Genomic DNA, 56,880 nt, shown 5'->3' on the forward strand with positions numbered 1-56,880 from the left:
TAGGACTTGGATTTATTTAAAACACTTTCGATATAGGCTTGGCCTTGTGCTTTGTAGGCATCAACATCACTCTCATGAAGATTGGGTATATTAAGCAAAACCCCAAAGACTAATTCTTTATCTACATAACTAATATCACATTCTAAGACTTTGGCAACCTCTGCACCGAAAATAATTTTCTTACGTGTGTTTTCTTTTTTTGTTTGTTGTTTCTTTTTAGCTTCCAAGAAGTATAGACGTTCCTGTGCCGAAGCAATTTGTTGTTTGATTGTTTTTGTTGTCATTTATCTTCTCCCCAATGTTTTCTCTTGTTGGCATACGGGACATCAGCATAATCATAACCTTGTCCAATTTTTTTCTTGATTGATTTTATTTTTATCTTGAACTGTTGTTTAATCTGTCGCTGTTTTGCTTGTTCCCGTATATTGATTACTATTTTTTCGGCTTCTAAATAGGCTTGTTCTGTATCGGTATAGATACCATCATCAAGAAGTCGCTTGGCTTCCCAATCAATGGCTTCATCGTTATTTTTATACATTAAACCTCCTAATACTTTTAATGTATAATTCAATTAACACAATTAAAATAATTATCAATACAAAAGGGAATTGATTTTCCAAGAAATAAACCTAGTTAAAAACCCGTAAACGTAATAGCCCCCAAGGGGGGCTAGAGTCATGTTAGCATCGGTTCAAATTATCGTTCTTTGCTGAGCATTATTTATGTTTTTCGATTCCTTTAGTATTAACTAGATGCTTATTCATCTTATAATGATATGGAATCATGATAGCATAAGAAAATATTTCCTCATCCGTTATAAACTTTCTACTTTTATTTTCATCAAGATACTTAACAAAATAAGAGTATGCCTCTTTATCGTATATATTTAATTTCCTAGCTCGATCATGAATTTCTATTAAGCCATGAGAATATTCAATAACATTGAACTCTTTATTTTTACCTTGTGCAATAGAAATTAAATATGCAGAAATTATTTTATCCATTATCAAATTCAACTTACTCAAAACAGCCTCACTATGTGCTGTTTCTAACTTCTCATTTATAGATGCCAACTCAGAGTTTTTAGATTCAATTTCTAATGATAAATTACCCGCCCTCTCATTTAGATCTTTGATTTTTTCTGTTTGAATGTGCAAATCATTTTTTATTTTTGCAGTTTCCTTGCCCAGTCTTTCATTGTCAGTTTGAATATTTACTTTCTCTTTCCTTAAATCTTGCAATTCCGACTCTTTTTGAAATACAGGGTGTATTGTGTGAAAATAGATCCAGATACCAAAAATAAAACTAACAACAGTAATTGCTTTTGTAATTACATCTAAAACACCATCATCTCGTTTAAAGAAATTCACTTTAAAATCACCTTACATTAATATTATTCAAAGTAAATACAACAACACACCAGAACAGCCATTACTAATTTTTTATCTAATACTCGCTGCGTTACTTATTTTGTTTATTAGTGTTTTTTTATTTCACCTGTCGCGTCTCCATCTTAATTTTACATCGTAACCAGAGAGTTGTGCAACAGAGAAAAATACCGATAAATGCTACTATGTCTCTGTTTTAACTTACCCCTACCTTACGGCGGGGTAAGTTAAAACCACCATTGTCATTCGGACATTACATAAAACCCATCTATGTAATATTGCGGAATACTTCGCCCTTTCATCAAGATTGCGCCGCTTAATTCGGCATTTTGTTTTACAGGCATTCATATATTTCGTATTAATTAAGTAGAGGGTTTTACATTGTTAGAAAAAACAATGCCCACTTATACACTCACTTCGTGAGCGTGTGGGGTCTACCGACGGTTGCCTGCCGCAGGCTAAAAGAAAAACCAAGGTCAATACATAGAGTTTTTCTTGCGAAAAACTAACAGCAGCATAGCGATATTTGAGGGTATTTGTTAAATGGCGATTTTTCATCTGGAGTTTAAAATTGTGAAACGTTCTGAGGGCATGTCTTCCTGTAGGAAGGCTGCCTACCATGCGCGTTGCAGAATAACAGATGTTCGAACTGGAAACACATATGATTTCAGCCACAGGACAGATTTATTCCATCATCAGATATTATCCCCTGATTCTACTCCTTCTTATATTGTCGAAAGCTCAACCACCCTGTGGAATGAAGTTGAAAGAGTTGAGCGTCAGAAAGACGGTCAAACAGCCCGTTATTTTGATATAGCTATTCCCTGTGAACTGAGCAATGAAGACAAGATAAAATTAGTAGCTGAATACTGCCAGAAAAATTTCGTTGATAAGGAAATGATTGCTGATATTGCTTTTCATGATCTCAATGGTGAAAATCCCCATGCGCATGTGTTGTTGACATTAAAGCCAATCACCGCTGATGGCTTTGGCAAAAAAGAAAGAAGCTGGAACGACAAGAAAAACGTAATCCTTTGGCGTGAATCATGGTCAGTGATTGCCAATCGCTATCTTACTGCTGCTGGCAGTAATGAACGTATTGATCATCGCTCTATTGATGCTCAACACGCCGAAGCACTCGAAAACGCCGCTATTACATTGGATGCTGAAGAAAAAGCGTTATGGCTTGCCAAAGCAACGTTAACCAGCCGTCCGCCAATGCAACGTGTTCATCGTGCCAAGTGGAACAGCAAAAGCGTTCAAGATAAACGTGCTGCTGAACAGGCTGTTCGTGATGAGATGAAACAAGAAGCTCAGGCCACATACAACACCTTCAAAGATTTAGATCTGCAGATCGTTGTTGACCTTAGAAGCTTCACCGTATCAGATATGCCTGAGCCTGTTGAAATCGTATTGCCTGAAATGCAACCTCGAACGGAGTTCTCTGAAACAGGTTCGCAGTCGGCATCATCCGAAGAACAACATCCTGTTCTGGTTGCCCCTGCGCCTCATACACGCACTAAATTGAAAACCCCCTCTTCAACTGCCAGAACGATCAAACGCGCTCCTGTTAAAAGTAACAGAAAGCAGGTTAAACCTCGTCAGAGTGGTTTGTTTAAGCGTTTCACCCTACTGGTGGTTGAATATATAAGGGAGAAATTCGTCTGGGCCAAGAAGAAACCCGCTCTTGTTTCCGTTGATGCTGACCACGATAAACGTATTACCGAAAACTATGTCTTTGATGAGGTTCAAGGCATCTATGTTTCACGAGTTGAGCACGAAAGGCGTACCAGATTCAACAGTGACACTTATAGTCCAACACCAGATGAGATCAGGCGTTTTCCAAGTCGCGCAACCAAAGACGAAGTACCTGATGCAGATTTTAACCACACACCAACTCTTCGTACGGACAATAAAAATGCCTTACCAAAGCTAAAACCATCTCGGTTTGATAGAGGCTGATTCAAATTATTTTTCGAACATGATTTTGGATCATATTGACTTTTCATCATAAACATACGTATATTTTTATAAAATATACGAATTAACAATCCATATCACAATGTTTATACATCGACAATAATTAACAATCAGGAAAGCATGATAATGGGAAAAAGTCTATATCCAAAAACATTCCTTCACTTTACAAAAAAAATACATGCACTAGAGTCAATACTTATTGATGGCTTCTTCAAACCATCTTATGCGAGAGAACGCATATACGGCAGAAAGGGATTGATTCGATACTTTGGAATACCAATGGTGTCATTCTGTAATATAAGACTCTCTCTGCTATCAGAACATACTAAAAAATATGGTTGCTATGGTATCGGTCTAACGCAGGAGTGGGCAGCGAAAAACAATCTAAATCCAGTCCTATATATGAGTAAAAACTCCGATACTTTCGAATTATTGGATGAACAATTAAGAATCATAATAAAAGGAATTGATAAAAATGAACAAACTGTTGAAACCTTCACTAAAATGAAGAACTACATCTCGCTTGTAAATATATTACGTTATATGAAAAATCATACCGGTCCATTAAGAAGAAATAACAAAAAGACCGTTGAGTATTGTTTTGCAGATGAAATGGAATGGCGCTACGTCCCTTCAATAAATGAAAAAGGAATTATCCCAATAGCTCTTCTGAACAACATAAAAGATTCAATATCTAAGCAAGAATACAATGATAAAGTAGAACATATTCATCTCGAATTTGGAATCGATGACATACGATACATTATTTTGAAAGATAAAAGTCAATTAAATCCTTTTATCAAAAGGTTAAGAAAAAGGGAATATTTAATAAATGATGAACTCGTAAGTAAAATATTTTTTTCGAACCACATAAGCGAGGATTTATGAACGATTGAATCACTTGCGGTGTGTTTTTAACGGGACAATGAAAGCACACCGCAATGAATACATAAAAACCGAAAAAACACCAGAATTGAATGATCAATTATCGGTATATCTTTTTTCAATACTATCTCTATAGCGCTGTTGCTCAACAATACTCAGATTAGGATCAGACAGCACACTCCGCCCCTTCACAGCAATATCGTAATCAATTTGAGATTGTGTTTCATATTCTTTAGTAGGTTTAAAATAATCGGATTGTGGTGTAGATGACGACGCAGAAGAACCGGAGTATGTTTTACTTCCAGCACAACCGAGATAAGCCAGCAGGCAGGCAAACAAGAAGAAAAATGTCCACACCACATTGAATCCGTTAAGCGTATATTCACTACCATTCCCAACTGAAAACACGCCGTGAAATCTGATCGCGTAGACAATCAAGAATGATGACAGGATAACAGCCCGACTTTTCCCGACGGTTAAATGCTTACGTATGAATCTCACGGTTGGCACCAGCATGACCACAAACAGCGCGATAGCAACTAACACCAGCCATACAGGAAACAGCCCGTATTTTTGCGTAATGTTTTGCGACAGCGTCACCAGCGACAGCACCAAGAAAGTGTTAAGCAGGTAAAGCCTGACAGCCATCGATACCTTCACCTGTTTTTGTCTATTACCGATAAACAGCACCGGTGCCAATGATGGTATGTTCATCAGCAGCCCCATGAAAATCACCCAACAGATAGTGTTCATAGCGTCTTTTCCTGTAATTACCGAGCGGCCCAGCCGTTATTGGTTTTCACCAGAACAATTTTGGCTTCTTCTGGTTCAGCCATCCCCTTGACGCCAGAAAAGGCTTTCTTGTCCACCCAGCCCGGAACGCCATTGAGCTTCCACGTATAGGTCACTTGCGTGATTTTAGCGCCAGCGCCACCACTCGGTTCAGTCCAACTGGTGATCTCAGCAACAACACGATGACCAACACAGGCACCGTCTTTTTTGTCCCAAAACTCAACTTGTTGGCCTTTGTCTGTTACTTCCAGAACAACGACACTACTGAAACCATTAGCTTGTTGAGAAACATCAAGCAGTCCCTGATCAGCCAGACCTTTTAAGATTTCATCACTGGCACTGTATCCAGCAGAACGATAGCCACTGTTAACCCGGATAGGAAAACCTTTATTAAATACAATGTTGTTGTCCTGCAGTGAGTAGCACACCTTCGACTTTGAAATTTTCGCGTTTATAGCCTTCTCAAAGTCGCCTTTCTCACCACATCCCGCCAGAACAAGAGCGGCACCAGCAACGAGCAAAATCTTCTTCATCTTCCTATCCATCCTGATAATCAAAAATGCTGTTATGTAGAGGTAGTCTGCTGCGCACCTGTAGTCGTTAAAGCTTGTTCTTACTGGCATAACGCAGCAAAACCACCTGATTAACCAATTGATAGGATTCAATTATTTTTGTGGGCCGTCATATCGTTTGTAACGATCAAAATCAAAACAATGATAGATATTAACTATCATTAAATATATATCGATCGATTAAATCAATTAACATACCGATCGAAAAAACGTTATCAATCGTTATAAACTATCAATATCAATTTATCGATCTGAGATACCGATCATTTTCTTGCTAGATGAATCGTTACTGGATAAAGTGAACAGAAGGCTCACTGGACCGTTTATTCGCTGGTTTGTAGGGATAGAACGTCAAACCCTATGACCAACAGCCAGCACTGCCCTATGGCCCTTTCTTGGCCTTTATTAATGCAACATCAGGGAAAACAACAGTGAAGGATGCCGCTAGCTGATTAGATAAAAAGACTCACAGGCTTATGATAAGCGGCTTTCTTCACCACTAATTAACATGACCTATTTCAATGGACAGCAGCAACACAACGCTGGTCCCGGCCTCTTTACGCCTATTTTTACGTTTACTGTTTATATGGAGTTAACATGAGAAAACTGTTTATCGCTGCGTTGGTGATCCTGCCTCTTACCGCTTGCACCACCTATGGCAACAAATCCCTCAAAGACGAATCGCAACAAACCGTAAAAACCAAAATAGTTAAAGGGAAAACTACCCAGCAAGATGTTATTAACGCATTCGGGGAACCACAAACACGAGCCACCAATGATGGACAGGAAATGTGGTCCTACTCCAGCATGTCAGGCGAGAGCCAGATCTCGAACTATATCCCCGGTCTGGCACTGCTGAAGAACAGCAACACAGCGCATATGAACTCCCTTGAGATCTGGTTCAAGGGAAATGTTGTTGACCGATATAATTTCAGCCAGACGGCGAGTAAGTTTTCGAAGGGATTGTTGGATTAACAAATAACAGCCAAGTATATTTTTTCTCTAGTTTTACTTTTAATTTATTGGTGCCTTTAAAATGGCACCTACTTATTTTATTACTTTATGGCATAACTTATTATAAATGAGTTTACCTTGCGTGTGCCCCCCGAGAGGGGACTTCACCCAAGGTTTCACCTCCTGAAATTTCTGACGTAAAAGTCAAAAATCTATCAGGATTGGCGAGAACCAAAATGAAAATATATGACTTCACCCAAGTTGATCTGGCTTAGAGTTCTGGATCGTTTCCAACACAGGACACCCTACGACACTCCCAGATTCTCCCATGCAGATAAAATGTATTGTTGTCCCCTATTTATGCGGTTAAGCAAAGGTAGGGCTTTCTCATAGCCATTCCATTACAACTTCATTTATCTGTTTAGAGCTTCGCTTCGAGTTGGTATTTCGTCGCTTCCCCTTCTATACCTACAATCAACAAACATACGGACAACTCCTGTAAGCGGCTCGCGCTCAATGACTCCACATATGCAGACCTGATACAAAGGCTGTTAATTTGATTGCTTTCGAGGACTCTGAAGCTTTTAGAAATGGTATTTGAAGTTTGTAAAAAGTTGCGATTTAGATTTGACAAATATAAGTTGATTGGGTAATGGTTTATTTATATTTGTAATCAGTTCTCGCTTAACTCGATTACAAGACTTCAAAAGTCGGCAAAACTTTTTTAGTCCTTAGAAAGTCAGACATCATAGTCTGACTTTTTTTGTATCTTTATTCTATTTAACCGATATATATTATTCGTCAAGAGAAAGTCAAAAATATTTAGCATTATTTTAAAATAGCAGGCGTAGTGTGACAATATTATCGTCTCCTAAGCTCTTTAATATAAGAAAGTATTAGATTGGATTTTTCTATACATAAACATAACATGGAATTCATCAATCATTTTTAACCTCGTAGTTTTCTCATCTAGATTATTTCCCTCTCTGCGAGGGAATATATTCATTACTCAATGTCGGTTTACTGTCATTTTAAGTTTCCAATAAATAGGATCTTCATTTTCATCCTGTTTTATGTTTTTTAATACAAGCGCAATGATATGCTCTTGGTGCCAATACATAATCTCTTGTTTTAAATCATCAAGGTTAATGTCAGGCACGCCTTTATATTTCTTATCTGCTCTACACACTTCAACTTCATGCGCAATCAGAATGTCATAAAGTATCTCTGAATGCATTTGCCCTAATAAAATATTGATTGCTGTTTCATGTTTTCTTTCAAATATGTTATAAATCGTTTCACAATATCCCTGTAATACTTTTGCGATAAGACATACTGCCGTTTCATTCTTTTCATTTAATACAATCTCTTTCATATTGAATCCTTTTGTTAGGTTGATTGTTAGCCCCTTGCGGGGCAATATTAAAACTTACTTTCTAAAACCATCCGAATACCTCACCAACATTTCCGCAACTTGCTCAACGTTAACTTCATCAATATCACCACTATTCCCTTCTTGGGTTGTGAATCTCTCAAAGTTATTCTGGATATGATCAATAATATACATAATGAATAGACTCATAAAATCAGGATCATCAAGCAGCTCGATACTCTCTCCATTCACTTCCTGAAAAAACTCCCAACTTGCTTCAAACGATCTCATAGCAAGATCAAGGAACAACTCTGTAGATTTATTTTCAACACCATTTTTTTTAGACATAATTAAACCTCACTTTTATATGATTATTTGGAATTCATTTTATTTTAACCCCCGAACAGGGGGTAAATAAGGAAACTACTTTTTATAAACTAGATTTATGATTACAGAGCCATACTCTAACTCCATCTCGTCAACTAAATCATTATTCACATGCCTGTTTAAAGCGTCTAACAAGCTTTTATCCTTCATGATCTCCTCGATGGAATAACCACTCAGCGCAACAAATACATTGAAGCTTTCTTGGATCACGCTAAGTGTTTTAGGTGTTTTTTCACATACCATACTTACTAATATTGATACATTGTCATTCATTTTGTTTATCCTTTTTTTGGTAATAAGATTCCCTGCATAAAAATGCATTATGCTTTTCAGTGTAGGGATGTGATTAATAAAGTGTGTTATTTAACTTCTTACATAAAACCCTCCTCATCGTATTAATAGTGTATTTTTCATGAATCAGCGTGTTTACGTGAAAACTGAATAATGTTTTCAATCCATTCATCGATTTCACTTTCAACAAAAGCTCTGGCTCTTATGCCAATCTTTATCGGTTCTGGGAATACGCCCCTGCTAATAAGTCGATAAATCCATGCTTTGCTATATCCTGTTTTATTCATCACTTCCGGCAGGCGAATAAGTCTTCTTGTTGTCATATATTTCTCCGTTGTTGTTTTGATGAATGTAGTAGCTGCAGATCGCTTATGACGTTCAACCCTCGAAAAATCAGAATTGAATCTGAATTGAATGTTTTTTAAACAAAAACGGATGAAATGGCGGGAGAGCTGTCACTGGGCGGGGTGTAGAGCTATTCGGCAAAAAGTGCTATTTATTTTCCTGTTTCAAGGTATTTTTCAATTTGTATATTAATCAATTAGTTAATCCGCACCAGTTTAAATTCTGACTTAATTCTTATCTGCTTTATCCAAGAAAAAGGGCTATGCCCGTTAAGACATAGCCCTTCTTTCATCAGCAGTTATCCTTACCCACGCCGATTAAACGCTCCCTGCGTCACATTGCTTCCGTTCTCAAGGCTATCCATATAGTCGGCATACCATTGCAGCATCTCACGTCTGCCATCGAGATATTGCGCATGGTTGTAGGTGCCACGGATAGCATTCTTATCCACATGCGCCAGTTGAGTTTCAATCCATGCGGTGTTGTAGCCCTGTTCATGAAGAACGGTGCTCATGGTATGACGGAAGCCGTGACCCGTAACCCGGCCTGTATAGCCAATTCGTTTAAATACCTGATTGATACTGGCTTCGCTCATGGTCTTACTTGGATCATTGCGTCCCGGAAACAGTAAAGGAAATTGCCCCGTCATCGCTCTAATCTGTTCGATGATGGTTAAGGCTTGAGTAGATAGCGGGATGATATGGGGACGGCGCATTTTCATGCGTTCAGCAGAAATTTCCCATAACGCTTTCTTGGTATCGATTTCTGACCATAACGCACCGCGCAATTCACCTGTTCTCAGGCCAGTAATGATCAGCAATCTCGCTGCCAGCACCATCAGTTCACTACCAGAGTAGCCAGCAAGGGCTTTAAAGAAGGCGGGAAGCTCTTCAGTGGTAAGAAACGGGTAATGTGTGGACTCATGCCCTTGCATGGCACTGGTGAGATCTGGCGCAGGATTATACTCGGCTCTGCCTGTCACGATGGCGTAGCGAAACACTTCGCCGCAGCGTTGACGAACTTTCTTGGCTTTTTCGGTTGCTCCCCTGTCTTCCATCTTTTTCAGCACGTTCAGCAATTCCAACGGCTTGATGTCTGCAACAGGACGTTGACCAATGAACGGGAAGACGTCTTTGTTGAAAGCTTCAAGAATGTCAGAGGCATACCCCGCAGACCATTTTTTCACTTTCATGTTGTGCCATTCGAGCGCAATTTCTTGAAAGGTGTTTTTGACCTGCGCTTCACGCTCAACTTTTTGTTCTTTTTTCACCTCTAAAGGATCGATACCCCCAGCGATACCCTTTCGAGCTTCATCACGTTTTGCTCTGGCATCAGCTAAGGACACATCGGGATATACCCCCAGCGCCAATAACTTTTCCTTTCCGTCAATACGATACTTTAAACGCCAGTAGCGTGACCCATTGGTTTTAACCAATAAGTAGAGGCCACCACCATCAGCCATCTTGTAAGGTTTATCTTTGGGCTTGGCAGTCTCGACCTGTCTGGCATTGAGTTTCATCTGGGGGTATCTCCTTTAGACCGAACAGCGAATACCCCCATTGATACCCCCAACTCACCGTAGATTTCTGTGAACGTGAGTAGACGAGCAGAGACAATAAGGGCCGTGAAACCGCGTATTATAAGGATTTAAAGGGTGTTTGAGTAGACTTAAGGAGACGTTAAAATAGGTAGGATGGTGCCGATAATAGGAGTCGAACCTACGACCTTCGCATTACGAATGCGCTGCTCTACCAACTGAGCTATATCGGCTTTTTTGAAAGGTGCCGGGGCTAGGGGTAACAAATTATGCAAACCGCTGATGTCCGTCAAGCGCCGATCGGGATGTTTGGTGAGTTCTTAATCACCCTGCGCACAATATGGATATAACGCCGGTTCTGATACGGCAAAAGCGTTTGGGCGAACGGGGAGCAGGCGCAGAAACGGAACTAAAGGGAGAAGTTAAAAGATTGAAAATCAGGGAGTGCGAGAAGATAAATGGTGCCGACTACCGGAATCGAACTGGTGACCTACTGATTACAAGTCAGTTGCTCTACCTACTGAGCTAAGTCGGCATTTTGAAGTGTTACCGGGGAACTACGGGGCATAAACTATTCAAATCTCCGACGTCCGTCAAGCCCCCGGCGGTGCGTATGCTGCTTTTCTCATCAGCACACGCACTTTGATGAACTGACTGCTTAACCTTTCACCAGTGGTTCACGGAAGAAACTGATCAGGGCGTTGTAAATCTGATAGCGGTTTTTCTCCAGCACCATCATGTGCGTGGCTTCACCGATTTCCAGCCAGCGTTTATCCGGTGAGCCGGTGGCGCGCAGGAACCATGCCTGTGCCAGTTCGACGGGCACATCAATATCCCATTCGCCGTGGATTAACATCAGCGGCACGCCGATATCGGCCGGATCGTAAAACGGTTTTCCCGCCGCCCAGTAATCGCGGATATCCTGAATCGGACCGTTGCTGGCGCGGATTGATTGCTGTGCCCGAAGTGCGTCATCCGGCTCGTCGCTGACGGTTTTATCCAGCCATGCCTCAAATCCCCCTTCAGGGATCAGCCCTCCCCGCTTGCACTGTGGCGCTCCGCTAATCCAGCGTTCACGCGCCGCACCGGCATTGACGATGCGCCACGCGTTCAGTTCGCCACCGGGGTCGAGCGGCAGCGGTTTGTCGCTCACCCATTGCGGGGCAATCAGCCCTAATCGCCTGACTTTATGGCCGTTCTGCGTGGTGTACGTACCGGTGACGCTGCCGCCCCACGACATCCCGATCACGTTAACCTGTGAAAACCCGTTCGTTCTGAGCACAAAATTGACGGCGCTGCTGAAATCGCGCACGGCGACATCCGTTCTCACCGCAGGTGCGTTGAGGGTGGCGGCCTGAAGCATTTCCACCGGACGGGTCGAGCCGCCATAACCGCGTACATCGACGGCGTACACATCAAAACCGGCGCGGGCGAGTGCATCGGCAAAAGAGGCGCCTTCCAGCGGCGTGTCAAACAGGCTGCCGGAGGAATAAGTCGCGCCGTGCATCATGACGATGGTGCTGGCTTCGCTGAATTTTTGCTCCCCTTTGCGGTGCTTGTGCAAAAGATGCAACCGGATGCCGTCGGTATCAGACGGGATCAAAAAACTTTCGCTGAAAATATCGGAATTGCTCATCGGGTTTTCCTTCTCAGAGTGGCTGCCAGCTCAGGCCACGGGCATCCTGACGGATTTTGCCCGCAGAGGAACCGGCGAAATGGGTGGTGAAAACGGTGGCCTGATGGCTCAGGGCAAACTCAATTGCCTTATGGCGTGAGGCTGTCGCCTGTGCCGGTTCTTCGCAGAACACCGAATCCCAGTCAGGGCGCGCGAGCTGAAGCGGATGGTGCATCACATCGCCCCAGAAAAAGGCCGTTTCTCCTTCAGAGGTAAAGGCGAAAGAGAAATGATCATGGCTGTGGCCTGGCGTGCGGATGATAGCGAAACCCGGAATGGCCGTGGCGTCATCAGCATGTATTCGCTGATCGAGACCGGCCGCCACGACCGGCTCAACGCTGTCGGCAAAGATGCCGTCGCTCGGATCCCGGACGTTGTTCGGATCGGCGTAAAACTGGTATTCGGCTTCAGAAAACAGATAACGCGCGTTCGGGAAAGTCGGCACCCAGCGGCCATTCTCCAGCCGCGTATTCCAGCCGACATGATCAACGTGCAGATGTGACAGCAGTACCACATCAACATCTTCCGGTTCGACGCCCGTTGCCCGCAGGTTATCCAGCCAGCCCGTCTTCAGCTGATTGAACAACAGGTTCAGTGGACGCAATTTATCGTTGCCGGATGCGGTATCAATCAGCACCGTCTGCGTGCCGGTCTGCACCAGCCAGCTGTGGGTGCTGAGCATCAGTTCTGAGGCATCTGCGCCAAAAAAATCTGCCGGTAATGTTTTCGCGGCATCCTGAATAGCATCAGCATTCCATTGCGGAAAAAGCGACGATCCGGGATCTTGCAATGTCATCTCGGGGATCTTAGTGATTCTGGCGCTGCCGATCGGGTAAGTTTCTGGCACACTCATTTTATGACCTTATCTGGTGACAACCTTGTGGTGTGGGGTCATCCTCCCTGTTTCAGCACGGGCGAACAAGGTGGCAATCCCGAATGCAGGATTGCTGATATTGCAACGATAAAAAATGAAAGGGCCGGAATGGATAAGCTGGAAAATATGCGCACGTTCGTGCAGGTGGTGGATTCAGGGTCATTCAGCCGTGCGGCAGAACTGATGGATTTACCGAAATCCACGGTAACGCGGCAGATGCAGGCGCTGGAAAGCGAACTGGGCGTGAAGCTGCTGCACAGGACGTCGCGCCGTTTAAGCATGACGGAACAGGGCGAAGCCTATTATCACGGAGCAATACGGCTGCTTGATCAGATGGAGATTCTCGACAGCAATGTGCAGGCGGCAACGCAGGCTCCGCGTGGCAAAATCCGCGTCGAGATGCCGAATGCGATTGCTTATCGGCGGGTGATCCCCGCCCTGCCCGGCTTCCTGATGCATTATCCCGACGTTCAGGTTGAGGTGAGCGTCGGTAACCGCACCGCCGATCTGATTGCGCAAAACATCGATTGTGTGATCCGTATCGGTGAGCTGCATAACGATGCGCTGATCGCCCGGTCGCTTGGGGTTTTACCGATGATCACCTGTGCCGCACCGGCGTATCTGCAAAAACACGGCGTGCCTGAACATCCGCAGGATCTTATCCGCGACCATACGCTGGTGCAGATCGCCTCGCCACAAACCGGACGGGTATTTGAACATCAGGTGTTTAAGGATCAGCAGTGTGTCACCGTTCGCGGGCGCTGGCAGTTCTCAGTTAATGATTCCACCGCAGCGCTGACAGGTGCCATAGCGGGGCTTGGCGTGCTGACGACGTATCGCTTTCTGGCACAGGAAGCGCTGGATAACGGCGCGCTGGTGCCGCTGTTTCCTGAATGGGCGGATGAACAGGTGCCGGTGCATATTGCCTGGCCGGAGAACAGGCATTTGCCGTCAAAGGTGCGGTATTTTATCGAATGGGTCAGGGCGTTGTTTCAGGAATGATGGTGTTCAGCAGGGATAAGCGATCGCACCGGTTTCATCATGCTGAATCCACCGGTGCCAGTCAGTTACGGACGGACTAAATCGTCGCCGTAACCAATCCATTTGTAGGTCGTCAGGGCTTCTAATCCCATCGGGCCGCGGGCGTGCAGTTTTTGTGTGCTGACCGCCACTTCTGCGCCTAAACCGAATTGTCCGCCGTCGGTGAAACGGGTGCTGGCGTTGACGTAAACCGCAGAGGAATCTACTTCACGCACGAACCTGTCCGCGCTGCTGATGGAACGGGTAAGGATCGCATCGGAATGCTCGGTGCCGTAGGTGCGGATATGCGCCACGGCGGCGTCCAGATCGGCCACTACCGTCACGTTCAGATCCAGCGACAGCCATTCATCCGAATAATCTTCTTCGGTCACCGCCAGCACTTTCGCCGGGCCGTTTTGCAGATACGGCATCGCAGATTCGCTGGCGTGTAACGTAACGCCTGCGCGGTGCATTTTGTCGCTCAGTTCCGGCAGGAAGCGGGCGGCAATCGCCTGATGCACCAGCACGGTTTCCAGGCTGTTACAGGCGCTCGGGCGCTGCACTTTCGCGCTTTCCAGCACGGTCAGCGCTTTGTCGAAATCGACGCTTTCATCCACAAACGTATGGCAAACGCCGATACCGCCGGTGATCACCGGGATGGTGGATTGTTCGCGGCACAATTTGTGCAGCGCCGCGCCACCACGTGGGATCAGCATATCGACGTATTTATCCAGACGCAGCAGTTCCGCCACCAGTGCACGATCGGGGCTGTCGATGGCCTGAACCGCGGCTTTAGGCAGTCCGCATTCCTCCAGCGCCATCTGAATGACGTTAACCGTCGCCTGATTGGTGTGGTGCGTTTCTTTACCGCCGCGCAGGATAACGGCATTGCCGGTTTTCAGGCACAGGCTGGCGACATCGATAGTGACGTTCGGGCGCGCTTCATAAATCACGCCGATCACGCCGAGCGGTACACGGCGGCGCTCGAGACGCAAACCGCTGTCCTGCTGTGAACCATCAATCACCTGCCCGACCGGATCGCTCAGACGGCAGACATCACGCACGTCGCTGGCAATCGCCGAAAGGCGCGCGGGGGTCAGCAGCAGGCGGTCCAGTAATGCCTCGCTCATGCCGCTTTCGCGGGCAGCAGCCATGTCGAGTTCGTTAGCAAGAATAATGCTCTGGCTGTTGGCCTCAAGCATGTCGGCCATCAGCATCAGCGCACGATTTTTCTGCGCGGTGCTGAGGGTGGAAAGCTGCCAGGACGCGGCTTTCGCGGCCTTGCCCATCTCGTTAAGCATCTGTGGCTCCTTAACTGACAATCATGTCGTCACGGTGAACGGCAACCGGGCCGTATTCGTAACCGAGAATTTCACTGATCTGCTGAGAGTGATGACCGGCAATCATGCGCATCGCATCGCTGTTATAGCGGCTGACACCGTGCGCGAGGTCGCGTCCGTTCAGGTTGCGGATGCGGATCACTTCGCCACGCGAGAAATCGCCTTTCACTTCGCGGATCCCTTTTGGCAGCAGCGAGCTGCCGCGCTCCATCATGGCGGAAACCGCGCCGTCGTCGATGGTGATTTCACCGGCTGGCGGTGCGCCGAAGATCCAGCGCTTACGATTTTCCAGCGGTGTCTCCATCGCGTGAAAACGTGTGCCGACGGAAACGCCGTTAATCACATCGCCAATCACGCCCGGCAGGCTGCCCGCAGCAATAATGGTATCGACGCCCGCCCGGCACGCGACATCTGCCGCCTGCAGTTTGGTGGCCATGCCGCCGGTACCGAGACCGGAGACGCTGTCGCCCGCCACACCGCGCAGTTCGTCATCAATGGTCATGACTTCGCGGATCAATTCAGCTTCAGGATTGGTCCGCGGATCTGCGGTAAACAGACCACGCTGATCGGTCAGCAACAGCAATTTATCGGCACCCGCCAGAATAGCGGCCAGTGCGGAAAGATTGTCGTTATCGCCGACTTTAATTTCAGCGGTGGCGACCGCATCGTTTTCATTAATGACCGGCACGATATGGTTATCGAGCAGCGCGTGCATGGTGTCGCGGGCATTCAGGAACCGCTCGCGGTCTTCCATGTCGGCACGCGTCAGCAGCATCTGACCAATGTGGATGCCATAAATCGAGAACAATTGCTCCCACAGCTGGATCAAACGACTTTGCCCGACGGCAGCCAGCAGTTGTTTGGAAGCAATGGTGGCGGGGAGTTCGGGGTAGCCAAGATGTTCACGCCCGGCAGCAATCGCGCCCGACGTGACAATCACAATCCGGTGCCCTGCCGCATGTTGCTGCGCGCACTGGCGGACAAGCTCAACAATGTGAGCACGGTTGAGGCGGCGCGAGCCGCCAGTGAGCACGCTGGTGCCCAGTTTTACAACCAGTGTCTGACTACCACTCATAATCGTTCCATTAGTGTGAAAAAGAAGGGCTTCTTTGTCTTTGTAACAGCAGAGAAGCGTTATGCCAAACGGCATAACGCTATAATAGCAGCATTCATGATGGGAATGGGTAGTACAGAAAGTCAGGCGGAGAGCTTCACAGGTTCTTCGCTGAAATCATCAGCAGGTTCCAGTTTGAGGGACATTTCTTCGATCATGGCATTCAGGTTTTTGTGGAACCCTTTCAATGTCGTCTCAAGCTTCTCTCGCACTTCAGCATCTTTAATGTTTTGCACTTTCCAGATGCCGTCTTTATCAAACAATCCGAAATGATAAACATAGGTAAAACGTTCGGCTTCAGCCTGCAATTCAATCCACCAGCCCCAGAATTCACGCTTTTCCGGCGCAGGCTTCACGTTCACACAGACAGCTAAACAGTCAAAGAAAAAGCGGTCGTTCTCGCATTTCCCTTCTCTGATGTACGGTCCCAGTGTACCGAAACGTTTCATTAGCCTGCTTTTAGGATGACCGCTTGGTAACGTCATAGTACAACCTCCATTGAAAGACGATCCTTTTTAGCAAAACGTTAGGAATTAGCAACTATTAAGTTAACGCATATGCTTTTGCAACCACCCACAAATCTCATGTAAAGCGCTGTCAAAATGCGCGTAAAGCGGCTCGCTGCGGATGGTCAAAAGCTTGCCGTCAGCGGAAGAATCCGCAATCAGCTTAGCTTCGCTCTTCGGACTGAATATATCGTTCTCCCAGTATGCGGCCAGGATGGGCGTCGGCGTTCTGCGTCCGAGCAACCCCTGCGTTTTCAGAGAATAACGATTAAGTTCGGTTTTCAGCGCCGAGTCGGACGCGCTCGACATGCCGATGCGGCTCGCCAGCACATCTATATACATGTCCGGCACCTGCTCCTGACATTTCGGGTCGCTCAGCAGCGTATGCACCAGCGCACCCAGCGTGGCCACTGCCCGCACGCGGCGCGGTTCGAGATACGCCAGACGCACGGCGACGTTCGCACCAAAACGGTAACCGAGCAAACTGACGCGGCTGGCATCGACCCAGGGCACATCCGAAAGCTGCATCAGCACCTGCTGATGCAGGAAGCTGGTGTCCTGGGTCAGTTTCCACTTCGATGAAAAACCGATCGACGGCATGTCGATGGTCAGCATCGCGATGCCCATCGGCGCGAGATATGAACGGAACAGGCGCTGATGGTCGCTCTGTAAGGTATCGAGACCGCCACACACCAGCACCGTCGGGAACGGTGCTTTCCCTTCGGCTGGCAGGTGCAGGAAACCGGTGATCGGCGCACCGCCGGGGATCTTAAATTCCAGCTCTTTCAGTTCGTAAGGCGAATGTTCCGAGGATTTTTCAAAGGCTTTATTGGCCAGCGCTTGCGCCTGTTCCGCCAGCGTATCGCCTTTCAGATGCGGATAACCGGCGATGCTGTAAAGGTTGGCGGCTTTCAGCCAGTATTCGCTCGCCACATCCGCATCTTTCTCTTCGGCGGCTTTTTGCTGCCAGTACATCGCCTGATTTGACCATTCGTAGATCCAGTTGCCATTGCGGTAACCAATCACGGTATCGAGCAACAACGGATCGCTGTGCTCCGCCTGGGAGACAGCAATGCGCGACAGCACTTCTTCCACTTCCAGCGGATCAACCCCGCGCCACATCCACATCAGACGGTTAATCGTGCGGTACCAGCAATGAACCGTGTCGCCTTCCAGCGCAGAATGCATCGGCGGGTGCGTATTATGGTGATGAACGCGATGAACCAGCGTTGATGTTTCCGGGTATTTGAAGGAAGGTTTAAACAGTTTTTCCGTAAGATTGGCTGGAGCCATGATGCAAGATCCTCCGTTAGCAAGCAGCAGGTCGCCCGCAGGCGATCATTTCTGGACGGGATTATAACCCGCCCACGTTGCGACAAGTGAGGGGTGAGGTCAAGCGGAAAGGATTTCAAGGCAATAAAAGCAAAACGCCCGGCAATAAGCCAGGCGTTAAATTAGAGGAATATTAACAGTGGAGGATTATTTTCCTACCAGAGGTGGCACGAATACCACGCCCATATCCCACGGCTGTTCGATCCAGGTGTTCTGCGGGATGTCGATCACATAGTCATCAACCAGCGGTGCGCCAGCCGGTTTCGCGAAGATAGTGATGAAATGCGCTTTCGGGTACATTTCGCGGATGGCTTTCGCGGTGCCGCCGGTATCCACCAGATCGTCGATCACGATGAAGCCTTCACCGTCGCCTTCTGCGCGTTTCAGCACCTGCATTTCGCGCTGATTATCATGGTCGTAGCTGGAGATACATACGGTATCCACATGACGGATGCACAGCTCGCGAGCCAGCAACGCTGCCGGAACCAGGCCACCACGGCTGACTGCAATAATGCCTTTCCATTGTTCTGCCGGCAGCAGGCGTTTAGCCATAGTGCGCGCGTGGATTTGCAGCATGTCCCAGGTTACAACGTATTTTTCGCTCATAAAGGTGTCCCAGCCAGTGAATTAACGGCTTCTAAAAAAATAATGGGGGGAAAAAAGGTTGCGCGAGATTATAGTGAGTCCGGTTCACAAAAACCAGCGATTATCTGGCTTCAGCCGCCCAAAAATCCCGGAATTTCTCCCCGTCCCCGCGCACAGGTTAAGATTAAGTGATATTCTGTCAGGCCACTCGCCACACAGTCTGGCGGGGATTACTTAACCTTAAACCTACAGCATCTCAGTCAGTTCCCCTGCAAACGGAGCCTGAATGAGCTGACTGTCACAGGAGACTTATAGTGTCTGAACTGTCTCAGCTTTCGCCACAACCGTTGTGGGATATTTTTGCCAAAATTTGTTCAATTCCGCACCCTTCCTATCATGAAGAAGCGCTGGCAAAACACATCGTTGAATGGGCACAGGAAAAAGGTATCCACGCTGAGCGTGATGAAGTTGGCAACATTTTGCTGCGCAAACCCGCCACCAAAGGCATGGAAAACCGCAAAGCCGTTGCACTGCAGGCTCACCTCGATATGGTGCCGCAGAAAAACAACGATACTGTTCATGATTTCACTAAAGATCCGATCCAGCCCTTCATCGAAGACGGTTGGGTAAAAGCCCGCGGCACCACGCTGGGTTCTGATAACGGTATCGGTATGGCGTCCGCGCTGGCGGTTCTGGCTGATGACAGCGTAGAACACGGCCCGCTGGAAGTGTTGCTGACCATGACCGAAGAAACCGGCATGGCAGGCGCATTCGGCCTGCAACCGAACTGGTTACAGTCTGAAATTCTGATCAACACCGATTCTGAAACCGAAGGCGAAATCTACATGGGTTGCGCTGGCGGGATTGATTTTACCGCCACACTGCCGCTGAGCCGTGAAGCGGTTCCGGCCGGTTTCAGCACGCTGAAACTGACCCTGAAAGGCCTGAAAGGTGGCCACTCCGGCGCGGAAATCCACTTAGGTCTGGGCAACGCCAGCAAACTGCTGGCACGTTTCCTGGCAGACAACGCTGATACTCTTGGTCTGCGCCTGCTCGACTTCACCGGCGGCACACTGCGTAACGCTATCCCGCGTGAAGCGATTGTGACCCTTGCTGTTGCTGCTGATAAAGCAGACGCGCTGAAAGCGGCAGCACAAGAATTCCTGGCAACGATTCAGTTCGAACTGTCAGCGGTAGAGAAGAAAATTGCCTTCGTGGTGGAAGCGGCTGAAAGCAACGCTAAAGCGCTGACCGCAGAAACTCAGGGTAAATTCCTTGCCCTGCTGAACGCGACGCCAAACGGCGTGATCCGCATGAGTGATGACGTGAAAGGCGTGGTAGAAACCTCGCTGAACGTCGGTGTTGTCACCATGAAAGATGACGAAGTGGCGATCAACAGCCTGATCCGCTCGCTTATCGACAGCGGTAAAGAATATGTGGTCAGCATGCTCAATTCACTGAGTGAACTGGCTGGCGCGAAAAGCCTGGCAAAAGGCAGCTATCCTGGCTGGAAACCTGAGCCGAATTCACCAGTGATGACGCTGGTGCGTGAAACTTACCAGACGCTGTTCAATAAAACTCCGAACATCATGGTGATCCACGCCGGTCTGGAATGCGGTCTGTTCAAAAAACCGTACCCGGACATGGACATGGTTTCCATCGGGCCAACCATCACCGGGCCACACTCGCCGGATGAGCAGGTGGAAATCGCCAGCGTCGAGCTGTACTGGAAACTGCTGACGGCCCTGCTGAAAGCGATTCCTGAACGCGGTTAATACTCGATCGGTCCCCTAAATCATTCGGGCTGTATCAAGGCGGCAACTGAGTAAATCCCCGGGAGCATACACAAGTATGTGACCGGGGTTTGCGAAGGCAGCCAACGCAGAGACAGTTTGAAGGATGACGGGGATTATTCCCAGGGAAGCAGAAGCTGCCGCTCTATTTGCGGATCCTGCAACGTCACATGCAATCCCACCAGCCTGACTCCCCTTCCGCCACGCCGCTGTTCCCAGGCTTCACGCGCGACCTTCAGCAGATCTTCTTTATTCAGCACCGGCCAGACGTGTTCCTGCGTGGTCTGCTGGAAATCATGGAATTTGAGTTTTACACCCTGCCTCGCGATGCGCAGATCCGGGCTGACACGGCTTAAACGTGTTTGCAGTTCAGGATACAAACGTTCGATCAGCGACACGCATTCTTCCCAGCTGTGGATATCTTCTGCCAGTGTGCGTTCAACGCCGACCGATTTACGTAACCGCTCGGGGGAAATTTCACGTTCATCGATACCCTGACAGCGTTCCCACAGCACACGGCCAAATTTGCCAAAGCGTTTAAGCAGTTTCGCCAGATCATAACGCTGCACATCGCCGCAGGTGATCAGCCCCTGCTCCTGCAAACGCTGAGCGGTGACTTTACCGACGCCGGGGATTTTACTCAGCGGAAGATCCTGTAAAAACGCCCCGACCTTTTCTGGCGTGATCACAAACTGACCGTTGGGCTTGTTCAGATCCGAGGCGATTTTTGCCAGAAATTTGATCGGCGCGATGCCCGCAGATGCCGTCAGATTGATCTCATCGAAAATGGCCTGACGGATTTCAGCAGCGATAAGCGTTGCAGAGCCGTTGCATTGCGTCGCGTGGGAAACATCCAGATAAGCTTCATCAAGTGACAACGGTTCGATCAATGGCGTATAACGCGCAAAGATTTCACGGATATGGTTTGACGCTTCTTTATAGGCCTCCATTCGGCCGGGGATCACTTTCAGGTGCGGGCAAAGTTTCAGTGCCATGCCGGTGGGCATCGCGCTGTGCACGCCAAATTTGCGGGCAGGATAATTAGCGGTGCTGATAACACCACGGCGGTCACGACTGCCGCCAATGGCAATAGGAATGTCGCGCAGGGAAGGATCATCGCGCATTTCGACCGCAGCGAAAAAGCAGTCCATATCCACATGAATGATTTTACGCATAACCCTCCCCCTCAATAACTGTATAAGTATACAGTTGAATACAGGGATGTCCAACATAGAAAATGAGGGTTAGTTTGACTTAATTAATCACCATTAATGGCAACGTAATAATTTTCCTATTCCTAAAGTCATTATTCATTATTTGGTGATTGCTAAAAATTTAATCAGTATTAATATGACAGCGTTTCCGACAGACAGTACATAAGAAGAAAATCAGTGGCGGTCTTACAGGCAGTTGAACTGTAGACAAAATAATCAAAATTATTACCGAGCAGGACTTAGAATGATCAGAATCGCGCTGTTTCTTGCGATGCTCCTCAGTTTGCCTTTATTTACAGCAAATTACGCCGTGGCCAGCGATGCTGTCCCGGTCAACGCGGCACTAAAAAAACAATTACTGGGTGCACCTGTTTATATCCAGATCTTCAAACAGGAACGTAAACTCGAATTGTATGCTCAGCTCGACGGCGAATTTCGTCTGATCGGCAGTTATGGCATCTGCGATTTTTCCGGCGGTTTGGGAAATAAACGTCGCGAAGGCGATTTCAAAAGCCCGGAAGGTTTCTACAACGTGGATATTCACCACCTGAAACCCGACAGCCGCTTTTATCGCGCCATCAACATCGGTTTCCCCAATGCTTATGATATCTCGCAGGGTTATTCAGGTAAGTATCTGATGATCCACGGTAACTGTAAGTCTATTGGTTGCTACGCCATGACCGACGGCTACATGGACGAAATATTCACCTACGTACAGGCGGCATTCCAGTTCGGGCAACGCAATTTAAAGATTAGCATTTACCCGTTCAGGATGACCGATGCCAACATGAAGGCGCATAAAAACTCCAGCTATTACAGTTTCTGGAACCAGTTACAGCCGGGATATGCGTACTTTGAGAAACACCATCAGCCACCAAATGTCGTGGTCACTGACGGTAGATATGAAGTGCTACAACCGTTGTCCAATACCCCGCTGCCTTCACAGCTGGCGTTCGCCCCGATGAAATAATGCGAATTCACCTGGAGCAATTTTGTTCCAGGTTTCGTTCGCCGTCAGCGGCTGCGTGGCAATCACAGTGACGACATCATCCGGTGTCGTCTGCTGCTGAAAATCAATTTCCACATCCTGATCCAACAACGTTGCCTTGCCGAAAGGCGCACGCCGCGTGATCCAGTGCAAATTCGTCGAGCAATACGCCATCACGAAATTGCCATCCGACAGCAACATGTTAAACACCCCTTTCTGCCGTAATTCATCAGCCAGCGACGCAATATAGCGAAACACTGGCGGCCAGCTTGCAGGGCGGCGCGGATAGCGTTGGGTGAGTTTGTGCAGTAACCAGCAGAAGGCGTATTCGCTGTCGGTCTGGCCCACCGGACGCAGCGTACCGGTATCGAGCTGACGATAACCACGAAGCTGACCGTTGTGCGCATAAGTCCAGTTGCGTCCCCACAGTTCACGGGTAAACGGATGAGTATTTTCCAGCGCGACTTCACCACGGTTTGCCTGACGGATATGAGAAATCACCGCGCAGGATTTGATCGGATATTCCTGAACAAGGCGGGCAATGGGCGAATTAAAGCTTGGCGTCGGATCTTTAAAAGTACGACAGCCATTCCCTTCATAAAAGGTGATGCCCCAGCCGTCTTTATGCGGGCCGGTCCCGCCACCACGCTGCACTAATCCACTGAAACTGAAACAAATATCAGTAGGAACGTTAGCGCTCATCCCGAGCAATTCGCACATCACCAGCCTCCTTTACGGCAAAAGGCTTATGCCTTTGCCATCTCTTTTTCGATCAGAAGAATCAAAATATGAATGACTTTGATGTGGATTTCCTGCACGCGGTCAGCGAAACCAAAGTGCGGAACGCGGATTTCCACATCGGCTGAACCGTCCATTTTCCCGCCATCTTTACCGGTCAGGGTGATAACTTTCATGCCTTTAGCACGTGCGGCTTCGATGGCTTTGATCACGTTACCGGAATTACCGGAAGTGGAAATGCCCAGCAGCACGTCGCCCTTCTGGCCTACGGCTTCCAGATAACGGGAAAAGATGTATTCGTAACCGAAATCGTTGCCGACGCAAGAGATGTGGCTGACGTCAGAAATCGCAATTGCCGGATAGCCCGGACGGTTTTCACGATAGCGGCCTGTCAGTTCTTCGGCGAAATGCATGGCATCGCAGTGTGAACCCCCGTTACCACAGGAAATCACTTTCCCACCCGCTTTGAATGAATCGGCCAGCAGCACCGCTGCACGTTGAATAGACTCAATATTTGCCGGATCGCTGATGAATTTATTCAGCGTTTCAGCAGCTTCGTTCAGTTCAGTACGGATAATATCCTGGTACATAGCAGCCTCTTTTATGTCCATTTGCAGCCGGTTTCAGCACGGCCGATAGCAATAAAACGTTCCGCTGTGCAGTTTAACGGAAAGCCGAAACAGCGAGAAGCCATGAAGCGGTAATGATTCCGATAGTTTCTGTTTTTGACGCTTCGTGCGACCGGTTTGTGAGCTGTGTTGTAATTAGTATGTAAACGTATTGATAAAGAAATGAGCATGAACTAAAACCATTATATCCCTACAACAGGTCAGACCTCCTACTACTCAGGAGCTTTACTATGATGGTTCTTAGCATTGTTGCATTTATCGTGATCCTTGGTGCGTTGTTCTATCACAAGGTCAATCTCGCCCTGAGCAGCCTGATTTTACTGGCGTTTACGGCGGTTATGGGTGCCATTAATCTGTGGACACTTTGGCTGTTATTGCCGCTGGCGATCATTCTCCTGCCCTTCAATATCCCTGCCCTGCGCCGTTCATTGTTCTCCGGCCCGGCGCTTCGCACCTTCCGTAAAGTGATGCCCGCAATGTCGCGCACGGAAAAAGAAGCGATTGAAGCAGGCACCACCTGGTGGGAAGGTGACCTGTTTGGTGGCAAGCCAGACTGGAAGAAACTGCAGGATTATCCTGAGCAGCAACTGACAGAGGAAGAGCAGCGCTTTATTGACGGGCCGGTTGAAGAAGCCTGCCGTATGGCAAATGACTTCCAGATCACCCATGAACTGGCCGATTTGCCGCCGGAACTGTGGGCGTATCTGAAAGAACACCGCTTCTTCGCGATGATCATTAAGAAAGAGTACGGCGGTCTGGAATTCTCGGCTTATGCGCAGGCGCGTGTGCTGCAAAAACTGGCCGGTGTGTCAGGCATTCTGGCGATCACCGTCGGTGTGCCGAACTCCCTCGGGCCAGGCGAATTACTGCAACATTACGGCACCACGGAGCAGAAAGATCACTATCTGCCGCGTCTGGCCGAAGGTCTGGAAATTCCCTGTTTCGCCCTGACCAGCCCGGAAGCGGGTTCTGATGCCGGTGCCATCCCGGACTTTGGTATCGTGTGTAAAGGCCAGTGGCAGGGTAAGGAAGTGCTTGGCATGCGCCTGACCTGGAACAAGCGTTACATCACGCTGGCACCTATCGCCACCGTGCTGGGCCTGGCGTTTAAACTGAAAGATCCCGATCACCTGCTCGGCAACGAAACGGATCTGGGCATTACCTGTGCGCTGATCCCAACAGACACCGCCGGTGTTGAAATTGGTCACCGCCACTTCCCGCTGAACGTGCCATTCCAGAACGGCCCGACGCGCGGCAGCGATATTTTTGTACCGATCGATTACATCATTGGCGGCCCGAAAATGGCCGGTCAGGGCTGGCGTATGCTGGTGGAATGTCTGTCTGTCGGCCGTGGCATCACGCTGCCGTCTAACTCTACCGGCAGCCTGAAATCTCTGGCGCTGGCGACCGGGGCTTATGCCTATATCCGCCGTCAGTTCAAACTGCCTATCGGTAAAATGGAAGGTATCGAAGAACCGCTGGCGCGCATTGCCGGTAACGCTTACGTGATGGATGCCGCCGCAACGCTTATCACGAACGGCATTATGCTGGGTGAAAAACCAGCGGTGCTGTCCGCTATCGTCAAATACCACTGTACTCACCGCGGCCAGCGCGCCGTGATGGATGCGATGGATATCACCGGCGGTAAAGGCATTATGCTCGGCAGCAGCAACTTCGTGGCGCGCGCTTATCAGGGGGCGCCGATTGCGATTACCGTGGAAGGTGCCAACATTCTCACCCGCAGCATGATCATCTTTGGTCAGGGTGCGATCCGCTGTCATCCTTATGTTCTTCGTGAAATGGCGGCGGCGGAGAAAAACGATCTGGTTGATTTTGACCGTGCGCTGTTCGGGCATATCGGCCACGTCGGCAGTAACAAAATGCGCAGTTTCTGGCTCGGTCTGACTAACGGCCGCACCAGTGATACGCCGGTCAATGATAAAACCGCCCGTTACTATCAGCACATCAACCGTCTGAGCGCTAACCTGGCATTGCTGGCTGATGTGTCGATGGGCGTGCTCGGCGGCAGCCTGAAACGTCGCGAACGCATTTCCGCCCGCCTCGGTGATATCCTCAGCCAGATGTATCTGGCGACGGCGACGCTGAAACGTTATGACGAAGAAGGCTGTCACGAAGCGGATTTACCGCTGGTGCACTGGGGCGTGCAGGATTGTCTGCATCAGGCCGAAGTCGCTATCGACGATCTGCTGCGTAACTTCCCGAACCGTTTTGTGGCTGGCGTGATGCGCCTGGTGATTTTCCCGTTGGGCCGTTCGCACTCCGCACCGTCTGATCGTCTGGATCACCAACTGGCGCGTATTCTGCAGGTGCCTTCAGCGACACGCAGCCGTATAGGGCGCGGTCAGTATCTGACACCCGGCGAGCACAACCCGGTTGGTCTGCTGGAAGAAGCCTTGCAGGATATTCTGGCCGCTGAGCCGGTTCACAAACGTCTGTGCGAAGCGATGGGCAAAAAATTGCCGTTCACCCGTCTGGATATTCTGGCGCAAAAAGGTCTGGATGCCGGTCATCTGAGCGCCGACGATGCGCGTATCCTGAGCCGTGCGGAAGAAAGCCGTCTGCGTTCAATCAACGTCGATGAGTTTGAACCGGACGCACTGGCTGCACAAAAACCGGCAGCGGAGAAAGACAGCGTAAAAAAGGCTGAGGCGAAACCCCGCCACACCGAAGCTGCCTGATTTAACTGTTAATCCATAAAAAAGCCTGAGTGTTTACGCACTCAGGCTTTTATTATTTATGAAGATACATACATATTACCCTGAATAGTTCGTGTTGCAGAAAGGCGGTAAGCTCACTCACCCTGGGAGTGCAGCCAACGCATCTGTGACGCGAAATATGACGGGTAATCAGAAGTAGTATTTAAAGCGTACCCGCGCCCCATACCGCTCATCGCTGTCATCATCGCCGCTGTAGGTTTTATCTGCTTCCAGCATGGAGACATAAGCGCCCAGATACACGTTGAAGTTTTCCATATCCATCACGTTCGGGATCAGGTAACTGGCGTGAACGGTATGAATGTCGTAGCTGCCCGGTTCATCAAACCAGTCATCGTCGTAATCGGATGCGCGGACGCCATTGATGCTGAAGTCTTCGATTTTGTTGTGCGCATAGATGTAGCCCAGCTCGAAGCGTTTCCATAAGGCATTGGCACCGACGGTGAAGTCTTTTTCATCCGATGCATCCATATAGGCCGTGCTCAGGTTAGCCACCACGCCGTTCTCAGGGTCAGCTTTCTGCCCGTCCCAGGTCATGGTCATGCCATAACCATTACGTTTGGACTGATCAACGAATTCGCCATTTTCACCGGTGTAGCCGTACGCATTGTTCACCACGTTGGTTTCCATTGCGGCGGCCACCGAGAACGCATCCCCTTTCCAGGCAATGACCGGACGCAGGTACGCGACGTTTTTATCATTTTCAAGTTGGTTGCCGTGGTAGTTTTGCTCAGCAAACAGTGAGGTGCCGTTTTCCAGCAGGGTGTTCAGCTCGAAATACCAGTTGCCGATATTCTTATTCAGCATGATGTTGCCGCCGCTGTCACTGCGACCGCGCCCTTCTTTCATCATGTAGACATAACCGTAGCCGTCGGCGTACAGATCATTGGCGGTATTCCCGGAGTATTCGACGAAGGTGTCCTGATTAAGCGGGAACATATCGTAAGCTTCGAAGCGGCCGATTTTTGCCATCCAGTTTTTTTCTTCACCGAAGAAGAAAGCGGCATCATCAAGATTCATTGAACCGTTCAGGTCAGCCGTTGGCTGCACAGAGAAACCGGAGAACTGACCATTATCATTTCGACGATAACCATCAAGACCGATTAATAACCGTCCGTTAACATCCCAACGCTCATTATTCCCCGGTTTCCAGTTTTTATTGTCACTGGTTCTGACGGAGGTTAATTGCCCGCTGCGGCTGGCACCGTCAACGTTAAATTCCACATCACCGTACAGTTTTAAATTATCGAATCCATTAAGTGTTAATAATTTGTCTTCCGATATGCCATCCTTTTTAACTTCTACCGGACTGGCTTCTTTCACGCGGGCAATTTCCTGCTCGCGCTTAATCTCCTGGTGCTTCAACTGCTGGATTTGTTTTTCGGCAGTTTCAGCCCGTGTTTCCGCCTGCTGAAGACGCTGCTCAAGCTGTGCCATACGGGCTTCAAGGCTGCTTCCAGACGTGGCGGCAACCGCAGAACCCGAAATGGCGAATCCTACGAATAAGGCCAATAGTTTAATTTTTGTCATAATAAGATATCCTTTTCACTATAAAAATTACCCGCTGCCAGTCAATTAACAGCGGTGTTTTATTTTTTGAAATAGTGCCCTGAGGTATTACGGCGAAGGATGAAGATAGTTTCCGAATTAATATGCTGTCAAAAATAAACTAGAGAAACGTGATGTGGGAAGTAAAATAAATAAATTTCGTCATTACAAAGTAAATAAACGTAAAGCGGGAGCCTTTTAAAAAAGGCTCCCGCTTATTGTTCACTATTAAAGTATTCAGTATATAAATATTTATTTCATGAATACTTTATATTCAGCTTTTTTTAGGACGCACTTTCGCCGTCAGCCCTTTCAGGAAATAACGCATCACCTGATCGCCGCACGGACGATAATTTTTGTGGCCTTCTTTGCGGAAGAATGCGCTTAGTTCACCTTCAGACACTTTGAAATCAGCCGCAGTCAGTACAGAAATCATGTCTTCGGTTTTCAGCTCAAACGCCACACGCAGTTTTTTCAGCATGATGTTATTGGTCAGGCGTTTTTCCACTTCCGGTGCCGGGAAGCGATCGTCTTTACCGCGTTTGAAGGTAATCAGGCCATTGAGGAAGTTCGCCATCACTTCGTCAGGCACTTCCATGTAACCTTCTTCGTCTTCTTTTTTCAGATAACGCGACATCACGTCAGGGCTGACGGGCGTACCGGTGGTTTTAAGGATCTCGATCAGCTGGCCTTCGCTTAAATCCAACATGTAGCGCACGCTGCGTAAGACATGGTTATGCATCATAATTCTGTATTCCTGTTAAAAGTAAACCGAGGAAATGCCACCGGGTTTACCCCTACGCACCTCGAAGGCGGGCATTATACAAGAAACTTACAGGATTAGCTGAACTGACGTATCCGCGCAATAAGTGACTCCACATCGCCGATTTGTTGTGCAGTGAGGATCAGTTTTTGCCCAAGGCTCAGCGCATGGCGCTGGCAGTCGGCGCGCATCGCATCATCTTTAATGGTATCGAGATCAGCAACATGTGCCAGGCCGATGGTGCGACGGATTAACTCCGCGCCGCAGTAACCGACGGCATCGTGCCAGACTTCCTGCAAAAAGAGTCCGGCATAGCCGGTTTCCGCCAGCGTCGGATCCTGAGATTTATCCCGCGCCAGTTGCAGGAAACGCTCTGAGAAACTCATCCACAGTTCACGCACATCTTTCAGGCGCTGCTCGCGGCCGTCCGCCGCCTCGCGCACACCCACCAGCCCCGGCAGACCACAATAGTTCAGCAACAGGTTGCCGATAGCAGAACCGGGATCAAAGCCCATCGGGCCGTAATAACCGAACTCCGCGTCAATGGCTTTCAGTTTGCCTTCAGCAACAAAAATCGAACCACTGTGAATATCACCGTGCAACAGCGCTTCGGCCTTGCTCAGGAAACGATGTTTGAGCGCGGCCACAGCCAGACGCAGCGGTTTGTCCTGACGCAGTGCATCCACCGCCGGCTGCAATACCGGCTCAAAATTATTGCGCTCATGGTCAACATACGGATCGGTGAAGAACAGATCTTCGGTGATCTGACACAATTCAGGGTTGGTAAAACGCGAGACTTCGGCTTTTTTGGCCTGCGCATTCTGGTAGAAATCGGAAGTATGAAACAGTGTCTGTGCCAGATACTCACCCAGTTGGGCTGCCGCCTGCGGGTAATGTTTCCCCAGTACCAGTTCACTGCGCCAGATCTGATGATCCGATAAATCTTCCTGCACCATCACCGCCAGTTCAGCGTCGTGATGCAACACATTAACCGTGTGCTGCGGACAATACTGGCCGTGGATAATCAGGGTTTCAGCTTCAATGCGCGCACGATCTAACGTCAGCGGCCAGGATTCCCCCACACAACGCACGTACGGCAGCGCCTGTTTTACAATCACCCGGCTTTTTCCCGCAGTATCGCGGATCTTAAACACCAGGTTCAGGTTTCCGTCACCGATTTCATCGGCCGTGACCAGAGATTGCGGATCCGCCACGCCACCAAACTGACGGGCATATTCAACGGCATCGTTGGCGGTAAATGTGTAGTAGCGTGACATCCTGACCTCTCGAATTCTTTTTTTAGCCTTTAAAGCGTTTAGACGTCTATACATCCGTGAAGCATGTTGGCAGAATAAGTGAACAGATGCAACCGGGCAACAAGGATTTAACTAACAATGCAAAGCCTCACAACCACCAGTTTACGTATTCGTGAAAACCAGCTGTGGATCCTCGACCAGCAAGCTCTGCCGCAACGTTCAGACTGGCGCGAATGCCGTGATGTCAGCGAACTGGTGGATCACATCCGCACCCTGCGCGTACGCGGTGCGCCGCTGATTGGTTTGTCCGCCAGTCTGTTGCTGGCGCTGCTGGCCGAACAGGGAATGGCGCAGGATGAATTGCATCATGCTCTGGAGACATTGCGCGCCTCACGTCCGACCGCAGTGAATCTGATGAACAATCTCGACCGTATGAAGGCCGCGTTGCAACAAGCTGATTACGTGAAAGCGCTGGTGGAAGAAGCATTGCGGCTGGTGGATGAAGACCAGACATTGTGCGATAGCATTGCCACTCACGGCGCAAAACTGGTCACGCCCGGCAGCCGTCTGCTCACCCACTGCAACACCGGCGGCCTGGCAACAGCGGGCGTCGGCACGGCCATCGGCGTGATCCGCCGTGCCCATGAACAGGGCAATGTAGAACAGGTTTGGGTGGATGAAACCCGTCCGTTGTTGCAAGGGGGGCGCCTGACCGCGTGGGAACTAGGCGAGCTGGGTATTCCTTATCAGCTGATTTGTGATTCGATGGCCGCCAGCCTGATGGCGCAAAAACGCGTTGATGCCATCTGGGTCGGCGCTGACCGCATTGCTGCGAATGGCGATGTCGCCAACAAAATCGGCACTTACAGCCTGGCGGTGCTGGCGAAATATCACGGTATTCCGTTCTATGTTGCCGCGCCGCATACCACCCATGACCCGCACTGCCCGAACGGTGCCGCCATCCCTATCGAACAGCGCGCGGCAAATGAAGTGACCGGCGTTTCCGGCAGCTTTGGTTCCGTACAATGGGCGCCGCTCGGCGCGCAGGTTTATAACCCGGCGTTTGATGTCACACCGGCAGAATTAATCAGCGGATGGGTGCTGGATGTGGGGGTGGTGACGCCGGAGCAGGTACGGGATGGTGTGTTTGCGAAGGCGTTGAAGTAATCTTTTCTCCTCCCGGCAAACTGTGGCGAACAACTCGGTTTTACTCCTCCCCCTGCGAAGGGGGAGGCTGGGAGGGGGTTTTAAGGGCTAACACCTCAGTTAAAGCACACTTCAACATCTTGATTTTGCTTTAAAACCCCACCCCAACCCTCCCCTTCGCAGGGGAGGGAGTCAAGGCTTACTCCCCCATCCGCGGATACGCATCCGCAATCTTATCGCCGGTGAAATGCGCCACCCAGCCTTCCGGATTATCGAATACACGGATCGCGGTAAATGACGGGGATCCGCCCATATCAAACCAGTGGCGGGTATTAGCCGGTACGGAAATCAGATCGTTTTTCTCGCACAGGATCTGGAAAATCTTGCCGTTCAGGTGCAGACAAAACAACCCTGCGCCTTCGACGAAGAAACGCACTTCGTCTTCACCGTGGGTATGTTCGGAGAGGAATTTAGTGCGCAGCACCTCACGCTGTTCGTTGTCCGGGCGCATGCTGATCACATCCCAGCTCTGATAGCCCTTCTCTTCGACCAGTTTGTCGATTTCATGCTGATAGGCGGCAATCACGTCCTGCGGCTGCGGGTTCTCGCCTAAATCGCGGTCAGCCTGCCAGCGTTCGAAACGCACATCAATTTTGCTCAACTCAGCAGCGATCGCGTCCCCGTCACGGCTTTCCCACAACGGTGCGGAAGGATCCTGGTCACTAAAAATCGTTAATGCACTCATGGTCAACCCTCTTATAAGAATGTTTCTAAGGCTATCTGATCAAAACGATTAACTTGCAGGTGATCGCTGAGTTCGTCCGCGTCATCGCGGATCAGCTGACAGGTATGCCAGCCCGCTAAGCGCGCGGCATCGAGCTCCTGACGGATGTCTGATAAAAACAGTAAATCCTGCGGCGGCAGGATCAGTTGCTCAGCGATGTTCTGATACGACTCCGTTTCACGCTTAGCACCGACGCGGGTATCGAAATATCCGCTGAACAGTGAGGTTAAATCACCGGCATCGCTGTAACCAAACAACAGCTTTTGCGCGTCCACCGACCCCGAGGAATACACGCAAAGTTGCAGACCTTCAGCTTTCCACGCTTCCAGCTGCGGCGCGACGTCAGCATACAGATGCCCGCGAAAATCACCGTTTTCATAGCCGGTACGCCAGATGATGCCCTGCAACACTTTCAGCGACGTCGATTTCACGTCGTTATCCATGTAGGTAAAGAGTTGTTCAATCAGCGCCTCGACGCTGGCCTGTGGCCGGTCGATTCCGGCGCGTAAGGCATCCAGTGCCGCCGCAACGTCCGGCTGTTCATGCTCATGGCGCAGGAATTCAGCAAGACGCTGACGGGCATACGGGAACAACACCTGATGCACAAAACGGATATCCGTGGTGGTACCTTCAATATCAGTCACAATGGCGCGGATCATTTAGCCTCCAGCAGGCGACGTTGCCGTTCACACTGGAATAAAAATTCCAGCCCTTCCAGATGGCGGCGCGCTTCGGCCACATCCCGTCCCCAGCAGGTCAGCCCATGACCGCGCAGCAGAAAACCATACTGCAACGGCGTGTGCTCCGCTGATGCAATGATCTTCTGCGCCAGCACGGGAATATCCTGACTGTTGTCGAAAATCGGGATCACCACCTGATCAAGGTGCGAGGTCTGGCCGCTGAGCGATTTCTGCATCTCATAGCCTTCCAGCACCAGCGCACCGCTGCGTTCTACCCGCGATAACACTGTCGAATTGACCGAATGGGTATGCAGCACCGCGCCTGTTTCAGGATAGCGGGAATACAGCATGGTGTGCAGGCCGGTTTCCGCAGAAGGACGACGTCCGCTGGGCGCAAGGCCGCTTTCCAGTTCCACCAGCAGGAAATCGTCTGCGGTGAGTGATCCTTTGTCTTTTCCCGATTCGGTGATCAGGCAATGAGCATCGCCTTCGCGGACGGACATATTGCCGCCCGTTGCCGGGCTCCAGCCCTTCTGACCAATCCAGTGACAGGCTGCCAGCAGCGCGCCCAGTTGCAAATTCTCTGTCATCGTATTCCTGAAAAGCTGTGCGTTGAGGGACGGAGTTCGGAATGAAATAGACGCTTTTTACCGCGATATATTCAATGTGTTGCGGCTTAGATCGAATTGGCATTTAGCCATCTAAGCGTCTCGATTGCCAAATATTAACATCGTGTTATATTGTGAGCAACATCGCTATTTGCACACCTGACGCCTGTCAGGTCAACGGTCCAGGAGTATTGACCCGCCATGAGCACAGCAGCATTGATCCCCGAAAGTAAACTTCCTGCATTAGGCACCACGATTTTCACCCAAATGAGTGCGCTGGCGCAGAAACACAATGCCATTAACCTGTCGCAGGGGTTTCCTGATTTCGACGGCCCGCAATATCTGAGGGATCGTCTGGCGTATCACGTCAGTCAGGGCGCGAACCAGTACGCCCCGATGACCGGCACGGCGCAGCTACGTGAAGCGATTGCCACCAAAACCGAACAGATTTACGGCTATGCACCGGACGCCAACACCGACATCACCATCACGGCGGGCGCGACAGAATCGCTGTATGTCGCCATCACCGCGCTGGTGTCGAAAGGCGACGAAGTGATTGCTTTCGACCCGAGCTATGACTGTTACGCCCCGGCGGTGGAACTGGCAGGCGGCGTGATGAAACGCATTCAGTTGCAGCCGCCGGAATTCAAAGTGAACTGGGCGGAATTCGCCGATCAGATTACCGACCGCACAAAGCTTGTGATCATCAACACGCCGCACAACCCGTCGGCTACCGTCTGGAGCCACAGCGACGTCGGGCAGCTTTGGCAGATCATTGCGGATAAACACATTTTCGTGCTGAGCGATGAAGTGTACGAGCACATTTGTTTTGCGCCGGAAGGTCACGCCAGCGTGCTGCGACATCCGGAGCTGCGTCAGCGCGCCATTGCCGTATCGTCGTTCGGCAAGACTTACCACATGACCGGCTGGCGCGTGGGATATTGCATCGCACCGGCGGTGATCAGCGCCGAACTGCGCAAGGTGCACCAGTATCTGACCTTCTCCGTCACCACGCCGGTTCAGCTGGCACTGGCGGATATGCTGCGTGAAGCGCCGGAACACTGGCAGGAATTACCGGCCTTTTATCAGGCCAAGCGCGACCGTCTGGCGCAAGGGCTGGCGAACAGCCGCCTGAAAGTTTTACCGAGCCAGGGCACCTATTTTCTGCTGGTCGATTACAGCGAGGTGTCCGGTTTAGACGATGTTGCATTCTGCCACTGGCTGACTGAACATGTGGGCGTAGCGGCCATTCCGATGTCGGTCTTCTGCGCCGCGCCTTTCCCACATAAACTGATCCGGCTGTGCTTCGCCAAACAGGAAGCCACGCTGGACGCTGCTTCGGAGCGCCTGTGTCAACTTTAAAACTGTCCGTATTGCAACAGCCGCTGGTGTGGCTGGATGGCGAGGCGAACCTCGCACATTTCGACGGCCTGCTCAGTGCGCTGACCGGCCGCGACCTGATTGTTCTTCCTGAAATGTTTACCACCGGTTTCGCCATGCAGGCACCGGGCAGTGCGCTGCCTGAATCGCGTGTCGTGCAATGGCTGCAACAGTGGGCGAAACAACTCGGGGCGATGATTGGCGGCAGTGTGGCGTTAAGCACCACGGAAGGCGCCGTGAATCGTTTCCTGCTGGTTGAACCGCAGGGCAAGGTGCATTTTTACGATAAACGTCACCTGTTCCGCATGGCCGGTGAGCACAATTATTATGTGCCGGGCAAACGCCGTGAAATCGTCGAATGGCGCGGCTGGCGCATTCTGCCGCAAGTCTGTTACGACCTGCGTTTCCCGGTGTATTCCCGCAACCGTCAGGATTATGACCTGGCGCTTTACGTCGCCAACTGGCCTGCCCCGCGCAGCCGCCACTGGCAGACGCTGCTCGCCGCCCGGGCGATTGAAAATCAGGCTTATGTCGCTGGCTGTAACCGCGTCGGCACTGATGACAACGGCCACTACTACAGCGGTGACAGCCTGATTATTAATCCGCAGGGGGAAGAGCTGGCGCGTGCTGAGCCGGGTTCGGCAATGATTATCGACGCAGAGTTGTCGCTGGAAGCGTTACAGGATTACCGCGAAACCTTCCCCGCCTGGCGCGATGCCGATACCTATTTGTTACATGACTAAAAAAATGCCCCGGACTTTTCAGCCGGGGCATGTTTAATTCCTGCCTGTCTGTTTAGTTTCCACCAATAAAGTCCATTTTACCGATGTTCACGCCCAGATGGCGCAGAATGTTGTAGGCGGTGGTGATGTGGAAGTAGAAGTTCGGCACGGCAAACACGGTAACATAGCTGTGCGCAGTAAATTTCATTTCACGATTTCTGCCTTTCACCACGATCTCACGGGATTCATCGCCTTCCAGTTGTTGTGCATCCACACTTTCGATAAAACGCAGCGTTTTGGCGATGCGCTCCTGCAACTGGGCGAATGTCACTTCATTGTCTTCCATTGCAGGCGCGGCGATACCGGCCAGACGGGCAATTGCGCCTTTCGACATATCACTGGTGATTTGCACCTGTCGCGCCAGTGGATACATATCTTCTGCCAGACGGGTATTCAGGACTTCTTCTTCTGATTTTCCGTTTTCCTTTGCCCATGCCGCGCCTTTTTCCAGCAAGGCTGAAAGATTTTGTAAACCACGAACAAATTGTGCCGCCGTACTGCCATAAAGCGATGCTGACATGATGCTTCCTTAATGAATGATGGGTTAGAACAACTGGCGCTACCTTAGCGCGTTATGGTCTGAACAGCGCGCCGTTTTATAGCAATGAAGTGTGACGAAAAATCCGCTTTGCGAGCTGCCCCTGTCTTTTTGTCAGCGCATGTAAAAACATCCCGGTGTGGATCACTTCTTGCATTCAATACCCCCGCAAAAACATCTGACAGAGGATCACTGATGACTATCACCTTTATTGCCCACTCCACGCCCGAACCTGCGTTGTACGGCGCGATGGCAGCGATACTTGCTGAGCTACGCGCTTTGCCGCTGTGTCACTTTCCCGTCAGCCATAATGCGCAACGTTACCCGAATGCCCGCCAGCACGTGACGGCGCAAGGGCATGCACTGACCAGCGGACTGCTGTGGCTTGAGCGCCTGACCGGGCGCGGTGCGGGTGAAGAATCCGGTGTTGAATCCCTGATTTATCGGGCACTTAAAGAAGATATCGTCGTACCGTTGCGTGAACCGTTATCCGCAGAACTGGCAGTGCAAATCGCCGAGCAGGGTATTGAAATTGAATCATTAACCGTGGTGCGTAATCAGGATAAATTCCAGCTGGAAGACGGCATCACCGGCAAAATTCGCAGCAACGGCTGGGGGCGTGATGCCTTTGGCCGCTGGGCATTAGGCCCGGTTTCACAACCGGTCATGCGGGCAGGAAAAACCCTGCGCGTGGCACTGGTCGGGGATTTTACCGAGCAGCGTGACAGTTATCCGGCGATGCTGGCTGCACTGGGAGACGCCGCCGATGCACTGGCAATGAACATTGATGTGATCTATGTGCCATCGACGTTACTGGGCAGCCAGCTTGATTGCACGCTGTTTGAAGTTGACGGCATTATGTTGCCGGGCGCGACGCTCACCCGCAGCGACACGCAGGCCGGACAACTGGCGACAGCCACCTGGGCTCTGGAAAACCAGACGCCGGTATTAGGGATTAATCAGGGTATGCATCAGATGATCACTGCGCTGGGGCAGAAAGTGCTCGGGCAGGAACGCGTGGTGATGCACGGGCCGTCGACGCTCGGCAGCCTGCAAACCGCGTTGCCGCTGGCCGAGCACGTGCAGCCGCGTGTGGGGAATCATCCGGTCATTACCCGCAACGGCAGCCTGCTGGCCAATAAAACGGGGGATGAATTTATGCTGCGCTACAACCAGCGCCGCTATCTGAATCCGCATTTGCTGGCTGAGCTGGAAAACGCCGGGCTGATCGTTTCAGGGTATGACGAAAGTGGCGAACAGGCGCAGGCAATTGAGCTGAACAATCATCCGTTCTTTATGGGTGTGCAGGGGCAGCCGGAGCTGATGTCACGCCGCGAGCGGCCAAATCCGCTGCTGATGGCGTTCCTGCAACAGGTCCGTCAGGGCAACCGTGACCGCGATGTCAGCCACGCCGCGCTGACCCAAAGCGTGCGGCTTAAACATCCGCACCTGCTGATGGGCTGACTGACAGAAAGACCTAACTGCCGCGATATGTTGAATAAGAATACGGACTGATCAGCAGCGGCAGATGGTAATGATCCTGATCACCGTCGATCACCACATCAATGATCGCCGAGTGATACAGCGTCTCACGACCGGTGGCGGCGAAATACGTGCCGATATCCGCACACAACCGGTAATGCCCGGAGGTGACCGGTTCCGGCGTTAATTTTGCGGCGCGGCCATCGGCATCGGTTTGGATTTCACTGATGATCGTGACGTTCTGCCCTTCAATACATTCCAGCCAGACGCGCACATTCGCCGCAGGCTGCCCTAAAGACGTATCGAGAATATGGGTAGTGATGCGGGTCATTATTGAAATATCTCCTTTAAACGCAGCAGGGTAATTTCTTTGAGTTGTTGCGCCGTTTCCTGATCTTCAGCCTCCGGCGAATTCTGTAGCCGCCGTTGCAGATTATCAAGGATCTCCTCTGAACTGCGCCCTTTAGCGCGGATCAGAAACACCCGCCCGAAACGCTGTTCATAACGCAGATTACCCTCGTGCAGTGCATCAATCACTGCCTGCTGGCTGATATTGAGCGTCGCCTGTTCGCCACGGGAAAGCTGCGCTTCTTTAGTGGCACCGGCGGCGCGTTCGCCGATACGCGGGTGCGCCGACAGCGCCTGAGTCATATCTTCAGGTTGCCAGTTTTCGCAGGCCGCTCCGGCGCTGTGCAATACGTCTTCCACAGAAGCATAAGGCCGCGCATCGCTGACGGTTTTCGCCCACGACGGGATATTCACCAGCGGGCGTAACAACGCAACGGCTTCGAATTCGGATAATGCGTTGAATTCTTCAAAGGTCATAAATGTCCCTCAGCAAAACTCAGCACCGTATTGATATACGCCTGCACCGCGTAAGCCACGTCGCCGGTGGTGACCGATTCATCGGGATGATGGCTGATGCCGTCCTTACAGCGCACAAACAACATGCCGACCGGCCAGCATTCAGCGATAGCAATCGCGTCATGCCCTGCGCCGCTTGGCAGCGACATCGCCTGTCCCTGCAAGTGTAAAACGCTCTGACTGAGACGATGCTGCAAACCGTCGTTACATTCAGTCGCGCTGATGCCATAAAACTGTTCGGCGGCAAACGTCAGCCCGCGACGTGCAGCAATATCGCGGCCCTTCGCCAGCAGCGTTTCCAGCAGTGCCGATAAATCATCATCACGCGGTCCGCGTACATCCAGCGACAATTTCACCTGTCCCGGAATGACATTCACCGCACCCGGCAGGCATTCCAGCGTGCCCACTGTCGCCACCAGATTGCGGCCGGTGGCGGTGGTGATACTTTCAATGGCCAGCGTCCATTCGGCGGCGGCAGTCAGCGCGTCCTGTCGCTGCCCCATCGGTACGGTGCCGGCATGACCGGCGTGACCGGTAAATTCACAATTCAGGCGACGCGCGCCGTTAATCGCCGTGACCACGCCGAGCGGCACATCCGCCGTTTGCAGGCACGGCCCCTGCTCGATGTGCAATTCCAGGTAAGCGCAAAAGTCGCTGACCGCACGCTGTGATGCGCCGATTCTCAGCGGGTCCAGCCCGACGTCACGCATCGCCTGGGCGACCGAAATCCCCTGCGCGTCCTGACGTTCCAGCCAGTCCGCGGGCCAGGTACCGGTCAGTCCACGACTGCCGAGCAGCGTGATGCCAAAACGTGTGCCTTCCTCATCGCAGAACCCGACAATTTCCACCGCCATCGGCAAACGAATGCCGTTCTGATGTAAATGCGCCACCACTTCCAGCGCGGTCAGCACCCCCAGCGGGCCGTCGTAACGCCCGGCATTACGCACGCTGTCGAGATGTGATCCCAGCAAAATGGCCGGTGCTGTCGCATCCAGCCCTTCATAGCGCCCGCAGATATTGCCGACGCTGTCCTGCCAGACACGCATCCCGGCCGCTTCCATCCACTCGCCCACCTGTCGGTTAGCCTGCAAATGTTCCGGCGAGAGATAGACGCGGGTCAGTTGTCCCGGCGTTTCGCTGATGGCGGCGAGTGCGTCGCAACGCGCCATCACCCGTTCAGCGGCAAGCTTTGCGCTTTCTGAAACCGCAGCCAGCGTAAAAGCTTCAGCCATTACTGACCTCCCGCGTAATGATCCCAGGCACCCTGCGCCCCTGCACCGTATTTTGACGCAAAGCCGAGACGGTTGAGCACCGCTTCAAGCGCCACCAGCGTTTGCAACACGCAGTCTTTACGCGCGTTGTAACCCATGGTGCCGATACGCCAGATTTTCCCGGCCAGCGGACCAAATGAGGTGCCGATTTCAATGCTGAAATCATTAAGCATCATCTGGCGAACCTGTTCGCCGTGGATGCCCGGTGGAATGACTACGCCGAGCACATTGCTCATGCGGTTATTCAGGTCGCCGAACACTTCCAGCCCCATGCCCTGAATGCCTGCCAGTAATGCGCCGCCATGTAATTTATGACGGGCGATGCCGGTATCCAGCCCTTCTTCCAGAATGATGCGCGCACATTCACGCGCCGCAAACAGCATGCTGGTGGCTTCGGTATGGTGGTTAAGACGCTCCGGCCCCCAGTAATCCATGATCATCCCCAGATCGAAATAGTTGGAGTAGATCATCTCGTCGTCGCCGTCGGCATGGTCGGCGGTACGGATACCTTGCTCGACACATTTACGGCGACGGATTTGTTCTTCAAAGCGCGGGCTGATGGTCACCGGCGAACTGCCTGACGGACCGCCGAGGCATTTTTGCAAACCGGCAGATACGGCGTCTAAACCCCATGCGTCGGTTTCCAGCGGGTTACCGCCAAAGGACGCCGTGGCATCGGAGTAGAACAGCACGCCGTGACGGCGGCAGATTTCACCCAGTTGCTCCAGCGGCTGCAACATGGTGGTGGAGGTATCGCCCTGCACGGTCAGCAACCAGCGCGGTTTAACGGATTTAATCGCATCTTCGATTTGCTGCGGATCAAACACTTCGCCCCACGGCACTTCGACGGTATGAACTTCCGCACGACAGCGACGGGCAATTTCGCACAGCAGATGACCGAAACGACCAAACACCGGCACCAGCACTTTGTCGCCCGGACGGATGCCGGAAAGCAGCACGGCTTCGATACCGGCGCGCGAGGTGCCGTCGATCAGGAACGTCCACTGATTGTCGGTTTTGTACAAGGCGCGGTACAGCGCCATCACTTCGTTCATGTAGCCGGTCATCACCGGATCATATTGCCCGACCAGTTGACTCGCCATCGCCCGCAGTACGCGCGGATCGGCATTGATGGGTCCCGGCCCCATCAGCAGACGGGTTGGCGGGTTGATTTGTCCGGGAGAGATGAAATCTGACATAGTTAATCCTTTACGATGTTAGCTTGCGGCAGCCTCAGTAAGGCCGCGTACGGATGCTATAAATTGTTTTAACTCCGGCGTTTGCGGATTGGCAAACAGCGCCCGGCTTTCGCCCTGTTCCCACACGGTGCCCTGATGCATAAACACCACGCGGTCGCCCACTTCGCGGGCAAAATTCATTTCGTGTGTCACCAGCACCAGCGTCATGCCTTCTTTCGCCAGTTGCTCGAGCACTTTCAATACTTCGCCGACCAGTTCCGGATCCAGCGCCGAGGTGATTTCATCACACAGCAGCACTTTCGGGTTCATGGCCAGCGCACGGGCAATCGCCACGCGTTGCTGCTGGCCGCCGGAAAGATTCGACGGGTAATAATCCATGCGATCCGCCAGACCGACTTTCGCCAGCATCTGCGCGGCCAGTTCACGGCATTCGGCAGCGGACTTTTTCAGCACGCGGCGTGGCGCCAGCATGACGTTTTCCAGCGCGGTCATGTGCGGGAAAAGATTGAAACTCTGGAACACCATGCCCACGGAACGGCTGATGTCACGCGCCTGAGAATCGCGGTCGGTAATGGTCATCCCGCCGAGTTTGATGCTGCCTTCCTGATAGCCTTCCAGCCCGTTCATGCAGCGCAACAGCGTACTTTTGCCTGAACCGCTGCGGCCGATGATCGAAATCACTTCGCCGCTGTCAATATCCAGATCCACGCCTTTCAGTACGTGGTTCTGACCGTAAAATTTCTGAACCTGGTTGATGGTGATCAGTGGCATTACTGTTTCTCTCCACGCAATGATTTTTCTAAATGCTGGCTGTAACGGGACAGCGGATAGCACATCAGGAAGTAGCCCAGCGCCACTAATCCAAACACTTTGAACGGCTCATACGTCACGTTGTTCAGCATCGTTCCGGCTTTGGTCAGTTCGACAAAACCGATAATCGAGGCCAGCGCGGTCCCCTTCACCACCTGCACGGAAAACCCGACAGTCGGCGCGATAGCAATGCGCAACGCCTGCGGGGTGATCACCCGCCATAACGTCTGACCGAAATTCAGGCCGAGACAGCGCGACGCTTCCCACTGGCCTTTCGGTAATGCGGCAATACTGCCGCTCCAGATATCCACCAGATAAGCGCTGGTATACAGCGTCAACGCCAGCGCGGCGGCGGTCCACGGGCTGACATTAATCCCAAACAGGCCAAGACCAAAGAAGGCCAGGAATAGCTGCATCAGCAGCGGCGTGCCCTGAAACAGCTCGGAATACAGACGGACAAAAAGCGTCGGCCAGCGGCGTTTGGTGAGACGCAGTAACAGCAACGGCAACGTCACCAGCGTGCCGCCGATAAAAGCGGTCAGCGACAACAATAACGTCCAGCGCGCCGCCAGCAGGAGATTGCGCACAATGTCCCAGTCGGTGAAGGTCATCATCAGTTTTCACTCCCAAAGACACGGCGTCCGGCCAGCAGCAACAACTGACGCATCGCAACCGACAGCAACAAATAAAACAACGTGGTGACCAGATACACTTCAAAACTGAGGAAGGTGCGCGACTGAATTAAGTTCGCGGCAAACGTCAGTTCTTCATAGGACACCTGCGATACCACGGAAGATCCGAGCATCACGATAATGCACTGGCTGACCAGCGACGGATAAATGCGTTTCAGCGACGGCGGCAGCACGATGCGCAGGAACGTCTGACTGCGGGTTAATCCCAGCACGCGCCCGGCTTCCCACTGACCTTTCGGCGTCACCTGAATACCGGCGCGGATAATCTCCGTGCTGTAGGCGCCGAGGTTAATCAGCATCGCCAGCAGCGCCGCTTCACCGGCAGTCATTTTCAGGCCAATGGCTGGCAGGCCAAAGACAATGAAAAACAGCTGCACCACAAACGGCGTATTACGGATGGCTTCGACATACACGCCCCAGACCGCACGCAGGGTTTTATGGTTGCCGCAGCGGATGGCCGCGCCGCAAATCCCTATTGCGACACCGCCAACCGTTGCCATTACCGTCAGCTCAATGGTGGTCCATAAACCGGCCAGCAGTTCCGGCATATAAGGCCATAGCGCGCTAAAGTTAAGCTGATAGGTCATGAAAGATCTCCGTCAGGCCTCTGATCACGCGCCGATGGACGCTGGCAGCGGTGCCTTCATCCATTTTTCAGACAGTGTATTCAGCGTCTTGTCTTTGATGCCTTCGGCGATCAGTTCATTCACTTTGTCTTTCAGCGCGGGCTCGTCTTTACGCAGACCGACGTAGCATGGTGAATCTTTCAGCATCACTTTCGAAACCGGTGCTTTGGCCGGGTTCATGCGGGCAATCGCGGCGACCACCAGGTTGCCGGTAGCGATGTATTCCACCTGGCCGGAAAGGTATGCAGACAGCGTGGTGTTGTTGTCTTCATACCGCTGAATTTTGGCATCTTTCGGTGCCACGCCGGTCAGTGCCAGATCTTCCACCGCGCCACGGGTCACGCCGATGGTTTTACCGGACAGTTCTTTCAGGTCGGACAGTTTGTCACCCTGGGCACCAAACACGCCAAGGAAGAACGGTGCGTAAGCGTTGCTGAAGTCGATGACTTTTTCGCGCTCAGCGTTTTTACCCAGGCTTGAAATCACCAGATCGACTTTATCCGTTTGCAGATAAGGCACGCGGTTGGCGCTGGTGACCGGCACCAGTTGCAACTTAAGTTTCATCTTATCGGCCAGATAATGCGCCATATCGATGTCATAACCTTCCGGCTGCAAATCCTTGCTCACCGAACCAAACGGCGGGAAATCCTGAGGAACAGCCACACGCAGCACGCCACGTTTCTGAATATCCTGCAACTGATCCGCCATTACGCTGGATGCCTGAAGCACCAGCATTGCCGCACCTGCCCATGCCAACAGCCGTTTGTTCATGTTCATAGATTATCTCCGGTGAAAGGTTTTTGGAACGATAGATTCTTATGTTTATAGCTTTGCAACGAATGTGCCAAAAGCTGGGCAGCAGAAAAATTGTGCACAAAGTCACGGTATGACAAGGAATTAGACAATGAGAGGCGCGATCAGAAGAGGTTTTTTTGCCCTGAATCAGGGCAAAAAGCGTGAACCAATGAAAAATATGATGCACTGAAATTGTGCGAAAGCACCAGAAAAGCGCCCGATTTGTTCTTCAAACGGGAATCAGCGCTGCTCCAGCTCATCCAGATCGTTATACAAATCGCTTATCTGATGAATACGCTGGCGGCCTGAAGCGAGCATATCGTGCAGCAATGCATTGCTGAGCAAATTCGCCAGACTCATGGCAGAAGAATAACTGTCGAACGCCGATACGCTGTCGAGCGGAGCAGCCAGATGCCAGGTTGCCAGCGGGATAAGTGTCTGCGCCTGCGGCTCGCAAATCAGCAACACCGGCACGCCAAGTGACTGTAACTGCATCAGAATTGCCTTCGCCATGCGCGGCCTGCGGCGGAAAGCGACGAAAATCACCACGTCCTGCGCGGTAAGATCCACCAGTTCTTCCGCCAGCGTTTGCCCCGGCTGCGGCATTATCATCACGCCAGCACGTACCTGAATCAGTTGCTGACGCAGGTGCAGCGCCACCGGGTAACTGTTACGAAAACCCAGCAAACGTACTTGCCGCGCCTGATTCAGGGCGGCGATCAGCGCACCGAACTGGGTGCCATCAATCTGGTTAATCCACTGCGTCAGGTTGGCCATTTCCTGTTTATAGTGCCGTGATAACAAGGTGTTACCTTGCACCGCGTCGCGGCTGTCGGTCAGCGGCATCCCGCTCTGGCGCAGGGTGCGCATTTCATCGCGCATATCGCGGTAGCTCGGGTAACCGAGGCGTTTGAACAGGCGGCTGACCGTGGCTTTCGATACGCCGCTAAGCCGCGCCAGTTCGGCGCTGTTATAGCTCATCAGGTCGTCAATACTGGCAAAAATAAAGTCGGCCACCCGCTGTTCCTGCGGCGTCAGTTCTGCGTAATGGTCACGCAGACGCTCATCAATCTGTTTCATCTCTGGCCCTTTTGTAACCAATGTTTCAGTAAATCAGCGGAACATACCATGCACTATGCTTGCCAATGCAAGAGAAATTAGCGCTAAAGCTGCAAGGTTTTGCCGATGTGGAACACCTCTTGCTTAACTTTATCCCTACGCGCCCACAACCCTGCAAGCACGGGCAGCATAAAAAAGCGTTTCTAAAAAGGACATCGCATGATTAACAGTAACAGCGCACCGCTGGGCATGGCGGTCACACCTCATCATCTGGCGAGCCAGAGTGCGCTTGCGGTATTGCGTGAAGGCGGCAATGCCATCGAGGCCATGGTGGCTGCGGCCGCGACGATTGCCGTGGTCTATCCGCACATGAACGGGCTGGGGGGCGATGGCTTCTGGCTGATCGTGCCGCCGCAGGGCAATCCGGTGGCGATAGACGCCAGCGGTGCCGCAGGCTCCCTCGCCTCTCTCGATTTCTACGCCGGTGAAACGCACATTCCGCACCGTGGCCCGAAAGCCGCGCTGACGGTAGCGGGCACCGTCGGCGGCTGGCAGGAAGCGCTGAACGTGTCGGCTGAATTTGGCGGCGAGCAAAAACCGCTCTCCCGCCTGCTGCGTGACGCCATCCGTTATGCCGCTGATGGTATTCCGGTGACAGCATCGCAGGAAGCGGCGACCCGCGCCAAGCAACACGAACTGAAAGATTTCCGCAGCTTTGCCGATGTTTTTCTGCCTAACGGCGATGTGCCCCGCGCCGGAAACCGCTTCACTCAGCCGCAACTGGCGCAGACGTTATCGATGCTGTGCGAGGACGGGCTGAACAGTTTCTATCGCGGTCATCTGGCCGACAATATGGCCGCCGACATGGAAAAGCTCGGCATGCCAGTGACCCGCGCCGATCTCGCCGCTTACAAGCCACAGCGCCGTGTGCCGTTGCGGCTCAAACACAGTAAAGGCGAAATCTACAACCTGACACCCCCGACGCAGGGGCTGGTTTCGCTGGCGATCCTCGGCCTGACTGACCGTTTGCCGCTGGAAACCATGGACGAAAGTGCCACCATTCACAGCGTGGTGGAAGCCACCAAACTGGCGTTCGGTCTGCGCGATCGCTTTATCACCGATCCGCGCATGATGACGCAGGATGCACAGGAACTGCTGGATCCGCAGTATCTCGATGCTCTTGCGACCCGCATCAAACCACACAGCGCCGCCGACTGGGGTAAAGGTAAAGGGCCGGGCGATACCGTCTGGATGGGCGTGATGGACAGCAGCGGGCTGGCGGTTTCTTTTATCCAGAGCATTTATCACGAGTTCGGCAGTGGCGTGGTGCTGCCGGGCAGCGGCGTGTTGTGGCAAAACCGCGGCGCGTCCTTCAGCCTCGACGCCAGCCATTTACTGGCGCTGGCACCGGGCAAGCAACCGTTCCATACCCTCAACCCTGCCGCCGCACGCTTATACGACGGGCGCACCATGGTTTACGGCTCGATGGGGGGTGACGGCCAGCCGCAGACGCAGGCCGCCGTGTTTATCCGCCATGTAGTACAGGGGCAATCGTTGCAACAGGCGATCAGCGGCCCGCGCTGGCTGCTTGGCCGTACCTGGGGCGAGAGTTCGGATTCACTGAAACTCGAAGGCCGTTTTGCCTATCCGACGCTGGCCGGGCTGAGACAGCGTGGTCATGACGTCGAACTGTTGCCTGATTTCAGTGAAGCCGTCGGTCACGCCGGTGCCATCGTTCGTCACACCAACGGCATGTTTGAAGGTGCCTCCGACCCGCGCAGTAACGGCAGCGCCGCCGGTTTTTGATCAGGGTTTGCATAACAGAATGGATAAGGAAGCAGAATGAAAAATACCTCCGCAGCGACCGACTGGGCCGCCTATATCCGCCAGATGGAATCCGTTCTGGCGCTGGAACTCGACGACGCACGCCGTCAGGAATTGCTGGTGCAGTTCAGCCGCATTGCCCAAATGGCACAACCGCTGATGGATTTACCGCTCGATCCGCGTCTGGAAATTGCCGGGGTGTACCGCGCATGAAATCGTTTGATAGCTTTACCGTCAGCCAGTTACATCAGGTGATTGCGCAGGGCGAAATCTCGGCCACAGAAATCGCCACCTCCACGCTCGACGCCGTTGAACAGGCCAATCCGGTCATCAACGCCTGGACGCAGATCACCCGCGATCGCATGCTGAGTGAAGCAGCGAAAGTGGATAAAAGCCGCGCCAGCGGTGCCGTACTTCCACCGCTGGCGGGCATTCCTTATGCGGTGAAAAACCTGCTGGACGTGGCCGGTGAAGTGACGCTGGCCGGTGCCAGCCTCAACAGCAGCAACGCCGCTGCACGCCATGACGCCTGGACAGTTTCACGCCTGGCTTCTCAGGGTGCGATGCTTTCCGGCATGCTGAATATGGATGCTTACGCGTACGGTTTCACCACAGAAAACAGCCATTACGGTGCCACCCGTAACCCGCGGGATCTGGCGCGGGTAGCCGGAGGCTCTTCCGGTGGTTCGGCCGCCGCCGTGGCTGCCGGGCTGGTGCATTTCACCCTCGGCAGTGATACCAACGGCTCGATCCGTGTGCCGTCCTCGTTAAGTGGTATTCTCGGCCTGAAACCGACCTTCGGGCGGATTTCACGTCGCGGCAGCCAGCCGTTTGTCGCCAGCCTCGATCACATCGGCCCGATGGCACGTTGCAGCGAAGATTTGTCGCAGGTCTATGACGCCATACAGGGCACGGATCCGCAGGATCACTTTCAGGCTGACAAACCTGTCACAGAAACATTTTCCCAGCTTAAGCGCGGGCAACAGGGCCTGCGCAGCGCCGTACTGGGCGGATACTTTTCTCTCTGGTGTGACGACCACGCCAAAGCAGCCGTACACCGGATAGCGCAGGCACTGGAAGCCCAGGAAGAAATTGAAATGCCACAGGCCGGGCTGGCACGATCCGCCGCGTTTATCATCAGCGCGTCGGAAGGCGGCAATCAGTACCTGCCAAAACTGCGCAGCATTCCGGAACAGTTTGAGCCACTTTCACGTGAGCGTCTGCTCGCTGGCGCAATGATCCCGGCGGCATGGTATGTTCAGGCGCAGCGTTTCCGTCAGCAATTTCAGCAGCAAATCTTGCCCTTGTTCGATCATTGGGACATTCTGATCGCCCCTGCCACGCCGTGTCCGGCAACGTTGCTTGGTCAGGAAACCATTCGCATCAACGGTCAGGATCTGCCGACACGCGCCAATATGGGCATGCTGACGCAGCCAATTTCGTTCCTCGGCTTGCCGGTGGTGACGGTGCCGGTCACCACGTCGACCGGCCTGCCGATAGGATTACAATTGATTGCGCCACCGTGGCGCGAAGATCTCTGCCTGCGTGCCGCCTGGGCACTTGAGCAGCAGGGAATAGTGAATGTCAGCAGTTCTCCGGTGATGCCCGCGTAACAACCCGCATCCCCGTTTTCCCAGGGTGAAGTGAAAAGAGTAAAGAGAGTCACTATGAAAACTGAACATATCGACCGCCCGGCGATCCTCGCCGAAATGAATGCGGCGTTTTATCGCTATGAACAGGCGCTGATCACCAACGATACCGCCGTACTCGACGAACTGTTCTGGCACGACCCGCGTACCGTGCGCTACGGCGCGGGAGAGAATCTTTATGGCATTGACGCCATCCGCGCATTCCGCACCGCGCGATCGTCACAAGGGTTAGACCGGGAACTGGTCAACACGACTATCACCACGTTTGGCGATGACATGGCGGTCGCCAGCACAGAATTCCGCCGGGAAGGCAGCGACAAGATTGGTCGCCAGCAGCAAACGTGGGTGAAGATGGCGAGTGGATGGAAGATTGTGGCGGCGCATGTGAGTTTGATGGTTTGACCGAACCAATGGGCGGTTCAGCTTTGGAAAGCTGAGGAAACTGTTCTTTTCCAGGAATGGACGGTGACAATTTCGGTTCCCACCGAGGGGAAATCTGAACGGTGATAATTTCGGTTTCTCAATAACAGCGATCACTTATCGCGCTGCGCCGAAACCGCCCAAAAGGGGCCAGGACGGGCCCCTCTTGGATCTCCCACGTCTTTTAACTGCGCGCTATCGCAGGCATGACGGACATGTTCCGGTAGAACAGTGAGTGGCGCAAAATATTGCCGCTTCGCGGTTCCTTCTCTCGGTCTTCGAGCCTGTGGTCTCGAAGCCGCTCCGTTCAGCAAAATTTTTGATCACGCCAATGCACTTTTCTAAAAGATGAAAGCAGTCTGCCTTTGAATTTAAGATCGCACGGGCGATTCAGAAATCTTGCCGAACGGAGCGGCCTGAAGACCTAAGGCTTCAGGACCGAGAGAGGGAACCGCGCAGCGGCAAGATTTCCAGCCTGTCACGGTGATACCTGAAACATATTATCTAGCGATAGCGCGCAGTGAAAAAGCGCGGGAGTCCAGAGGGCGCGCGCTTACGCGTCCTCTGGGCCAGTTTGGGCGGCGAGCCCAAGGTTTTGAATTTGAATTTGAATTTGAATTTGAATTTCGGGATTAAACACCGAAATGTTTAACCCAATGTTCCGCAATGTCCTGCCGCTTACACACCCACACGCGATCATGCGATTCGACGTAATCGAGAAACCGCTGTAAAGCGCGAAATCTCCCCGGGCGTCCCAGGATCCGACAATGCATCCCAATCGACATCATTTTCGGTGAGGTTTCGCCCTCGGCGTACAACACGTCAAATGTGTCTTTCAGGTAGGTATAAAACTGTTCGCCGGTGTTGAAACCCTGCGGAGAGGCAAACCGCATGTCGTTGGTTTCCAGCGTGTAAGGGATGACCAGATGCTGCCTGGTTTCGCCATTTTCCAGTTTTACCGGCGTCCAGAACGGCAGGTCATCGCCATAATAATCGCTGTCATACTGGAACCCGCCCGATTCCACCACCAGCTGACGGGTGTTCGGGCTGTCGCGTCCGGTATACCAGCCGGATGGCGCTTTGCCGAACAGGTCACGCAGCACGGTGATGGCTTTTTGCATGTGCTCCGCCTCTTCGGCTTTGCTCATGTCCTGATAATGGATCCAGCGCCAGCCGTGACTGACGACATCGTAATCCGCTGCTTTGATCGCACTGACGATTTCCGGATTGCGAGCCAGTGCCATCGCCACGCCGAAAACGGTCAGCGGTAAGCCGCGTTTCTGAAACTCATTGTGGATGCGCCAGAAACCCGCACGCGAACCGTATTCGTACAGCGAATCCATCGACATGTGGCGGTCGGGGAAACTGGCGGCACCGATAATGTCCGATAAAAATTGTTCAGAACCGGCATCACCATGCAGAACGTTATTCTCTGCGCCCTCTTCATAATTGAGGACAAACTGTACCGCAATGCGCGCGTTGCCCGGCCAGTTAGCGTGGGGCGGGCGTCCGGCGTAACCGATTAAGTCGCGCGGGTAAGCATCAGTAAAACCGTATTCAGTATCAGACATAGTGTTCTCTCAGATTCAGCCCGGCAAAACGGCCAGACAAGGGTTTTTCCAGCGGATAATCCAGATCACCGTGTTTACTGGTCGTCAGGCGAAGAGCCGCCAGTGACTCGACCATTTTGACCGCCGCGCTGACGCCATCGATCACCGGTATACGCAGCTCGCGCGTCAGTTCCTGCGCCAGATCGGCCATTCCGCCACAACCGAGCACGATCGCCCCGCTGCCGTCAGATTTTTTCGCCGCGATACACTGCTCGCGCACTTTTTCCTGCGCCAGCCCGTTGCCGTCTTCCAGTGATAACACCGGCAGATCGATGGCATGCAAGGCCGCACAATGGCGTTCGAACCCGTACTGATGCAGTAAATGCCGGGCGATCGTCAGTGTGCGCGGCAAGGTCGTCACGATAGAAAATCGCGTCGCCAGCATCGTCGCCAGATGCATTGCCGCTTCCGCAATACCGATAACCGGCGCATGCGCCAGCTCGCGGGCAGCCAGTAATCCGGGGTCACCGAAACAGGCAATAATATGGCCGTCGACACCGGCATCGCGCCCGGCTTTTATCTGCTGCAACACGCCCAACGTGGCAATCGCTTCATCGAAGTGGCCTTCAATTGACGGCGCGCCTTCTTCAGGGCAAACGGCCAGAATTTGTGTATCCGACCCCGCAACCGAGCGGGCAGTTTGCGCCATCACTTCGGTCATCGCCTGGCTGGTGTTCGGATTGATCAGTTGTATACAAAGTGATTTGACCATCAGCCTGGCTCCTTACCTGCAACCGGCTTCTGAACCGCAAATATCTGCGCAAAATCGGGGGTCTGCCCGTTATGTTGCTCAAAACGCAGACTGGCGACGATGGTGTCGAAATGATGCGCCATGCTTGCCGTCAGCCCGGCGACGTCGCGCTTTTTCAGCAACTCAATAAGGTCGTCATGATCATGGCAACGGCAGCCCTGTTGCCACGGTGCGCCCCAGGCAGCAATCGCCAGCGAGGAACGCAGGGTCAGTTGCGAGACAGACTCAGTCAGCACTTTATTGCCGGAAATAGCCTGAAGCTGAACATGGAAGGCGGCGGAAAGGCGGATCGCAGCGGCACCGTCACGTTCATCGTGCGCACGCTTTTCTTCCTGCACCAGTTTTTTCAGCGCCACCAGATGTGGCGACTGGCAATGCGCAATCACCAGCGGCAGGTTGGCGCACTCCAGGATTTTACGGGTTGCGAAGACATCGCGCGATTCTTCAGCGTCCGGGGTGGTGACATGCGCACCACGCTTGGGCAATAACGTCACCAGTTGCACTGCGGCAAGGCGCTGCAGGACGCGGCGAATCCCCGTGCGGCTGACTGAAAACACCTCAGCCAGCGCTTCTTCCGGCAATTTACTGCCCGGCAAAAGCTGGTGTTCCACAATAGATTTCACCAGCGCGTTATAAATATGGTCGTCCTTATCCTCGGTAAAATAGGCCGTATTAAGCCCGTTCCAACTGGTCATTGCCGTTACTCCGTATACCGTTCGAGAATTTAATCGTATACATGAAAGTTATTTTTTGTATACAAAAAATGAAATTTGGCCTGATTCATGCAGTGCTCCTGTGACTGCTTTTTAACTTTTGGCAGCCGGCATCCGGCTTCCGACTTTCACATGTTGTTTATGACAGGAGCACGATTTATGCCAAATCAGGAAATCACCTCCGCCACGGCGTCATCTGAACAGAGCGCCGGGATCATCAAACCTTATTACAGCCCGAAGCTGTGTAACGATGATTTAGCGCCCACCCGTGACCAAAACTGGAGCTGGTACAACATATTTTCTTTCTGGATGTCCGATGTGCACAGTATGGGCGGCTATGTGGTGGCTGCGAGCTTCTTTACGCTCGGCCTGACCAGCTGGCAGGTTCTGCTGTGTTTGTTGTGCGGGATTTGTATCGTGCAGATTTGTGCCAACCTGGTGGCGAAACCGAGCCAGCAGGCCGGTGTACCTTACGCGGTCATTTGCCGTCAGGCATTTGGCGTATTCGGGGCGAATATACCGGCAGTGATCCGCGGGCTGATCGCTTTCGCCTGGTACGGCATTCAGACCTATCTGGCGGCTAATGCGCTAATGCTGGTACTGCTCAAATTCTTCCCATCGCTGACACCTATGACCCTTCCGCACTGGCTGGGATTGTCGGCGCTGGGATGGGTGTGTTTCGGCATTATGTGGGTGTTGCAGGCGATGGTGTTCTGGCACGGGATGAGCGCGATTAAGCGTTTTATCGATGTGGCGGGTCCGGCGGTATATGTCGTTATGCTGATGCTGGCGGGCTGGATTTTGTATAAAACCGGGCTGAGCAATATCTCCTTTACGTTATCCACCAAAACCCTGACGGTCGGCCAGCAAGGCTGGGAAATGCTGACCGCCACGGCGCTGGTGGTGTCTTACTTCTCCGGTCCGCTGCTGAACTTCGGCGACTTCTCACGTTACGGAAAAAGCATGGGCGAAATCCGTCGTGGTAACCGCTGGGGCCTGCCGTTTAACTTCCTGCTGTTCTCGATTGTGACCGTAGTGATCGTTTCAGGGACACAATCACTGTTCGGGCAGATGATCACCGATCCTATCGAAACCGTCAGCCGTGTGGGTAACAGCGTGGCTGTAGCGCTCGGCCTGCTGACCATGATCATCGCGACCATCGGTATCAATATCGTGGCGAACTTCGTGTCTCCTGCGTTCGACTTCTCTAACTGTTCGCCGCAGAAAATCAGTTTCCGTACCGGCGGGATGATCGCCGCAGTCGGTTCTGTTCTGCTGACACCGTGGAACCTGTTCCAGTCACCGGAAATTATCCACTATACGCTGGACGTGCTGGGATCCTTTATCGGGCCACTGTTCGGGATTTTACTGGCGGATTATTACCTGATTAAACGCGGTCATATGGATGTGGATGCGCTGTTTAACGCCACGCCTTCCGGCCGTTACTGGTACCGCAACGGGTTCAACCCGAAAGCGATTGCCGCGCTGGTGCCGGCGGTGGTGATTGGTCTGGTGATAAGCTTTACGCCGAGCCTGCATCAGGTGGCGAACTTCAGCTGGTTTATCGGTGCCTTCCTGGCTGGCGGTTTCTATCGTTACATCGCCCGTCATGATCGTGCGACCAGCGGTGCAATTGGCTATATGAAAACCGAAGCGGAATAACAGGAAGGAAATAGCCAGGACGGCTGAAACGACGAAGCCCTGAGTGATTTCTCACTCAGGGCTTCTGAATAGTGGCGGAACGGACGGGGCTCGAACCCGCGACCCCCTGCGTGACAGGCAGGTATTCTAACCAACTGAACTACCGCTCCGCGTTGTGTTCTGGTTAAGAACGGAGCGGATATTAAGGAATGGCCGCCGTTACGTCAATGCTTTTCCTGATATTTTCAATCAACCGCACAGTTTTTCCGCAGGCTGAACAATTTCAATCCAAAAGTCAGAAAAACGGCTTACGAACGCCACAAACAGCTGCCGCCCTTTTTCACCACTAAATCTAAACGCTCTTCATGCCACGCCAGTTCCTGATCAGTGGCGGCGATGACTTTTAACCCGGAGGCTGGCCGCGCAACACGCTGGATCCCCAAGCCGTCAGCGCCAGTATTTTGCTCGCCTTCGTGGGTGAATTTAATGCTGGTCTGGCCGCCGGTCATCATCAGATAGACTTCGGCAAGAATCTCGGAGTCAAGCAACGCGCCATGGAGCGTACGCTTGCTGTTGTCGATCAGGTAGCGATCGCTCAGCGCATCGAGGTTGTTACGCTTGCCCGGGAACAGCTTGCGCGCCATGGCCAGGCTGTCGGTAATTTTGCAGAACGTCTCGGTTTTCGGCAGATTACGGCCGAGCATGTCGAACTCGTAATCCATAAAGCCGATGTCGAACGTTGCGTTATGAATGACTAATTCGCCGCCGCGAATGTATTCAATGAAGTCGTCGGCCACGTCGGCAAACGTCGGTTTATCAGCGAGGAATTCGTCGCTGATACCGTGAACGCCAAAGGCTTCCGGATCCACCAGGCGATCGGGTTTGAGATAAACATGGAAATTGCGCCCTGTCAGGCGGCGGTTAACCACTTCAACAGCACCGATTTCGATAATCCGGTGCCCTTCATAATGGACGCCGAGTTTATTCATACCGGTGGTTTCAGTATCGAGAACGACGATCCTGTTAGAGGTGTTTTGTAAATCCATGGCTCATTATCCAACGCTGACAGTCAATTACAGAAACGATCTGCCCGGCGCGAGACAGGGTGACGCGCCGGGCACTTTTTCTTACGCAGGGATTTGCTGTGTAATGCAGTGGATGTTACCACCACCCAGCAGAATTTCACGGGCAGGAATACCCGTGATTTTGTACTCAGGATACATTTCACCCAGCAACTTCTCAGCCTGCTTATCCGTTTTAGCGTCGAGCAGCGGGAAGATAATGTGGTTGTTGCTGATCAGGTAATTGACGTAAGACGCCGCCAGACGATTACCTTCCACACGCTCAATGGCTGTGCCCGGCAACACCCCGATCGTTTCTTCCGCAGTGGCATGCATAACCGGAGGTGAGGGCATTTTCCAGATTTTCAGGCTGCGCCCTTTGGCATCTTTCGCCGCTTCCAGCACTTTCAACGCTGCCGCCGAACGCGCGTACTGCGGATCCTGCTGATCGTCAGTCCAGTGCAACGCGACTTCTCCCGGACGCACGAAGCAGCACATGTTATCAATGTGACCGTCTGTTTCGTCGTTAAATACGCCGTCTTCCAGCCAGATGAATTGCTTAACACCGAGGAGTTCCCGCAATTTCGCCTCAATCTCTGCCTTCGACAAATCAGGATTGCGGTTAGGATTGAGCAAACATTCAGCGGTGGTCAGCAAAGTGCCTTCACCATCAACATGAATGGAGCCACCTTCCAGTACCAGATCCGTTGAAACATAAGGAATGTGGTGATAGTTCGCCACCTGACGCGCCACCCGCTGATCACGCTCCCAGCTTGAGTAAAGGCCACCGTGCAAGCCGCCCCATGCGTTGAATGTCCAGTCGATTGCCAGATGCTCACCTTGCGGATTGACGACAATGGTCGGGCCGGTATCACGCATCCACGCATCATCGCTTTCCATTTCCACCAGCGTAATTTGTGCTGGCATCACTTCGCGTGCATTTGCCATTTCTGCTGCCGGAACCGCCATAAATACCGGCGTTTTGGTCGCAATCGCTGCCGCTACGTTAGCAAAAGCCAGCTGGGCCGGACGCCCGTTAGAGCGCCAGTTATCGGTGCGATAAGGCCAGATCATCCAGACAGCCTGCTGCGCAGCCCATTCAGCGGGCATCGCAAAACCTTCAGCCTGAGGATTGATATCAATAGAAGACATCAGTTATTTCCTTGTTGAACCGTCGGACGTCGCGATTGCGCCATACATTTCAGGACGGCGGTCGCGGAACAGCCCCCAGGATGCGCGCTGTGCAGCGATAGCATCCAGATCAAAGGTATGAACCAGCACGGCTTCTTCCGTTTTGTTGGCCTGCTCAACCAGCGCACCGGTCTGATCAGCAATGAAGGAAGAACCGTAGAAGGTCATTTCATAATCAGGAATGAATTTGCTTTTTTCAGTACCAATGCGGTTTGAGGCGATCACCGGCACCAGATTTGCCGCAGCGTGGCCCTGCTGAACACGGGTCCAGTGTGGCTGGCTGTCAATTTCCGGATAGGCCGGTTCGGAACCAATCGCTGTCGGATAGAAGATAATTTCCGCGCCCTGCAATGCCAGACAACGGGCAGTTTCCGGGAACCACTGATCCCAGCAGATACCCACGCCGATTTTCGCGTAACGGGTATTCCACACTTTGAAGCCGGTATCACCAGGAATGAAGAATTGTTTTTCCTGATAGGCCGGGCCGTTCGGAATGTGAGTTTTGCGATAGACATCCAGCACACTGCCGTCAGCATCAATCATGACCAGCGAGTTGTAATAGGCGTTATTGCACTTCTCAAAGAAGCTCAGAGGAAGCACCACTTCCAGTTCTTTCGCCAGCGCAGAGAAATGGCGGATAAGCGCGCTGTTGTCCAGCTCCTGTGCCAGGCTGTAATGCTCAGGGCTCTGA

General features: G+C 51.9%; 58 protein-coding genes and 3 tRNA genes (2 of these 61 running past the window's edge). 16 read left to right on the forward strand and 45 right to left on the reverse strand.

From position 1 onward, the window contains the following. The 3 genes from EX31_RS20885 to EX31_RS20895 form a co-directional block, all read right to left on the reverse strand. Positions 1–284 carry the 5' portion of a conjugal transfer protein TraD gene (locus EX31_RS20885; protein ID WP_037036489.1) on the reverse strand. The gene continues 1 nt to the left of window position 1, outside the view, so the window shows 284 of its 285 coding nt (coding positions 1–284); it begins with the start codon at positions 282–284; only part of the stop codon is in view: it crosses the left edge, with 2 bases visible at positions 1–2. Next, positions 281–538, reverse strand: a complete 258-nt coding sequence (locus tag EX31_RS20890; protein WP_037036491.1) for a hypothetical protein — start codon at positions 536–538, stop codon at positions 281–283. Before EX31_RS20890 ends, EX31_RS20885 begins: the two co-directional genes overlap by 4 nt. 178 nt (positions 539–716) lie before the next feature. After that, positions 717–1,370, reverse strand: coding sequence for a hypothetical protein (locus tag EX31_RS20895; protein ID WP_037036493.1), 654 nt, complete (start codon positions 1,368–1,370; stop codon positions 717–719). A gap of 561 nt (positions 1,371–1,931) precedes the next feature. Here EX31_RS20895 and mobQ point away from each other — a divergent pair. Next, entirely contained in the window at positions 1,932–3,350 is a 1,419-nt protein-coding gene (mobQ, locus tag EX31_RS20900; RefSeq protein WP_037036495.1) for a MobQ family relaxase, read from the forward strand. Positions 3,351–3,494: 144 nt separating this feature from the next. Beyond that, on the forward strand, positions 3,495–4,256 hold the full coding sequence (locus EX31_RS25010; RefSeq protein ID WP_051931114.1) for an abortive infection system antitoxin AbiGi family protein: 762 nt from the start codon (positions 3,495–3,497) through the stop codon (positions 4,254–4,256). Positions 4,257–4,349: 93 nt separating this feature from the next. On the opposite strand, the gene EX31_RS20910 is transcribed toward EX31_RS25010, so the two are convergent. Beyond that, positions 4,350–5,006, reverse strand: a complete 657-nt coding sequence (locus tag EX31_RS20910; RefSeq protein ID WP_037036497.1) for a hypothetical protein — start codon at positions 5,004–5,006, stop codon at positions 4,350–4,352. Positions 5,007–5,023: 17 nt separating this feature from the next. Then, entirely contained in the window at positions 5,024–5,578 is a 555-nt protein-coding gene (locus EX31_RS20915) for a membrane lipoprotein lipid attachment site-containing protein (protein WP_037036617.1), read from the reverse strand. Between the two features lie 636 nt (positions 5,579–6,214). Between EX31_RS20915 and EX31_RS20920 the strand changes: the two genes are divergently transcribed. Beyond that, positions 6,215–6,592, forward strand: a complete 378-nt coding sequence (locus tag EX31_RS20920; protein WP_037036499.1) for a hypothetical protein — start codon at positions 6,215–6,217, stop codon at positions 6,590–6,592. A 988-nt stretch (positions 6,593–7,580) separates the two neighbouring features. Here EX31_RS20920 and EX31_RS20925 read toward each other — a convergent pair. The 9 genes from EX31_RS20925 to EX31_RS20965 all read right to left on the reverse strand — a co-directional run bounded on the left by EX31_RS20925 (position 7,581) and on the right by EX31_RS20965 (position 13,031). Continuing rightward, on the reverse strand, positions 7,581–7,946 hold the full coding sequence (locus EX31_RS20925; protein ID WP_037036501.1) for a hypothetical protein: 366 nt from the start codon (positions 7,944–7,946) through the stop codon (positions 7,581–7,583). Between the two features lie 54 nt (positions 7,947–8,000). Next, complete coding sequence (locus EX31_RS20930; protein ID WP_037036503.1) at positions 8,001–8,291, reverse strand: hypothetical protein; 291 nt, start codon at positions 8,289–8,291, stop codon at positions 8,001–8,003. Between the two features lie 75 nt (positions 8,292–8,366). Next, a complete protein-coding gene (locus EX31_RS20935; RefSeq protein WP_037036619.1) occupies positions 8,367–8,603 on the reverse strand; it encodes a hypothetical protein in 237 nt (78 codons plus the stop codon). 137 nt (positions 8,604–8,740) lie between these two features. Further along, positions 8,741–8,944: a helix-turn-helix transcriptional regulator gene (locus EX31_RS20940; protein ID WP_037036505.1), complete on the reverse strand. Its 204-nt coding sequence runs from the start codon at positions 8,942–8,944 to the stop codon at positions 8,741–8,743. Between the two features lie 326 nt (positions 8,945–9,270). Further along, complete coding sequence (locus tag EX31_RS20945; RefSeq protein ID WP_037036507.1) at positions 9,271–10,485, reverse strand: tyrosine-type recombinase/integrase; 1,215 nt, start codon at positions 10,483–10,485, stop codon at positions 9,271–9,273. A gap of 175 nt (positions 10,486–10,660) precedes the next feature. After that, a tRNA-Thr gene (locus EX31_RS20950) sits at positions 10,661–10,736 on the reverse strand. A 226-nt stretch (positions 10,737–10,962) separates the two neighbouring features. Beyond that, positions 10,963–11,038, reverse strand: a tRNA-Thr gene (locus EX31_RS20955). Positions 11,039–11,161: 123 nt separating this feature from the next. Then, a complete protein-coding gene (locus EX31_RS20960) occupies positions 11,162–12,139 on the reverse strand; it encodes an alpha/beta hydrolase (protein WP_037036509.1) in 978 nt (325 codons plus the stop codon). Between the two features lie 13 nt (positions 12,140–12,152). Beyond that, on the reverse strand, positions 12,153–13,031 hold the full coding sequence (locus tag EX31_RS20965; RefSeq protein ID WP_013574294.1) for an MBL fold metallo-hydrolase: 879 nt from the start codon (positions 13,029–13,031) through the stop codon (positions 12,153–12,155). Between the two features lie 129 nt (positions 13,032–13,160). On the opposite strand from EX31_RS20965, the gene EX31_RS20970 reads away from it, so the two are divergent. Next, positions 13,161–14,054, forward strand: coding sequence for a LysR family transcriptional regulator (locus EX31_RS20970; protein ID WP_037036511.1), 894 nt, complete (start codon positions 13,161–13,163; stop codon positions 14,052–14,054). A 65-nt stretch (positions 14,055–14,119) separates the two neighbouring features. On the opposite strand, the gene proA is transcribed toward EX31_RS20970, so the two are convergent. From proA to gpt, 5 genes are all read right to left on the reverse strand, one after another. After that, positions 14,120–15,373 carry a glutamate-5-semialdehyde dehydrogenase gene (gene proA / locus EX31_RS20975; RefSeq protein WP_013574292.1) on the reverse strand — a complete coding sequence of 418 codons (1,254 nt, stop codon included), beginning with the start codon at positions 15,371–15,373 and terminating at the stop codon, positions 14,120–14,122. 10 nt (positions 15,374–15,383) lie between these two features. Continuing rightward, complete coding sequence (proB, locus tag EX31_RS20980) at positions 15,384–16,487, reverse strand: glutamate 5-kinase (protein ID WP_037036513.1); 1,104 nt, start codon at positions 16,485–16,487, stop codon at positions 15,384–15,386. Between the two features lie 122 nt (positions 16,488–16,609). Continuing rightward, a complete protein-coding gene (crl, locus tag EX31_RS20985; RefSeq protein WP_013574290.1) occupies positions 16,610–17,011 on the reverse strand; it encodes a sigma factor-binding protein Crl in 402 nt (133 codons plus the stop codon). Positions 17,012–17,074: 63 nt separating this feature from the next. Then, complete coding sequence (gene frsA, locus EX31_RS20990; protein ID WP_013574289.1) at positions 17,075–18,325, reverse strand: esterase FrsA; 1,251 nt, start codon at positions 18,323–18,325, stop codon at positions 17,075–17,077. A gap of 186 nt (positions 18,326–18,511) precedes the next feature. Next, positions 18,512–18,970, reverse strand: coding sequence for a xanthine phosphoribosyltransferase (gene gpt / locus EX31_RS20995; protein WP_013574288.1), 459 nt, complete (start codon positions 18,968–18,970; stop codon positions 18,512–18,514). 293 nt (positions 18,971–19,263) lie between these two features. Here gpt and pepD point away from each other — a divergent pair, with 293 nt between their 5' ends. After that, positions 19,264–20,724: a beta-Ala-His dipeptidase gene (gene pepD / locus EX31_RS21000; protein WP_013574287.1), complete on the forward strand. Its 1,461-nt coding sequence runs from the start codon at positions 19,264–19,266 to the stop codon at positions 20,722–20,724. A gap of 134 nt (positions 20,725–20,858) precedes the next feature. Here the strand turns inward: pepD and dinB are convergent, their stop codons facing one another. Next, the gene (gene dinB, locus EX31_RS21005; RefSeq protein WP_013574286.1) at positions 20,859–21,917 is read right to left on the reverse strand and encodes a DNA polymerase IV; all 1,059 of its coding nucleotides are present in this window, start codon (positions 21,915–21,917) and stop codon (positions 20,859–20,861) included. A 283-nt stretch (positions 21,918–22,200) separates the two neighbouring features. On the opposite strand from dinB, the gene dpaA reads away from it, so the two are divergent. After that, positions 22,201–22,926, forward strand: coding sequence for a peptidoglycan meso-diaminopimelic acid protein amidase (gene dpaA / locus EX31_RS21010; protein ID WP_013574285.1), 726 nt, complete (start codon positions 22,201–22,203; stop codon positions 22,924–22,926). On the opposite strand, the gene EX31_RS21015 is transcribed toward dpaA, so the two are convergent. Both EX31_RS21015 and lpcA read right to left on the reverse strand, forming a co-directional pair. Next, positions 22,897–23,664, reverse strand: coding sequence for a class II glutamine amidotransferase (locus EX31_RS21015; protein ID WP_015696178.1), 768 nt, complete (start codon positions 23,662–23,664; stop codon positions 22,897–22,899). The two genes, dpaA and EX31_RS21015, sit on opposite strands and share 30 nt — an antisense overlap. Positions 23,665–23,690: 26 nt before the next feature. Next, positions 23,691–24,272: a D-sedoheptulose 7-phosphate isomerase gene (gene lpcA / locus EX31_RS21020; protein WP_037036516.1), complete on the reverse strand. Its 582-nt coding sequence runs from the start codon at positions 24,270–24,272 to the stop codon at positions 23,691–23,693. Between the two features lie 269 nt (positions 24,273–24,541). On the opposite strand from lpcA, the gene fadE reads away from it, so the two are divergent. Then, a complete protein-coding gene (gene fadE / locus EX31_RS21025) occupies positions 24,542–27,010 on the forward strand; it encodes an acyl-CoA dehydrogenase FadE (RefSeq protein WP_037036518.1) in 2,469 nt (822 codons plus the stop codon). Positions 27,011–27,178: 168 nt separating this feature from the next. On the opposite strand, the gene EX31_RS21030 is transcribed toward fadE, so the two are convergent. The 3 genes from EX31_RS21030 to mtnK form a co-directional block, all read right to left on the reverse strand. Then, positions 27,179–28,576 (reverse strand): carbohydrate porin, encoded by a 1,398-nt coding sequence (locus EX31_RS21030; protein WP_037036520.1) that lies wholly within the window; start codon positions 28,574–28,576, stop codon positions 27,179–27,181. Positions 28,577–28,868: 292 nt separating this feature from the next. Continuing rightward, positions 28,869–29,339, reverse strand: coding sequence for a YehS family protein (locus EX31_RS21035; RefSeq protein ID WP_013574280.1), 471 nt, complete (start codon positions 29,337–29,339; stop codon positions 28,869–28,871). Positions 29,340–29,434: 95 nt separating this feature from the next. Next, positions 29,435–30,634, reverse strand: a complete 1,200-nt coding sequence (mtnK, locus tag EX31_RS21040) for an S-methyl-5-thioribose kinase (RefSeq protein ID WP_013574279.1) — start codon at positions 30,632–30,634, stop codon at positions 29,435–29,437. 117 nt (positions 30,635–30,751) lie between these two features. Here mtnK and mtnA point away from each other — a divergent pair, with 117 nt between their 5' ends. Further along, a complete protein-coding gene (mtnA, locus tag EX31_RS21045; protein WP_037036522.1) occupies positions 30,752–31,780 on the forward strand; it encodes an S-methyl-5-thioribose-1-phosphate isomerase in 1,029 nt (342 codons plus the stop codon). A gap of 178 nt (positions 31,781–31,958) precedes the next feature. On the opposite strand, the gene EX31_RS21050 is transcribed toward mtnA, so the two are convergent. Genes EX31_RS21050 through EX31_RS21060 form a run of 3 tightly spaced genes read right to left on the reverse strand, consistent with a single transcriptional unit; the run spans position 31,959 to position 33,813 of the window. Then, positions 31,959–32,504: a 1,2-dihydroxy-3-keto-5-methylthiopentene dioxygenase gene (locus EX31_RS21050; RefSeq protein ID WP_013574277.1), complete on the reverse strand. Its 546-nt coding sequence runs from the start codon at positions 32,502–32,504 to the stop codon at positions 31,959–31,961. A gap of 11 nt (positions 32,505–32,515) precedes the next feature. After that, complete coding sequence (gene mtnC, locus EX31_RS21055; protein WP_037036524.1) at positions 32,516–33,202, reverse strand: acireductone synthase; 687 nt, start codon at positions 33,200–33,202, stop codon at positions 32,516–32,518. After that, positions 33,199–33,813: a methylthioribulose 1-phosphate dehydratase gene (locus tag EX31_RS21060; RefSeq protein ID WP_037036526.1), complete on the reverse strand. Its 615-nt coding sequence runs from the start codon at positions 33,811–33,813 to the stop codon at positions 33,199–33,201. The genes mtnC and EX31_RS21060 overlap by 4 nt, the downstream gene beginning before the upstream one ends. A 219-nt stretch (positions 33,814–34,032) precedes the next feature. Between EX31_RS21060 and EX31_RS21065 the strand changes: the two genes are divergently transcribed. Next, positions 34,033–35,193: a pyridoxal phosphate-dependent aminotransferase gene (locus EX31_RS21065; RefSeq protein WP_037036527.1), complete on the forward strand. Its 1,161-nt coding sequence runs from the start codon at positions 34,033–34,035 to the stop codon at positions 35,191–35,193. Further along, positions 35,181–35,954, forward strand: a complete 774-nt coding sequence (locus tag EX31_RS21070) for an amidohydrolase (protein ID WP_037036529.1) — start codon at positions 35,181–35,183, stop codon at positions 35,952–35,954. Before EX31_RS21065 ends, EX31_RS21070 begins: the two co-directional genes overlap by 13 nt. Positions 35,955–36,006: 52 nt before the next feature. Here EX31_RS21070 and EX31_RS21075 read toward each other — a convergent pair whose 3' ends face one another. Further along, complete coding sequence (locus tag EX31_RS21075) at positions 36,007–36,513, reverse strand: DUF1993 domain-containing protein (RefSeq protein WP_013574272.1); 507 nt, start codon at positions 36,511–36,513, stop codon at positions 36,007–36,009. Positions 36,514–36,726: 213 nt separating this feature from the next. Between EX31_RS21075 and EX31_RS21080 the strand changes: the two genes are divergently transcribed. Next, positions 36,727–37,995 (forward strand): glutamine amidotransferase-related protein, encoded by a 1,269-nt coding sequence (locus EX31_RS21080; RefSeq protein WP_037036531.1) that lies wholly within the window; start codon positions 36,727–36,729, stop codon positions 37,993–37,995. A gap of 13 nt (positions 37,996–38,008) precedes the next feature. Here the strand turns inward: EX31_RS21080 and uraH are convergent, their stop codons facing one another. From uraH to EX31_RS21125, 9 genes are all read right to left on the reverse strand, one after another. After that, the gene (gene uraH / locus EX31_RS21085; protein ID WP_037036533.1) at positions 38,009–38,344 is read right to left on the reverse strand and encodes a hydroxyisourate hydrolase; all 336 of its coding nucleotides are present in this window, start codon (positions 38,342–38,344) and stop codon (positions 38,009–38,011) included. Further along, positions 38,344–38,838: a 2-oxo-4-hydroxy-4-carboxy-5-ureidoimidazoline decarboxylase gene (gene uraD / locus EX31_RS21090; protein WP_037036535.1), complete on the reverse strand. Its 495-nt coding sequence runs from the start codon at positions 38,836–38,838 to the stop codon at positions 38,344–38,346. Before uraD ends, uraH begins: the two co-directional genes overlap by 1 nt. Then, positions 38,835–40,109, reverse strand: a complete 1,275-nt coding sequence (gene hpxK, locus EX31_RS21095; RefSeq protein WP_037036537.1) for an allantoate amidohydrolase — start codon at positions 40,107–40,109, stop codon at positions 38,835–38,837. The genes uraD and hpxK overlap by 4 nt, the downstream gene beginning before the upstream one ends. After that, the gene (locus tag EX31_RS21100) at positions 40,109–41,347 is read right to left on the reverse strand and encodes a pyridoxal-phosphate-dependent aminotransferase family protein (RefSeq protein ID WP_037036539.1); all 1,239 of its coding nucleotides are present in this window, start codon (positions 41,345–41,347) and stop codon (positions 40,109–40,111) included. The genes hpxK and EX31_RS21100 overlap by 1 nt, the downstream gene beginning before the upstream one ends. Positions 41,348–41,365: 18 nt before the next feature. Beyond that, positions 41,366–42,118 (reverse strand): amino acid ABC transporter ATP-binding protein, encoded by a 753-nt coding sequence (locus tag EX31_RS21105; RefSeq protein WP_037036540.1) that lies wholly within the window; start codon positions 42,116–42,118, stop codon positions 41,366–41,368. Further along, positions 42,118–42,768 carry an amino acid ABC transporter permease gene (locus EX31_RS21110; RefSeq protein WP_099049209.1) on the reverse strand — a complete coding sequence of 217 codons (651 nt, stop codon included), beginning with the start codon at positions 42,766–42,768 and terminating at the stop codon, positions 42,118–42,120. The genes EX31_RS21105 and EX31_RS21110 overlap by 1 nt, the downstream gene beginning before the upstream one ends. Positions 42,769–42,770: 2 nt before the next feature. Next, positions 42,771–43,436: an amino acid ABC transporter permease gene (locus EX31_RS21115; RefSeq protein ID WP_013574264.1), complete on the reverse strand. Its 666-nt coding sequence runs from the start codon at positions 43,434–43,436 to the stop codon at positions 42,771–42,773. 24 nt (positions 43,437–43,460) lie between these two features. After that, positions 43,461–44,252 carry a transporter substrate-binding domain-containing protein gene (locus tag EX31_RS21120; RefSeq protein WP_037036542.1) on the reverse strand — a complete coding sequence of 264 codons (792 nt, stop codon included), beginning with the start codon at positions 44,250–44,252 and terminating at the stop codon, positions 43,461–43,463. A 258-nt stretch (positions 44,253–44,510) separates the two neighbouring features. Beyond that, complete coding sequence (locus EX31_RS21125) at positions 44,511–45,350, reverse strand: MurR/RpiR family transcriptional regulator (RefSeq protein ID WP_037036543.1); 840 nt, start codon at positions 45,348–45,350, stop codon at positions 44,511–44,513. A 198-nt stretch (positions 45,351–45,548) separates the two neighbouring features. On the opposite strand from EX31_RS21125, the gene EX31_RS21130 reads away from it, so the two are divergent. From EX31_RS21130 to hpxZ, 4 genes are read left to right on the forward strand one after another with little or no spacing between them, the layout of a single operon-like run. Beyond that, on the forward strand, positions 45,549–47,135 hold the full coding sequence (locus EX31_RS21130) for a gamma-glutamyltransferase family protein (RefSeq protein ID WP_037036544.1): 1,587 nt from the start codon (positions 45,549–45,551) through the stop codon (positions 47,133–47,135). Positions 47,136–47,171: 36 nt separating this feature from the next. Then, positions 47,172–47,366, forward strand: coding sequence for an oxalurate catabolism protein HpxX (gene hpxX / locus EX31_RS21135; protein WP_013574260.1), 195 nt, complete (start codon positions 47,172–47,174; stop codon positions 47,364–47,366). Further along, positions 47,363–48,766, forward strand: a complete 1,404-nt coding sequence (locus tag EX31_RS21140) for an AtzE family amidohydrolase (RefSeq protein WP_037036545.1) — start codon at positions 47,363–47,365, stop codon at positions 48,764–48,766. Before hpxX ends, EX31_RS21140 begins: the two co-directional genes overlap by 4 nt. A 54-nt stretch (positions 48,767–48,820) precedes the next feature. Then, positions 48,821–49,204 carry an oxalurate catabolism protein HpxZ gene (gene hpxZ / locus EX31_RS21145; RefSeq protein WP_013574258.1) on the forward strand — a complete coding sequence of 128 codons (384 nt, stop codon included), beginning with the start codon at positions 48,821–48,823 and terminating at the stop codon, positions 49,202–49,204. Between the two features lie 650 nt (positions 49,205–49,854). On the opposite strand, the gene puuE is transcribed toward hpxZ, so the two are convergent. From puuE to EX31_RS21160, 3 genes are read right to left on the reverse strand one after another with little or no spacing between them, the layout of a single operon-like run. Beyond that, positions 49,855–50,793 (reverse strand): allantoinase PuuE, encoded by a 939-nt coding sequence (puuE, locus tag EX31_RS21150; protein ID WP_037036546.1) that lies wholly within the window; start codon positions 50,791–50,793, stop codon positions 49,855–49,857. Beyond that, complete coding sequence (locus tag EX31_RS21155) at positions 50,786–51,544, reverse strand: aspartate/glutamate racemase family protein (RefSeq protein WP_037036547.1); 759 nt, start codon at positions 51,542–51,544, stop codon at positions 50,786–50,788. The genes puuE and EX31_RS21155 overlap by 8 nt, the downstream gene beginning before the upstream one ends. Then, positions 51,544–52,278 (reverse strand): GntR family transcriptional regulator, encoded by a 735-nt coding sequence (locus EX31_RS21160; protein WP_013574255.1) that lies wholly within the window; start codon positions 52,276–52,278, stop codon positions 51,544–51,546. The genes EX31_RS21155 and EX31_RS21160 overlap by 1 nt, the downstream gene beginning before the upstream one ends. 177 nt (positions 52,279–52,455) lie before the next feature. Between EX31_RS21160 and EX31_RS21165 the strand changes: the two genes are divergently transcribed. Continuing rightward, positions 52,456–53,958, forward strand: a complete 1,503-nt coding sequence (locus EX31_RS21165) for an NCS1 family nucleobase:cation symporter-1 (RefSeq protein WP_013574254.1) — start codon at positions 52,456–52,458, stop codon at positions 53,956–53,958. 72 nt (positions 53,959–54,030) lie between these two features. Here EX31_RS21165 and EX31_RS21170 read toward each other — a convergent pair. The 4 genes from EX31_RS21170 to aguB form a co-directional block, all read right to left on the reverse strand. After that, a tRNA-Asp gene (locus EX31_RS21170) sits at positions 54,031–54,107 on the reverse strand. Between the two features lie 138 nt (positions 54,108–54,245). Next, a complete protein-coding gene (dnaQ, locus tag EX31_RS21175; RefSeq protein ID WP_013574253.1) occupies positions 54,246–54,983 on the reverse strand; it encodes a DNA polymerase III subunit epsilon in 738 nt (245 codons plus the stop codon). A gap of 81 nt (positions 54,984–55,064) precedes the next feature. After that, the gene (gene aguA / locus EX31_RS21180) at positions 55,065–56,150 is read right to left on the reverse strand and encodes an agmatine deiminase (protein ID WP_037036548.1); all 1,086 of its coding nucleotides are present in this window, start codon (positions 56,148–56,150) and stop codon (positions 55,065–55,067) included. Between the two features lie 3 nt (positions 56,151–56,153). Continuing rightward, positions 56,154–56,880, reverse strand: the 3' portion of a protein-coding gene (aguB, locus tag EX31_RS21185) for an N-carbamoylputrescine amidase (protein WP_013574251.1). It continues 158 nt past the right edge of the window; only the last 727 of its 885 coding nucleotides appear in the window; its start codon lies beyond the right edge, outside the window; the stop codon is at positions 56,154–56,156.

Source organism: Rahnella sp. WP5 (assembly GCF_000745615.1).
GTDB lineage: Bacteria > Pseudomonadota > Gammaproteobacteria > Enterobacterales > Enterobacteriaceae > Rahnella > Rahnella aceris.

Bases quoted from the DNA above. Each gene is read 5' to 3' on its own strand.
- EX31_RS20890 (WP_037036491.1), bottom strand. From the start codon at position 538: ATGTATAAAAATAACGATGAAGCCATTGATTGGGAAGCCAAGCGACTT.
- mobQ (WP_037036495.1), top strand. From the start codon at position 1,932: ATGGCGATTTTTCATCTGGAGTTTAAAATTGTGAAACGTTCTGAGGGC.
- EX31_RS25010 (WP_051931114.1), top strand. From the start codon at position 3,495: ATGGGAAAAAGTCTATATCCAAAAACATTCCTTCACTTTACAAAAAAA.
- EX31_RS20910 (WP_037036497.1), bottom strand. From the start codon at position 5,006: ATGAACACTATCTGTTGGGTGATTTTCATGGGGCTGCTGATGAACATA.
- EX31_RS20915 (WP_037036617.1), bottom strand. From the start codon at position 5,578: ATGAAGAAGATTTTGCTCGTTGCTGGTGCCGCTCTTGTTCTGGCGGGA.
- EX31_RS20920 (WP_037036499.1), top strand. From the start codon at position 6,215: ATGAGAAAACTGTTTATCGCTGCGTTGGTGATCCTGCCTCTTACCGCT.
- EX31_RS20925 (WP_037036501.1), bottom strand. From the start codon at position 7,946: ATGAAAGAGATTGTATTAAATGAAAAGAATGAAACGGCAGTATGTCTT.
- EX31_RS20930 (WP_037036503.1), bottom strand. From the start codon at position 8,291: ATGTCTAAAAAAAATGGTGTTGAAAATAAATCTACAGAGTTGTTCCTT.
- EX31_RS20935 (WP_037036619.1), bottom strand. From the start codon at position 8,603: ATGAATGACAATGTATCAATATTAGTAAGTATGGTATGTGAAAAAACA.
- EX31_RS20940 (WP_037036505.1), bottom strand. From the start codon at position 8,944: ATGACAACAAGAAGACTTATTCGCCTGCCGGAAGTGATGAATAAAACA.
- EX31_RS20945 (WP_037036507.1), bottom strand. From the start codon at position 10,485: ATGAAACTCAATGCCAGACAGGTCGAGACTGCCAAGCCCAAAGATAAA.
- EX31_RS20960 (WP_037036509.1), bottom strand. From the start codon at position 12,139: ATGAGCAATTCCGATATTTTCAGCGAAAGTTTTTTGATCCCGTCTGAT.
- EX31_RS20965 (WP_013574294.1), bottom strand. From the start codon at position 13,031: ATGAGTGTGCCAGAAACTTACCCGATCGGCAGCGCCAGAATCACTAAG.
- EX31_RS20970 (WP_037036511.1), top strand. From the start codon at position 13,161: ATGGATAAGCTGGAAAATATGCGCACGTTCGTGCAGGTGGTGGATTCA.
- proA (WP_013574292.1), bottom strand. From the start codon at position 15,373: ATGCTTAACGAGATGGGCAAGGCCGCGAAAGCCGCGTCCTGGCAGCTT.
- proB (WP_037036513.1), bottom strand. From the start codon at position 16,487: ATGAGTGGTAGTCAGACACTGGTTGTAAAACTGGGCACCAGCGTGCTC.
- crl (WP_013574290.1), bottom strand. From the start codon at position 17,011: ATGACGTTACCAAGCGGTCATCCTAAAAGCAGGCTAATGAAACGTTTC.
- frsA (WP_013574289.1), bottom strand. From the start codon at position 18,325: ATGGCTCCAGCCAATCTTACGGAAAAACTGTTTAAACCTTCCTTCAAA.
- gpt (WP_013574288.1), bottom strand. From the start codon at position 18,970: ATGAGCGAAAAATACGTTGTAACCTGGGACATGCTGCAAATCCACGCG.
- dinB (WP_013574286.1), bottom strand. From the start codon at position 21,917: ATGCGTAAAATCATTCATGTGGATATGGACTGCTTTTTCGCTGCGGTC.
- dpaA (WP_013574285.1), top strand. From the start codon at position 22,201: ATGATCAGAATCGCGCTGTTTCTTGCGATGCTCCTCAGTTTGCCTTTA.
- EX31_RS21015 (WP_015696178.1), bottom strand. From the start codon at position 23,664: ATGTGCGAATTGCTCGGGATGAGCGCTAACGTTCCTACTGATATTTGT.
- lpcA (WP_037036516.1), bottom strand. From the start codon at position 24,272: ATGTACCAGGATATTATCCGTACTGAACTGAACGAAGCTGCTGAAACG.
- fadE (WP_037036518.1), top strand. From the start codon at position 24,542: ATGATGGTTCTTAGCATTGTTGCATTTATCGTGATCCTTGGTGCGTTG.
- EX31_RS21030 (WP_037036520.1), bottom strand. From the start codon at position 28,576: ATGACAAAAATTAAACTATTGGCCTTATTCGTAGGATTCGCCATTTCG.
- EX31_RS21035 (WP_013574280.1), bottom strand. From the start codon at position 29,339: ATGATGCATAACCATGTCTTACGCAGCGTGCGCTACATGTTGGATTTA.
- mtnK (WP_013574279.1), bottom strand. From the start codon at position 30,634: ATGTCACGCTACTACACATTTACCGCCAACGATGCCGTTGAATATGCC.
- mtnA (WP_037036522.1), top strand. From the start codon at position 30,752: ATGCAAAGCCTCACAACCACCAGTTTACGTATTCGTGAAAACCAGCTG.
- EX31_RS21050 (WP_013574277.1), bottom strand. From the start codon at position 32,504: ATGAGTGCATTAACGATTTTTAGTGACCAGGATCCTTCCGCACCGTTG.
- mtnC (WP_037036524.1), bottom strand. From the start codon at position 33,202: ATGATCCGCGCCATTGTGACTGATATTGAAGGTACCACCACGGATATC.
- EX31_RS21060 (WP_037036526.1), bottom strand. From the start codon at position 33,813: ATGACAGAGAATTTGCAACTGGGCGCGCTGCTGGCAGCCTGTCACTGG.
- EX31_RS21065 (WP_037036527.1), top strand. From the start codon at position 34,033: ATGAGCACAGCAGCATTGATCCCCGAAAGTAAACTTCCTGCATTAGGC.
- EX31_RS21075 (WP_013574272.1), bottom strand. From the start codon at position 36,513: ATGTCAGCATCGCTTTATGGCAGTACGGCGGCACAATTTGTTCGTGGT.
- EX31_RS21080 (WP_037036531.1), top strand. From the start codon at position 36,727: ATGACTATCACCTTTATTGCCCACTCCACGCCCGAACCTGCGTTGTAC.
- uraH (WP_037036533.1), bottom strand. From the start codon at position 38,344: ATGACCCGCATCACTACCCATATTCTCGATACGTCTTTAGGGCAGCCT.
- uraD (WP_037036535.1), bottom strand. From the start codon at position 38,838: ATGACCTTTGAAGAATTCAACGCATTATCCGAATTCGAAGCCGTTGCG.
- hpxK (WP_037036537.1), bottom strand. From the start codon at position 40,109: ATGGCTGAAGCTTTTACGCTGGCTGCGGTTTCAGAAAGCGCAAAGCTT.
- EX31_RS21100 (WP_037036539.1), bottom strand. From the start codon at position 41,347: ATGTCAGATTTCATCTCTCCCGGACAAATCAACCCGCCAACCCGTCTG.
- EX31_RS21105 (WP_037036540.1), bottom strand. From the start codon at position 42,118: ATGCCACTGATCACCATCAACCAGGTTCAGAAATTTTACGGTCAGAAC.
- EX31_RS21110 (WP_099049209.1), bottom strand. From the start codon at position 42,768: ATGACCTTCACCGACTGGGACATTGTGCGCAATCTCCTGCTGGCGGCG.
- EX31_RS21115 (WP_013574264.1), bottom strand. From the start codon at position 43,436: ATGACCTATCAGCTTAACTTTAGCGCGCTATGGCCTTATATGCCGGAA.
- EX31_RS21120 (WP_037036542.1), bottom strand. From the start codon at position 44,252: ATGAACATGAACAAACGGCTGTTGGCATGGGCAGGTGCGGCAATGCTG.
- EX31_RS21125 (WP_037036543.1), bottom strand. From the start codon at position 45,350: ATGAAACAGATTGATGAGCGTCTGCGTGACCATTACGCAGAACTGACG.
- EX31_RS21130 (WP_037036544.1), top strand. From the start codon at position 45,549: ATGATTAACAGTAACAGCGCACCGCTGGGCATGGCGGTCACACCTCAT.
- hpxX (WP_013574260.1), top strand. From the start codon at position 47,172: ATGAAAAATACCTCCGCAGCGACCGACTGGGCCGCCTATATCCGCCAG.
- EX31_RS21140 (WP_037036545.1), top strand. From the start codon at position 47,363: ATGAAATCGTTTGATAGCTTTACCGTCAGCCAGTTACATCAGGTGATT.
- hpxZ (WP_013574258.1), top strand. From the start codon at position 48,821: ATGAAAACTGAACATATCGACCGCCCGGCGATCCTCGCCGAAATGAAT.
- puuE (WP_037036546.1), bottom strand. From the start codon at position 50,793: ATGTCTGATACTGAATACGGTTTTACTGATGCTTACCCGCGCGACTTA.
- EX31_RS21155 (WP_037036547.1), bottom strand. From the start codon at position 51,544: ATGGTCAAATCACTTTGTATACAACTGATCAATCCGAACACCAGCCAG.
- EX31_RS21160 (WP_013574255.1), bottom strand. From the start codon at position 52,278: ATGACCAGTTGGAACGGGCTTAATACGGCCTATTTTACCGAGGATAAG.
- EX31_RS21165 (WP_013574254.1), top strand. From the start codon at position 52,456: ATGCCAAATCAGGAAATCACCTCCGCCACGGCGTCATCTGAACAGAGC.
- dnaQ (WP_013574253.1), bottom strand. From the start codon at position 54,983: ATGGATTTACAAAACACCTCTAACAGGATCGTCGTTCTCGATACTGAA.
- aguA (WP_037036548.1), bottom strand. From the start codon at position 56,150: ATGTCTTCTATTGATATCAATCCTCAGGCTGAAGGTTTTGCGATGCCC.